Genomic DNA, 55,953 nt, shown 5'->3' with positions numbered 1-55,953 from the left:
TGCGCCAGGTCTTTCGGAGTCGCAACGCATCGGGGATCAAGTGAGTGCTGAGGTCGTGCAGTTGGTCGGGCAGGCTGTCTCTCTCGTTGTTTCGCACCGATCACGCGTGCGGGGCGTGTGGGCCACGCAGCCGCCGGCCGCCGCGCTTCCTCGTGGCTCCTCACCGGATCTGCACGGGTGTGAGGCGGGGAGCTTCTGATCCATAGCGGCCGCGGAGGAGCAGACCGGCCGCTGCCGGGCGGTACTAAGGACGCTACTGACCGTCAGAGGTTGTGGTGGTTGCGGTACTTCGCCGCCGTACCGCAGGATCTCGGCGGGGGTGGCCACGGAACGGCCCCTGTTGACGCGGCTACCGGCCGGCGACAACGACGACCTGTCCGCGGCTGCCCTTGCCGCCCTCCGCGGCGGCGCTCCCGCGGTTCCCGATTGCGGTGATCAGTAGTGGATGCATGCGGTCGATGAATGGAATATCCCCAATATCGCATATGTGCCGTATGTGGGAAGATGTCATGTGTGGCATTTGGTGCTGAAGACAGGCGAGAGGAGTGCATCATGATCGCCAAGCTGCTCGGCAAGCTGTCCTTCACCCGCCACTACGGTGCGTACGGGGCCCACGAATGGGACGCCTACGCGGGCGACGACTAGGACCCGACAGCACTGTCGGCGGGCGCCCAGGGGCGCCCGCCGGTTCCCGGCCACGCTGCCGACGACATCGGCCTGGACAGGTACGAGAGCCAGGGACGATCTCATGGGCCGAAGGAATGAGCCGCCGCGGTTGCCCGAAGGCAGCTTCGCGGCCTGGAGCCGCGACCGGCTGGCATTGGCGCGCCGTGGCGCTGACGAGTGCGGGGACGTCTGGCAGCTGGAGCCGGGTGTCTACGTAGCCGCTGCGGCCGGGCCGTGTGAATCAGTCCTGCGTCGCGCGCATGACTTCCCCAAGGCGTCCTCGCCTCTCTTCCCGCCGTTGAAGCGGTCGAGCGGAGCACCGACACCCGAGGAGCGTGCGTACGCTCACGCCGCCCGCATGCGCGGACTGCGTGCGCAGGCGGTCGCAGCCCGGATCGGAGAGATCGCGCCCCGGACCGCCCGGTTTGCCGACCAGTGGCCCACGGGCCAGGACGTCGAGATCCTGCCCCCGGTCCGGCACACCCTGGCAGAGATCGGCGTGAGCTACCTCTTCTCCGAAGACGCTCCCACCCTGCTGCCCTATGCCGCACAGCTCTTCCTGGCCCGGGAGGTGCTCGTACGCCCCTCGCGTTGGGTCTGGCCGCGCTGGATCCCCACACCGGCACGGCGGTTCCGCACCCGGCAGCAAGTCGCCTTCATCGACGCTCTGCGGCCCATCGTCCGCCGGCGTCGTTCATCGGGCCGGCTCGGTGACGACATGCTGGGGCAGATGCTCCAGCCCTCCCCCCACCACGGCCCGCTGCCGGAAGAGGCCATCCTCGACACTCTCCCCGGAATCACCGTCGCCACCTTCGAGACCCCTTCCCGGGCAGCCGGATGGATCCTGCTCCACCTGGCCCGGCACCCCCAGGCGGCGAGCCGCGTCGCGGCCGAAGCCGCCTCGCTGCCCGCGGACCCGGCCGCGACGACCAGCACCCACCTCGGCAGCCTGCGATACACCCAGGCACTGGTGAGCGAGGTGCTCCGGCTGTACCCCCCGAGCTGGCTGCTGACCCGGCGCGCCCCGCGACAGACCCAGCTCGCCGACTACACCATCGACGCCGGGTCCACCGTTCTCGTCTGCCCTTACACCGCCCACCGCGACGCACGGGAGTACTCCGAGCCGGACCGGTTCCAGCCCGAGCGTTGGCTCGGTGATTCGGGCTCGCCGGCGAAACCCGGGGTCTTCCTCTCTTTCGGTACCGGGCCGCATGGCTGCGAGGGAGCCGCTCTGGCCATGGCGATGCTGACGCTCCTGACCGCGCAGACCGCCCGCCGCTGCCACTTGAGCGAGCCACCCGGACCGGAACCCAGCTACCAGGTCACCACCCTCGAAGGTCTCGCGACGGTCGGCTTGCGCCTGCGCGCCACCTTGCGCGGCTGAGGGCTGTCCTGCGCCTGGACGACCAGCTCACGGTTGGCTCATCGTGTGTCGCTGGTCGAACTCGTCGGCGAGCAGGCCCATCATGACGAGGTCGTGGTGCCGGCCGGCGAAGAAGACGTGTTCCCGCAGGCGCCCTTCCTCGGTGAAGCCGAGCCGACGGAAAAGCGCCAGCGATGCCTCGTTGTGGGCGAAGATCGCTGCCAGGCATTTGTGGTAGCGCCGCTCGGCGAACATGAAGCGCAGCAGCAGTTCTACGGCTTCCGTCGCGTAGCCCCTGCGCCGGTGGTCAGCGCCGATCGTGACATCGCACTCGAACCAGCCTGAACGACGACCGGTGCGATGCGAGCCGACTGTGCCGACCAGCTCTCCCGTGGCCGTCGCTTCGACTGCCAACCGGAAGCGGTCGTCATCGCACTCGGCAACGGCCTGCTCCTTCGCCCAGGCACGGTAGCTCTCGGCGGACCGCGGCAGATCCAGCCGGCTTCCTCGCCGCCCGTCATCGTCGGCGAAGCGCATGAACGCCGTCCAGTCGTCGGGCTCGACAGCGCGTAGGCGGACCCGCTGACCAGCCCAGGACGATGCCATGCCCTATTTGATCACGCTGCGGTGCGCGCGAGGCTGAGAGGCACACCGAGGCAGGCGACGCGAGATGGCGGGATTCGGCGAGACCGACTCCGGCCGAAGAAGTGCAGGACCGGGTCTCTGGCCTGCGCACATCTAATCGATCAACGCTGGACTCGCCGGTATCGGTGCCGCTGTTACGCTGATTCTCTGACGGTATTCCGGCGCACCGTGCCGCACGGTTTCCGTCGAAACGGCAATCCAGAAGAGCGCCGCTTACGTAACCAAAAGGCAGCCGCAACCAGGGATACGTCCCCCAGCCGGGCGCCGATCGCCTTGGCCGCCATGACCAGTTCTTTTCATGGAGACCCGACGAGCGCGGTGCACCCCCCTCGCACTTCGCAGGGTGGGCAGCGGCCGGATCCTCGCTCGTTGCGCGCCGGAGTGGCGCCGGCGTGAGGTCTGAAGCGTCTGAAGCGTCTGAAGCTCCCACTCCCTGTGGAGGTCGGGGTGAAAGTTGTCGTCGATCTTTCCCGATGTGCGGGGTATGCGCAGTGCGCGTTCCTGGCTCCGGAGGTGTTCCGGATGCACGGTGGGGAAGCGCTCATGTACGACCCGAACCCCGACGACGCCCGGCACGACCAGGTGCTGCGCGCCGCGGCGGCCTGCCCGGTCCAGGCGATCCTGGTCGACCAACCGGATGCGCGGCACGCACCGGCTAAGGCGCCACCGTCATGACCGGTGCCGACAACCTGCGTGCGTTCAGGCGCGATGGCCGCATCGTGGTCGTCGGGGCTTCGCTGGCGGGGCTGCGGGCCGCGGAGGCTCTGCGAGACGAGGGTTTCACCGGATCGCTGACCATGATCGGTGACGAGTCGGGCGAGCCCTACGACCGGCCTCCCCTGTCCAAGCAGGTACTGACCGGGTGGGTGCCGGCCGGAGGCACGACTTTGCCCCGCCGTCGTGACATCGATGCGGAGTGGCTGCTGGGCGTGCCCGCCAGCGGGCTGGACCTGGCGACGAGCCACGTGCGTCTCGCCGACGGACGCGAGGTTCCCTTCGACCGGGTGCTGATCTCCACCGGGGTACGGGCCCGGCCGTGGTTCGTCGAGTCCGAGGCCGCCCTGGACGGGGTGTTCGTCGTACGCACGCGCGAGCACGCCGAGGGCCTGCAGCGGGCCCTCGCCGCCGGGCCCTCCCGGGTGCTGGTCATCGGTGCGGGATTCACCGGCTCCGAGATCGCCTCCGTCTGCCGCGAGCGGGACGTCCCGGTGACCGTCGCCGAACTCGCGCCGTACCCGCTGGCCGGGGCGTTCGGCGCCTTGATCGGCGAGGTCGCGGCCGACATGCAGCGCGCCCATGGTGTCGACCTGCGGTGCGGTGTCGAGATCACCCGGCTGGAGGGCGACGCGCAGGGACGGTTTCGCCGTGCTCACTTCGCGGACGGCAGTACGGTCGACGCCGATGTGGCGGTGGTGGCACTCGGGAGCATCCGCAACACCGAGTGGCTGCGGGAGTCGGGACTGGCGGCGGGCGAGTGGGGAATCACCTGTGACACGGGGTGCCGCGCCCTCGACGTCGACGGCCGCGTCACCGACGACGTCTTCGCCGCGGGAGACGTGGCACGTTGCCCGAACCCCGCCTACGAGAACCGGCTCATCGCACTGGAGCACTGGGCCAACGCCGTGGAGCAGGGAGAGGTCGCGGCACACAACATGGTCAGCGCCCAGGCGGACCGCCGGCCCCGCCTGTCGGTCCCGCTGTTCTGGTCGATCCAGTTCGGCGTCAACATCAAGTCCGTCGGCGTGCCGGCCTTCGCCGACGAGGTGGTCGTCACCCAGGGATCGCTGGACGACCGCCGTTTCGTCGCCGCGTATGGCTATCGGGGCCGCGTCACGGCTGCCGTGAGCTTCGACAACGGCAAGTGGCTGGACCACTACCGGCGGTTGATCGAGACGGCCGCGCCTTTCCCGCCCCCCTGCCCCACGCCGGACCAGCCGGCCGACATGAAACCGGTGCCCGTCGGCTTCCCCGGCCCCGCCCTGCTCACGCCGGGCGCCACCGTGGTCGTCACCGACCATGACCCGGGTGACCGCCGCGTCACTGCCGTGCATCGGCATCGGCATCGGCGGTGGCGTCGGCAGGAGGAAGGCCGGACGACCACGATTGGGACGCCCGGCACGCTGCAACGGATCTTCGACTACTCCGCCCGGGCCGACCCCTACCCGCTGTATGCCGAGTTGCGCCGGACGCCGGTGGCCCGGCAGGAGGACGGCAGCTACGTCATCAGCGGCTATCGCGAGATCACGGACATACTGAATGACCCGCATCTGAGTTCCGACGTGCGCAATCTGTCGTGTCCGATGCCCTCGGGCGAGGGAGGGCCCCCGTCGTCGTTCATCCACATGGACTCGCCCGAGCACGATCGCCTGCGGCGTACGGCGATGCGTCACTTCGGCCCCCCGCACACCCCTGGGCTGGTGACCGGACTCGAAGGCTTCCTGACCACCGCCGTCGGCAGCCTGATCGACGATATGGCGGGCAAGGAGCGGATCGACGTCGTCGACGATTTCGCCTTCCCGCTCCCCGTAACGGTGACCTGTCACCTGCTCGGCGTGCCACGCGAGGACGAGCCGAGGTTCCACCTCTGGGTGAACGACATCATGAACTCGGTCGACTACGACCCCGAGACCGACCCGAAGGAGAAACTGGACAGGGGCGTACAGGCCCGCAAGGACCTGCGCCAGTACCTCGGCGAGCTGGTGGAGCAGCGCCACGGCCGGCCGGGAGACGACCTGCTGTCACGGCTGGCCAACGACGACGGGCCCGACGGCCGGATGGCCGACGCCGACATAGTCGCCACCGCCAAACTGCTCCTTATCGCCGGCCACGAAACCGTCGTCAACCTCATCACCAACGGCACGCTGACGCTGCTGCGCCACCCGCAGGTGCTGCAGCGACTGCGCGACGAACCGGACCTCGTCGTGCCGCTGGTCGAGGAACTGCTGCGCTTCGAGCCCCCCGTGCAGATCATTCCCTGGCGGGCGGCGTACAGCGACATCACCGTCGCCGACACCGTCATCCCCCAGGGCTCGCAGATCATGCTCATGCTGGCCTCGGGCAGCCGCGATCCGAAGCGCTTCCACGATCCGGACCGCTTCGACCCGGATCGGCGTGACAACCAGCACCTGGGGTTCGGGAGCGGCATCCACCTGTGTTTCGGCGGCCCGCTGGCCCGGCGGGAAACCCAGATCGCGCTGACCGACCTGGTACGCCGCCTCGACCGCCCCAGGCTGGTCGCCGACCCGCCGCCGTACCGGCCCAGCCCCGTTCTCAGGGGTCCGATCCATCTGGACATCGAGCAGGGTGACGGTTGACGCGAACAGACGGACCAACGCCCGACAACGGCTGTGAGCGACAGCCCGGCCGGCTCTCGCCGCGGATGTGCTGCAGCCCCTGGAGCACGGGTTCACGCAGTAAGGAACGAGCCTGTTGCTCCGGTTCACCGGTGGCTCGCGCAGGAAAGCGTCACCAGGAGGCCGGCTCGACATCGCAGGGCACTCACCGGGAGGATCAGCGGTAGGATGAGTGGCATGAGTGAGCCTACCGGCAAGTACTCGATCACCATGCCGCGCGACATCGCCGAGGCCGCCAAAGCCCGCAGCGGCCCCTCCGGCCTGTCCGCCTACGTCGCCGCAGCCGTGGCCCGGCAGATCGAACGCGACAACCTCAACGAACTCATCCAGGTTGCCGAGGCCGACCACGGTCCCGTCACGGACGACGAGGTCCAGGCCCTGCGCGACCAGCTCCACCAGGCCCGGCAACAGCAGGCGCGAGGCGGGGCCGACGCCGCGTGATCCGCTCCCCCGCCGCGCCCGGCGGCACCTTGGTCCTGGACAGCGAGGGGCTGGCCAAGGCCGTGCTGCGCGACCGGTCCGTCACGGGATGGCTTGCCCTGGCCCGGGCCGACGACCTGCGCGTGATCACGTCCGCGGCCACCCTGGTCGAGGTCGTCCACCCCCGGATCAACCGCCCGGCCCTGGAGTGGACGCTGTCCCGCCTCGTCGTCGAGCCGGTCACCGAGCCCATCGCCCGCCACGCTGCCGCTCTCCTCGCCGACGCCGGCCTGCACGGCCACAAGTACGCCATCGACGCCATGCTCAGCGCCACCGCTCTCGCCGCCCCCGGCCCCGTCACTGTCCTCACCTCGGACCCTGAGAACCTGACCACCCTGTGCGGCGGACAGGCCACCGTGATCAAGATCTGACCGGCCTCGCGATCGGACAGCGCCTTTCGGTCCAGCCGCTGCTGCCCGGCGGGGTCTTGGGGCGTTCCCGCAGGTGATGAGGCTCCTTGGAGTCGATCAGACCTGGCCCTCATCACTGTCGCCCCGGTCTTGGACCACACGCCACGGGTGGGAGCATGAGCATGGCCGAGGGAGGCTGCCGTGCCGGCCTCAGTCGCCTCGGTGGGCCGGCCGAGAGACGCGTTGGGGGATCTCGTGGATGTGACCACACTTGCCGTTGCGGTCATCAGCGTCGGAGGGACGCTGGGCGGAACTCTCGGTGGGGCAGTACTCAGCCAGCGCGCCAGCCGGGCCGAGGCGGCGGAGCAGAACCGGCGGGCCGACCGCGAACGGGAGCAGGAGCGCGATGTTCAGGCCCTGCAGGCCAAGCGCGATCTCTACGCCCACCTGAACACCACCGCGCGCGCTTACCGGGTCGCGGCCCGAGACGCCGTCCACGCGGCCGAACGCGGTGAAAGCGTCGACCCGGCACTCCTCGACACCGCCAAAGAGGCATGGGCCGACCAGTACTCCCAGGCGCAGATGGCACTGCCGAAGGATGTCCTGCGTGTGGCCTCGGCGCTCAACAGGTCACTCGGAGTCGGGTATTCAGTCGTCAAGCAGTTGCCGAGCAGCCCCGACCTCGACGGGGCCTACCAACGGGCGAAGACATGGTTCAGCGGTCCGCTTTCCGATGGCGTGTACCTGCTTCGGGTCACACTGCGACACGACCTTGGTGTCGAGGTCGACCCGCACTTCGAGCAGACTCGTATGCAGATGCTCGCCGCGCTGGACAGCGCGCGGGACAGCCTCGACCGCCTGCTGGCCACAGAGCGATCCCGGGCCACCGGACGTGGTTGACGGGCGACGCGAACGACGAGGCCCTTCGCTGGTCTTGAGGGGCTCCCCGGGAGGCGGATGCGAGCTGACTGGATACTTGTCCGATGGAGGCCTCAAGAGGTTCGTGGGTCAACACCACGCACGATTGGTCCAGTGTCATCGATCTGGATCACCTTGCACAGATCCGGCGGAGTCCGGCGGAGTTCGCTCCGGGTGGCTCGTTGCATCTCGTCCTTGAGGTGCTTGCCTATGCCGCTGACGAAGCCTCAAGCAAGGGCGGCGGCCGTTGCCTCGTCACTCTCCATCCCGATGGCTCCTTGTCCGTGGCGGATGACGGGCGGGGCACCGATACCCGTACGAACGAGCAAGGCCAGGTCGTGAAGAAACCGGTCATGGCATCAAAGGACCTGCGGTTCTTCGACTTCCCCGGCGCGGAACTGCTTCCAGACGGCCATCCGCGTCGAGGCATGTCTGTTGTCGCGGCCCTCAGCGAATGGCTCATCCATACCAACCGCCGCCTCGACGGGGCCTGGACCCAACGCTACGAACACGGCATCCCGGTCACCGACCTGGAGCCTGTCGAGGCCGACGGCACCACCGGGACACTCGTCCACTTCAGGCCGGACGAACCGTCTCGTTCGGGAGAGACGGCGGCGGAGGGCAGGTTGGAGCGTCTGGCCATGGCCTGGCCGGGTCTGGACATTCAGGTGGACGACCGGTCCAGTGGCTGACCCCGGCCGTACATCGCTATGGCCATCAGTTCGGCCATGGCAGGACGGCGAGCTCCGGCCACTCGTCCTGCCAGCGTGCTGCCTTGGTCTCGTAGACCTCCCTCGGGGCAAGGACCGGGTTGGGCCGAACGACAAGGTTGAAGACGTCGGAGAGCCCGTGAGGCGCGTAAACGCGCCATCCTCCACCGGGTTCCAGGCGGACGCCCAGACAGCACGTTGTCGCAGCGAAGCAGTCGATCGCGGCCTCGGTGGACTCGTGCGGCGGACAGGGCACTCCGAACTTCTGCTCGTACCAGAGGTGCACGCGGGCTTCGTTGCGGATCTCCACCTCGGCCGGCAGGTCGGCGAACACCTCGTGACCGGCTTTGATCACGGCATCCTCCGCTTCCCAGGAGCGGTCGCTGTCGTCGAAGTAGAAGATGTCGTAGTCCTTGATCCCGTTGGCCGGGGGCCTGCCGGTGACCACGTTCCACACCGTCTGGAACAGGCAGCCCGCCGTCACGTACCAGCCGGGCAAGTCCAGTGTCGCGGCCCTGGTCATCACGTCGGTCAGGATCTCGTTCTGGGAGAGGGCGGATCGCAAGCCCTCGAGTTGCTCATCGAGAGGAAGTCGGCCAAGCATCCGCCTTGCCTACCATGGTGGCTGTCAGAGCATCACGGCCAGGCTTCGTTCGAACTCCTGCGAATCCGCATCCTCGACGGGGCATCGATCCCACCCGGGTGGCGGCCGCCGCACAGAAATCGATCAGGCCGACGACGGGACGCCCCTGATCAACGGTGTGGTCGCCCCTCACCGGATCGACGACTTGACCGCGCTCCTCGCCGGACTCGGCCGGCAGCTCAGTCTCGAACTCTTCGACGAGAACGACAGCGTCGTCGAAGAGCGACACCGCTGACCGGCAGCCCGCGAAGCCGCGGGGAGAGTCACGGAATTGCCCCCAGGCGCGTCGGCTTCCCCGATCGCCTGCGGCTGGTGATCCGCAGAGGGTTCGCTCCGGTCGGTTCAGCCGATAAGTGCTGGCCCGCTCCCCGTCTCGTGCCTCAGGATTCTCGGCGTGACAGATACGGGACCCGCCGAGGAAGAGACGCCGGACGGGCTGCTGGGCTGGTGCCTGGTGGCCAACGTGGCGCGGGAAACCGCGCACGGCGAGAGCGGCCTCGACATCCAGCACGGCACGAAGCACTTCCGCGCGGGCACCCTGCTGTGGCTCCCGCCCGTCCGCTGGGACCCCGGCCACAGCCGCTGGCCTGCGGTGGGCCGGCACCGAGGCAACGGCCGCCGGTACGTCAACATGATCGTACGCGCGGAGGACCTGGAGAACTTCCGGGTCAAGGGTGTCTACAGCGAAGCTCTGGTGCGCAGCCTCAACGGTTACGAGCACGACCCGGCCGCCCCGCGGAGCCTGCAGAACCCGTGGACCCGCGAGCGGGCCCAGAGCTGGGCGGACGGCTGCAACCGCCACCGGGAGCCCCTCTTCATCGAAGGCCACCCCTACGCCCACCCGCGGATCTCCGTTCCCAACCCTCCGCCGGCAGAGATCCAGGTCGACGGTGAAACCCTGCACCTCGCCCACTACGGCACCAGGGGAGCCCGCTACAGCCGCACACCCCCTCCCGCGGAACGGGCCCCCGAGCCCTGAGCGGGACTCTCGAACGTGCCGTCGGGTAAGCCGGGGATTGCACGGACGTGGGTCGGCCTCAGCCGGGTGCCACTTCCGAGATCAGTTCGCGGACGCGCGTCTCGATCGCGTCGCGGATGGGGCGGACGGCGTCGACGCCCTGCCCGGCCGGGTCGTCGAGCTGCCAGTCGAGGTACCGCTTGCCGGGGAACACGGGGCAGGTGTCGCCGCATCCCATGGTGATCACGACGTCGGACGCCTGGACGGCCTCCACGGTGAGAATCTTCGGGGTCTCGGCGGAGATGTCGATCCCGGCCTCGCTCATCGCTTCCACCACGGCCGGGTTGACGGTGTCGGCGGGGGCCGAGCCGGCGGAGCGGACCTCGACACGGTCGCCCGCGAGGTGGGTGAGGAAGGCGGCGGCCATCTGGGAGCGGCCGGCGTTGTGGACGCAGACGAACAGCACCGACGGGCGCGAGGGGGAAGTGCTCATGGCGGGTGACTTTCTCGGGGCGGGGTCAGGAGGAGACGGGTTCTGGTTCGCTGCCCGGGATGCCGGTCCCGCCTCGGGTGCGGGCGGCTTGCGGGCCGTGGACGGCGGCCACGCTGCCGACCCCGAGAGCGGTGCCGAGCAGTTGGGCGGCGATGAACGGGGTGACGGAGGCGGGCGCGATCCCGGCGAAGGTGTCGGTGAAGGCCCGGCCGATGGTCACCGCCGGGTTCGCGAACGACGTGGAGGAGGTGAACCAGTAGGCGGCCCCGATGTAGGAGGCCACCGCGGCCGGGGCGAGCGCGGTGCGGCCGATCCTGGCCAGGCCGAGGACCAGCAGGATCAGCCCGGCCGTGGCGACGACTTCGCTCAGCCACAGATGTCCGGCGGAGCGGTCGTGGGTGGAGAACTTCACCAGCGGCTCGCCGAACATCGCGTCGGCCAGGACCGCGCCGCCGATCGCCCCCGTGATCTGGGCGGGCACATACGCGGCGACGTCCCGCAGGGTGAACCCGTCCGACGTACGGCGTCCGGTGAACCAGACGGCGAGGGTGACGGCCGGGTTGAAGTGTGCGCCGGAGACCGGCCCGAAGAGGGTGATCAGCACGCCCAGACCGAAGACCGTGGCGAGGGAGTTGGCGAGCAGTCGCACGCCGACGTCGTGCGACAGGCCGGTGGCCTGGATGCCGGAGCCGACCACCACCGCGACCAGAAGCCCGGTCCCGATCGCCTCCGCGGCGACCCGGCGGCCGAGTGGGGTGGTGTTCACGCGTCGGCTCCGGCAGTCCCCGGGGCGGTCAGGAACGCGGCGAGCCGGTCCAGCACGCCGGGCAGCGCCCAGTAGTACACCCACGTGCCGCGACGCTGGCAGTCGATGAGGCCGGCCTGCCGCAGGACCTTGAGGTGGTGGGAGATCGTCGGCTGGGACAGGTCGAAGGCCGGGGTCAGCTCGCACACGCAGACCTCGCCGGCCTCGCCGGCCTCACCGGCCTCACCGGCCTCACCGCGCGAGGCGATCATCGACAGCAGCCGCAGCCGGACAGGGTCGCCCAGGGCCTTGAAGACCTTCGCCAGGTCGGCCGCCTGATCCTCGTCCAGCGGCGCGGCGGACAGGCCCGGGCAGCAGGCGGTGTCCTGGCCGATCACCACGAGCTCTTGTTTCGACATGCCTCTATGTTGACGTTTTTCGATCCAAGGCGCAAGGTTGCATCAACGAATATCAATACAGGCCGTTCCGGGCCGTGCTGCGCCGTTCCGGACCGTGCTGCGGCCCGTCACCTGGGAGTGAGTCATGAGCGAGCAGTCCACCGACCTGCGCGAGACCGTCCGCCGGCGATACGCGGCGGCGGCCGTGAAGGTCACCGAGGGCGGCACCGCCTGTTGCGGGCCGCAGCCGGTCGAGGTCGACGAGAACTTCGGCTCGGCCCTGTACGCCGTCGACGAGCGCGACGCTCTGCCCGCCGAGGCGGTGGCCGCCTCCCTCGGCTGCGGCAACCCCACCGCCGTCGCCGAACTGCGCGAGGGCGAAAGCGTTCTCGACCTCGGCTCGGGCGGCGGTATCGACGTCCTGCTCTCCGCCCGCCGCGTCGGCCCGACCGGCAACGCGTACGGACTGGACATGACCGAGGAGATGCTCGCCCTCGCCCTGGCCAACGCCGAGAAGGCGGGCGCGACGAACGTGGAGTTCCTCAAAGGCACCATCGAAGCGATCCCGCTTCCCGCGAACACCATCGACGTCGTGATCTCCAACTGCGTGATCAACCTGTCCACCGACAAGCCGGCCGTGTTCGCCGAGACTTTTCGCGTACTCAAGCCCGGCGGCCGGATCGGCGTCTCGGACGTCGTCGCCGATGACACCCTCAGCGCCGAGCAGCGGGCCGAGCGCGGCGACTACGTCGGCTGCATCGCCGGAGCCCTGTCCTTCGCCGAATACCGCCGAGGACTGGAAGCGGCCGGCTTCACGGGCATCGAGATCACTCCGACCCACTCCGTGGCCGACGGCATGCACTCCGCCCTCATCCGCGCGGCCAAGCCCGCCACCTCCACCCTCCCGGATACTGCCGCCGGGACATCGTCGGCGGACGGTTCCTGCTGCGGCGCCACCGCGTGCTGCACCCCGACCGACCCCGCGACCGAGCAGCCGGCCGACCCCTCCATCGCTGTCGGTACGGCCGAGAGCGCCGCCGGATGCGCCTGCCAGAGCTGACCGCTCGCCCCGGCGGCAGGCGCGTGGATCACCGCTGCCGGGGACGCCTCACTTGTGGGAGGCGAGGCGTTCGGGGACCTGCTCGTGCCTGGCTCGCAGGGTCGCGGTGCGCCAAGGCGGCGCGGTGGAAGACCCGTTGGTAGCCCAGCCGTTACTGGCGCCGCCTCGCCGGCCTGCCCTCCGGTTCCAGGCCCCGAACCCGGTCAGGGCAGGTCAGGGCAGGGGGCTCTTCGGAGAGGCTCCCGGCCCGGCCGTACCGCTCTGCGATCTCCTTGGCGAGCGCCCGTGGCCGGCCCATGCGCCATCCCCCGCTCGCCTTCTCGCAACCGCCCAAGAGCAAGAGCCTTCACGATCTCCGTGCGGCACTCGTGTCGTACGTGTCCTGGTGGTGTCGGATCTCGGTGCGGTGTTCGGCACTCCAGGCCGCCAGCTGCTCGATGGCGGAGAACAGGGAGGCGCCGAGGGCGGTGAGGGAGTACTCGACGCGGGGCGGTACCTCCGGGTAGGCCGTGCGGTCGACCAGCCCGCTGCGCTGGAGGCGCTTGAGGGTGAGGGTGAGCATGCGCCGGGAGAGGGCGGGGATCGCGGTGTCGAGGTCCGAGTAGCGGGCGTCGCCGGCGGCAAGGACGCCGATGACCAGCATGCTCCACTTGTCGCCCACCAGGTCGAGGATCTCGCGGATGAAGTCCGCGTCCCACTCGTCCCAGCGTGCGCACGGGCCCGGGAGCCGCAGTACGTTCACCCGCGCCTCCCCGGTGAAGACCTCCCGGCCCTCGCCACCCTCGCCATTGCTCATCGGTGACGCCCTTCCGATGTCCCTCAGGAACATAGACATATCTTTTGTAACCCTTGTCGCGTTCCTGCGCAGTGGGGCACGCACCAGGCGCAAACGAACTGGCCGGAGCGGTTGTGCCGTGCGCACAGGACGGCAACCGCCGGGCCCTTCAGGCGTATTCCCGCCTCGTCGCCTCCGGCAGCGGCCCCGCCTGCCACGTCGGCGCCGCACCCTCACGAACAGAAAGGATGTGCCCAGCCATGGAAGGGCTCAAGGACAAGGTCTTCATCGTCACCGGCGGCGGATCGGGCATCGGCGCGGTCACCGTACAGCGGCTGCTGGCCGAAGGCGCCCGGGTGACCGCGGCCGGCACCAACCCCGACAAGCTCGCACGGACTCGCGAGCAGGCGGCGGAGGCGGCCGACCGGCTGCTCACGGTCCGGTTCGATCTCCGGGACGCGGACTCCGTCGCGTCCCTGGCCGCCCGGACCACCGAGCACTTCGGCCGGCTCGACGGCGTTGCCAACGCCGCCGCCGTCAGCGCGGACCTCATGACCCGCGACCAGGGCGTTGACACCATGGACTGTCCGTCAGGCCGGGTTCGGGGCCTTTGAGGTGGCCTCCGAGGTGGCCGGGGTGTGGGGGGACTTCTGCCGGGTCCGCAGGGCCACCAGCGTGGCGAGGCCGGCCGCCGCCGCTCCGGCGAGCATCGCGGCGCGGTCGCCGACCGCCATGCTGCTGTGGCCCGTCCGGTCCACCGCGTCGGCGATGGCGGGAAGCAGCGCCGCTCCCAGCGCGGCACCCAGCTGGCGGCTCATGTTGACCACGCCGCCCACCAGACCCTGGTCGCGGTCGGCGATACCGGTGCTGGCGGTCACCATGCTTCCGAACGCCGTACCGGCGGTGCCGAACCCGACCAGGACCACTGCCGCGAGCGGCGGACGGTAGCCGCCGCCCATCGGGAGCTGGGTCAGGATGAGGAAGCCGGCGGTGGCGGCCAGGGCGGTCAGCACCAGTACCCGCTGGATCCCCACGCGTCGCGCCAGCCGGGCGCCCAGCAACCCGGTCGCCAGGCCGACGATGCCCTGCGGGGCGATCACCAGGCCGGCCGCCAGCGGGGACATGTGCAGGACTTCCTGGAGGTACACGGAGAGCACCAGCATCTCCCCGCCGTTCCACAGGCCGAGCAGCATCATCAGGGTGCCGGCACTGCGCAGCCCTCGGGTGCGCAGCAGCGCGGGCCGTACGAGCGGATCGGCCCGCCGTTGCTCGACGGCGAAGAACGCCACGGTCGCCAGGGCCGAGAGCCCGAGCGGCACCAGCACGCCGGCGGATCCCACGCTGGTGACCCCGGCCTGGGAGACCGCGAAGACCAGCGCGGCGACGGCTCCCGTGATGAGCGTCGCGCCGACGGTGTCCAGGTGCCGCCCGGCCCGGCGCAGCCTCGACTCGTGCAGGAGGCAGGGCGCCAGCAGCAGCGCGGCCAGCCCCACCGGGACGTTCACCAGGAACACCGAGCGCCAGCTGAAGAACTCCACCAGGACCCCGCCGAGCACCTGTCCGGCGACGAAGCCGACCGACGCCGTCGCCCCGTACAGGCCCAGCGCGCGGGTGCGCCGGGGGCCTTCGGGGAAGCCCGTGGTGATCAGGGAGAGCGCGGCGGGCGCGACCATCGCGGCGCCGCAGCCCTGCACCGTGCGGGACAGGATCAGGAGCAGCGGATCGTGCGCGAGCCCGCCGGACAGCGACGCGGCGGTGAAGACGCCGATCCCGGCCATGAACAGGCGCCGCCGCCCGTAGAGGTCCCCGGCGCGGCCGCCGAGGATCAGCAGCCCGCCGAAGGTGATCGCGTAGGCCGTGACCACCCACTGCACCGAAGCGGCCGAGATGCCCAGCTCGTGCTGGATCGACGACAGCGCGACGTTCACGATGCTGAAGTCGAGCACCACCATGAAGGACGCGACGAGGATCAGCGCGAGTCCCAGCCGTGGGTGCCCGGTGGCAGGGGCGGGGGCCGGTGTGCCTGCCACCGGGACCGTGTCCCCTGGGGGACGTGTCGGGTCGTTCTCGGGGTCACTTCGGGTGGCCGGCCCAGCTGCTGCGGTCATCACCGGGGTCCTCTCTTGTGGGGTTCCTGCGCAGGGGTCTCGTGGGGTTCCTGCGCAGGGACCGCCGCGCAGGGCTGGGACGGGGCCGGTCAGGCGGCGGTGTACACCGCGGCCAGATCGTCGTCGGCGTGGCTCGCCGCGGCGTGCCGCCAGCGGGGCAGCAGCGCCTGGGTGAGCGCGAGTTCGGTGCCGCTGGCCTGCGCGGCCTGCACCGCCAGCTCGGCGTCCTTGAGCGCGTGCTTGAGCGCGAACGCGGGGGTGAAGTCACCGGTCAGCATGGTGGTGGCCTTCTGCACGGCGTACGGCGACCCGAGCGGCGTCGACTGCAGCAGGTCCACGATCGCGGTCGGGTCCAGACCGAGCCGGCGGGCGAAGGAGAGCGTCTCCGCGGTGGTCTCGGCGAGGTCGACGAGCCAGTTGTTGAGCACCAGCTTGGCGCTGGTGCCGGAGCCGGCCGGGCCCAGCCAGACGGTGGCCCTGCCGACCGCGCCGAACACCGGGGCGAGGACGTTCCGTATCCGGTCCGGGCCGCTGGCCAGCACGATGAGCTGCCCGGCCCGGGCCGGACCCTCGCTGCCGGAGACCGGGGCGTCCACGAACGTCACCCCGTGGCAGGCGGCGATGCGGCCGAGCCGGGCCGTCCAGTCGGCTCCGACGGTGGCCATCTGCACCCAGACCAGCCCGGGTGCGTCGGCCAGGAATCCGTCGGGCCCGGCGGCCGCCTGTTCGGTGGCGGGACCGTCGGCCAGCATGGTGACGAGGATCCCGGCGCCCCGGACGGCCTCCGCCGGGCTGGGTGCTACGGCGGCGCCCGCGCCGGTGAGGAGTGCGGCGCGGTCGGCGGTCCGGTTCCACACCCGTACGTCGAAACCGGCGCGGGCCAGATTGGCGGCCATCGGGCCGCCCATCCGCCCGGTGCCCACGAAGGCGATCGGCGGCGTCGACGTCGCGAGGCGGCGGGGGTCGGTGGGGTCGGAGGCGGTGTCCTGTCGTGCGGGCGTGTGGGTGCTCATGGCATTCCCTCCGGCGGTGGTGGGGTTGGTACTTCGACCCTCGCAGCCGCGGAAAGTCGCTGGTAGTGGCCTCACACTTGGCGGGATACAAGCCGGGCTTGTACCGGCTCACGGGCATCGACGACCGCACGACCGAACCGGACCGCAGCCGCTCCGGACCACGGCCGCTCGGGACCACGACCGAACCGGACCGCAGCCGCTCCATCCACGGCCGCTCCGGACCACGGCCGCTCGGGACCACGGCCGAACCGGACCGCAGCCGCTCCATCCACGGCCGCTCCATCCACGGCCGCTCCGGACCACGGTCGCTCGGGACCGCAGCCGCTCGGGACCACGGCCGCTCGGGACCACGGCCGAACCGGACCGCAGCCGCTCCGAACCACGGCCGCTCCCGGCTCGGCCCGAGCCGGTGGACGGGCCTCGGCACGAGGCCGGCGACGGTACGGCGGCCCCCCGGGTCAGTGGGCTCGGCCGCTGCGGCGCTCCTGGTGCCGGCGGGTCAGGATGTGGGCGATCAGGTCGCGGGCCGCGCCGCTGGGCGGGGTGGTGGCGCCGTCCCAGACGGCACGCAGGGTTCGGCGCAGGTCGAGTTCCGGTGTCTGTACCGCGACGAGCCGGCCGCTGGCCAGGTCGTCGGCGACGGCGAGTTCGCTGATGACCGCGGGCGCCGCACCGGCCAGCGCGGCCGAGCGGATCGCCGCGGTGGTGGACAGCGACAGCGCCGCGGGGGCCTGCGGGGCACCGGGGCCGAGTACGGCGGTCAGCGCGGCGGTGAAAGTGTCCCGGGTACCGGAGCCGCTCTCCCGGCTCACCAGCGGGGTCCCGGCCAGTTCGGCGGCGCTGACGGGCCGAGGGCCCGCCCACGGGTGCCCTGGAGCGACGACAACCGTGAGCCGGTCGTGGCCGACGGCCCTGCCATGCAGCCCGGCGGGCTCGCGCGGGCCCTCGGTGAAGCCGATGTCGGCGAGGCCCTCGGTGACATGGGTGATGACCATGGCGGTGTTGGCATAGGTCAGTACGATCTCCGGAGCGTTCCTGCCCTGCGGGGTCTCCGCGCGGAAGGACGCGAGCCAGCCGGGCAGGAGCATCTCGGAGATGGTCGAGCTGGCGCTGACCCGGAGGCGGGACCGCTGGCCGGCCCGCAGTGCCGTGATCCCGGCGTCCATTTCGGCCGCGACGTCCAGCAGCCGGGCGGCCCACTCCGCGATCATGACGCCTTCGACGGTCAGGCTGGACCCGCGGGGAGTCCGGTGCACGAGGGTGACCCCGGTCTGTGCCTCCATCGCGCGGATCCGCGCCGATACGGCCTGCTGGCTCACCCCGGCCTTGCGGGCGACGCCGTTCAGGCTGCCTTCCCGGGCGACCCCGAGCAGGAGTTCCAGCGCTGCCAGGTCGGGGACATGCGCGCTCAGCATCGTCCCAGCCCTCCCAGCTGTGAGCCGGGGTTCTTGCCCCTCAAGCGTACGACCGCCCCCACGGCCCCCGCCCGTGGTGGCGGTCCGCCGTGGTGCTCACTTGCCGGGCGAGTCCTCGCGGGGCGCGACGATGTCCAGGACGGCCATCATGCCCATGTCCTCGTGGTTGAGGATGTGGCAGTGCAGCACGGTCTTCCCGGTGAAGTCGGTGTAGTGGATGCGGATGACCGCCTTGCCGCGCACGGGCACGTCGATGGTGTCGTACCAGCAGTGGGACGGGTCGTGGGGCTTCCCGTCGATGCTCATCAGCTGGAAGTCGTTGGTGTGGATGTGGAAGGAGTGGGTCTCGTCGGAGTCGTTGCGGACGGTCCACTCCTCGACGGTGTCGAGGGTGCCGGTGAAGTCGATCCGGTGCGGGTCGTACAGCCGGCCGTTGATGTAGAACTTCGTGCCCGCCTTGTTCTCCGTGAGGACGACGGTCCTGCGGGCCGCGATCGTCGCGTTGCAGGCCGACCTCGCCACCGTCGTCAGCGGCGGCACGCCCGTACGCCGGGAACTTGTTCCCGGCCGGTCCGGTGTCGTACTTGAGGGTCTCCAGGCGTGTGGTGCCGGGCGGGGCGCCCTGGACGAGGACGTCGAAGCGTGCTCCCGCCGCGATCACGATCGTGTCCTGGTCGTACGCCTTGCGGACGGGGATGCCGTCCTGGGCGATCACGCGGAAGCGGTAGCCCGGGAGGTGGAGCTTGTAGTAGATGTTGGCCCCGATGTTGGCGAGCCGCCAGAGCTGGGTCTCCCCCGGCCGGATGGTGACCACCGGGTTCTGCCGGCCGTTGACGGTGCGGTTCGTGGGCGCCCCGATCTCGAGCGGGTGCGTCTTGATCGCATCGCCCTCGACCTGGAAGTCCTTGAACGCGATCGTGTGCTCGGTGATGCCGCGCAGGGACGGGGGCAGGTGCCGCTGGAGGCTTCGACGACGATGAGACCCGACTCGCCGCCGGCGACCTGCGGCGCGGACATCATGTCCGCGTGCGAGTGGTACCAGAAGGTGCCGGTCGGGTGGTTGAACGGCAGCTGGTACCGGTAGTGGTACGAGTGGTTGTACTTGATGGCGATGAAGACGTCGTCGGAGGGGGCGCGCGGCGAGACATGGAGGCCGTGCGTGTGCACGTTGGTGTCCTGGTCGATGCGGTTGGTCATGGTGAGGTCGATGCGGTCGCCGGGGCGTACCCGCAGGGTGGGTGGCATGTACGCCCCGTTGTAGGTGGTGGCGTACAGCCGGCGGTCACCCACCTGTACCTTGCGGCGATCCACCACGATGTCGGCCCTCAGGAGACCGTCGCGGCTGACCAGTTCCGGCGGGTCCTGCAGCCGCGGTCCGGCGGCGGGGCGGTGGCCGGCCTGCGGGGCGGGCTGCCGGGTGGCGTGCGGGTCTCCGGTCGGTGTCAGGTCTCCGCAGCCGGTCAGCCAGCCGGTGGTGAGGAGCAGGCCGTCGGCGACCGGCAGGGCCGGCGAGGAACGGATGCGCAACCGGGTCACTTCTCTCCCAGGGAAGCCGAGTGACCGGACGGCGGTTTCACGCCCGAAGGGTCGACGTCACGACGGTCCGCCAACGGACCGTCTGCCGGAATGTAGGAAGGGGCCCCGCCCCTCGGCGTGCCACGCGCACGAGGCGGCGGCAACCACTCAAGGCGGCAGGACTTCCACACATATGGCGGCAGTCCCGCGCCCTGTGGCCGCGCCCCACGCCCGCACCTTGTGGCCGTCGCCGTAGCCGCCGCCCGGCCTGGCCAGGGCGGGGCGAGGCGAGGCGGCTACGGCGACGCGTTCAGATACTCAGTGCGATCGCGGCGCCGATGCCGCCCAGACCGAGCGCGACGGCGGCCGCGGGCCAGCCGTCCGAGCGCCAGGGGAGGAACCGGTCGACGGACACCCGGCCCGGGCCGATGGCGGCGAGGGCGAGGGCGACGATGCAGATGGCGACGCTGTACTCGACTCCGCCGTTCTGGATCCACAGGCCGTGGGCACCGCTCACGGTCACCATGGCGTTGATCATCACGCCGATGACGGCGGCGGCCGCCAGCGGGGTGAGCAGCCCGACCGCCAGACCGAGGCCCCCGCAGAGTTCGGAGAGACCGCCGATCACGGCGAAGATCTTGCCCGGGTGGTAGCCGAGGGCGTCGAAGCTCCTGCCGGTGGCCGCCAGGCCCGGCCCTCCGAAGATGCCGAACAGCTTCTGCGCACCATGGCCGGCCAACAGCAGTCCGAAGGTCAGCCTGATCAGCAGCAGTCCGCACTCACCGGCGGACAGCCGAAGAACCGAACCGGCGTGCGTCCCGCCCGGCGGGCCCGAGGCGGCCCTGGCAGGATCGGCGGGCCTGCGGACCTCCGCCGCGGGGCCCGCGGGGGCGCGTGCCTGGGTCAGTGACAGGACATGAGTTCTACCGAAGGGGTGGAGATGCAGAGCGCGCATGACAATGCCTTCACAGGTGAGAACGAGCCGGTCTGCCCGTCGTGCGGCGGGCCCTCCCCATCACCCAGCATTGCGCCATTACCTGACCATATCCACCGATAAGTTGAGATGTACATTATTTCGATTGCCGATAACGAGCATGGCGCAGCTCGACGGCTACCGGGCGCGGTACGCGGCGGGGATCCGAACGGCGTCGAAGAAAGGGCACGGTGACGGATCGTCAGAAAAACCGGGACACGTGTCGAACACAGCGCCGCGACATCCGACAGGGGCGATTTCATGCCGAACGTTTGCGAGATGAAACCGCCTTCTTGACCGTCGACTTCTTCGCCGTCGCCTTCTTGGCCGTGGACTTCCTGGCCGTGGACTTCTCGGCCGCCGCCTTCCCTGCCGACGTCTTCGAAGCCGACGTCTTCGAAGCCGACTCCTTCGCGGCCGTCGTCTTCTTCGCGGCCGTCGTCTTCTTCGCCGCCGTCTTCTTCGCCGCCGCCCGCGGCCTCTCGCTCGGCATCGGCGTGACCTCCGCCGCCTCGCCCCGCGCCTCCTCGCCCCGCGACTCCTTCGCCGCGCGGACGCTCTTCTCCAGGGCCGCCATGAGGTCGAGCACCTTGCCGCCCTTCGCCGGCTCCGGGGTCTCCGGTGGGGCCTCCCCGGCCGCCTTCGCCGCGATGACCTCCTCCAGGGCCGCCCGGTACTCGTCGTGCAGGTCTTCCAGGTCGACCTCGCCGAGGGTGTCCATCAGGGCGTCCGCGAGGTCGAGTTCCTTGTCGCGGACGGTGACGTCGACGTCGGGGGCGACGCCCTCCGGGGCGCGGACCTCGTCCGGCCAGAGCAGGCCGTGCATGGCGATGGCGTCGCCGACCACCCGGAGCATGCCGAGGCGTTCCCGGCCGCGCAGCGCGTACTTCGCGATGGCCACCTTGTGGCTGCGTTTCAGGGCCTCACGCAGCAGGGTGTACGGCTTCGCGGCGGGGGCGCCGGAGGCCGCCAGGTAGTACGCCGCGTCCATCTGGAGCGGGTCGATCCGCTCGGCCGGGACGAAGGCGACGATCTCGATGGTGCGGGCGGTGGGGATCGGCAGGTGGGACAGGTCGTCGTCGGTGATCGGGATGATCGTGCCGTCCGCGTCCTCGAACCCCTTGCCGATCTCCGACTGGGTGACCTCGCGGTCCTCCAGCTCGCAGAACTTGCGGTAGCGGATCCGGCCGCTGTCCTCGGTGTGGACCTGGCGGAAGGAGATCGAGTGGCTCTCCGTGGCGTTGACCAGCTTGATCGGGATGCTGACGAGACCGAAGGAGATCGCGCCGTTCCATATGGATCGCACCTGCGGCTTCCTTCCGTCCGGATACCCATCATTTGTATGAGATTGTCATCGTATGACGCCGATCACAGAGGTGGACGGGCGGAGGGTCGCGCTCAGCAACCTGGAGAAGGTGCTGTATCCGGCGACCGGGTTCACCAAGGGCGAGCTGCTGCACTACTACGCGACGTCGGCCGCGGTCCTGCTGCCGCATCTGCGGGACCGGCCGGTGTCGTTCCTCCGGTACCCGGACGGTCCTGACGGCCAGGTGTTCTTCACCAAGAACGTGCCGCCGGGTACGCCCGAGTGGGTCACCACCGCCGAGGTGCGCCGGTCGGAGGGGGCGGCCCGGATGGTGCTGGTGCAGGACCTGCCGAGCCTGATGTGGGCGGCGAACCTGGTCACCGAGTTCCATACGCACCAATGGCTGGTGCGGACGCCGGACGAGGCCGACCGGATCGTCTTCGACCTGGACCCCGGGGCTCCGGCGACGGTGGTGGAGTGCTGCGAGGTCGCGCTGTGGCTGCGGGAGCGGCTGGCCGCGGACGGGATCGAGGCGTACGCCAAGACGGCCGGGTCGAAGGGGCTGCATCTGCTGGCGAGAGTGCGGGGGGCGTCCAGCGAGCGGGTGAGCGAGTACGCGAAGGGGCTGGCCGTGGCGGCGGAGCGGGCACTGCCGCGGCTGGTGGTGCACCGGATGACGCGGAGCCTGCGGCCGGGGAAGGTGTTCGTGGACTGGAGCCAGAACGCGGGGCGGAAGACGACGGCGACCCCGTACACGGTCCGGGCGCGGCGGGAGCCGATGGTGTCGGCGCCGGTGACCTGGGAGGAGGTCGCGGAGTGCCGGCGGGCGGAGGACCTGGGGTTCCGGGCCGGGGACATCGCGGGGCGGGTCGAGGAGTACGGGGACCTGCTGGCGCCGCTGCTGGACGCGGGGCGGGCGGCGCCGCTGCCGTGAACCGTGAACCGTGAAACACAGAGCAGGAAAGGGGGGCTCTAGCGGGCCGGACGGGCCCGGAGTCAGTTACACCCTCCCCCACGTGTTGCGGTCGCGCGCCATCGCGTGCAGTGCCTCGACGTCCGCCGGTTTGAGGACTCCGCCCAGGCGGGAGAGGCCCTCCAGGTCCCGGTCGCGGAGGATGCGGACCTCGCGGGGCGGAGCCGTCAGCACGACGTCCGCCGGGTCGGTCAGGGCCAGGACGGGGTGGACCTCGGCCGTCAGGGCGTAGGAGGCCCGGTCGGCGTCCGCGCGCAGGCGGCGCAGCAGCGGCCGGGGATCGCGGCGGCCCAGGGTGACCATCGGGTCGGCGACCAGCACCTTCTGCTTGCGGGCGTAGAGCGCGTGCACGCAGAAGAGGCCACCGGGGCCGATCAGCAGGTGGTGGAGGCGGTCGCCGCCGGGGAGCGGGACGGAGTGCAGGGCGTGCCACCCCGCGCCGTCCAGACGGTCCAGGGCGTCGCCGACGGTCTGCTCGGCGGTCAGCGCGCGGCGGCGCGGGTCGGGGCGGAGGCGGTGGGCCGGGCCGGGGTCCCGGTCGAGAGCGATCAGCAGCGCCTCGCCGGGGCGGTTGGGCGCGAGGTCGTCGTCGGGGTGCAGGGTCAGCCGCGCCAGTTCGGCGGGCGTGGGCACCGGTGGCGGGCCGATCGTGACCGGGCCGGTCAGGAACGGCCGCAGGGTTTCGAGTACGTCGTCCTGGCGCTCCTCGCTGAGCAGGTTGACCCGGCCCGCCTCGCGGTCGTACCAGGCGATGTTCCGTCCGTCCGTGAGGCAGACGTACAGCCGTTCCTGGCCCTGGCGCCAGGCCGGCACGACGCGCAGTCCGGTCATTGCGGCATCACCCCTCGACCATGGGAACAGGCGGGGTGCTCTGCGGGCAAGAACCCCGCTACCTTTGACAGGGGGTTGGCGCGTGCAGCGGGGAGGCGCCGGTGCGGATCCATGGGGAGCAGTACGACGTTCCGGCTCCGGACAGCCCGTGGAGCGAGGTGCTGCCCGGGCTGTGGATGGGCGGCCACGAGTTCCGGGGGCATGCGGGGCGGCTGGAGTCCGCTGTCGTACGGGACGAGTTCGATCTGGTGCAGAGTCTGCTGCGGGTGCCCGGGCACGGGCCGGACACCGGGGTCGAGCATCAGGTGTGGCCGATTCCCGACGGGCCGCTGGACGGCACCCAGTTGGCGGGCGTGATGCGGCTCGCCCGGGCCGCCAGCGAGGCCCTGGACGCCGGGCGGTCGGTACTGGTGCGCTGCCACAGCGGGTACAACCGGTCGGGGCTGGTGGTCGCGCAGGCGCTGGTGCACCGGGGGCGTACGGCCGAGGAGGCGATACGGCTGGTGCGGGCCCGGCGCTCGCCCTGGGCGCTGCACAACGAGCTGTTCGTCGCCTACCTGCGGGCCGGACTCTCCACCGCCCGGCTCCTTGAGGAACTCGCCGAGTAGCCTCTCCCCCGCACCGGCCATACAGGATGCAAAAAGGACTTCCCTACGAATCTGCGAATAAGGTGTACGGGGCCCCGAGACCCTCACCCCCCGAACCGCCCAGGAGCAGCGTGCCGACCCGTCGTCCCGTCCGTACCGCCCTCACCGCGGCCGCCGTCGTCCTGCTGGCGACGGCGGTGGCCGGCTGTGGCGACTCCGGCGGGCTCCAGGCGGCCGGTGCCACCCCGACCGCGGTCAGCCCCGTGAAGCTCTGGCCCGACCTGCGGCCGGCGGCCAGCCCGGCCTGGCCCTACGACGAGGGCAGCGCGCAGACCGTCAAGGGCGTCACGGTTCCCGGCGACGACATCCGCAGGGTCGATCCGGTGGCCGTCGTACGGGCGGAGATCGCCTCGGGCCCGGCGGACTACGGGTCGAAGGGCGCCTACCACGCGACCTCGAACCGGATGAAGGAGTGCGCGGCCGGGGGCGGCGGGGCGCGGTGTCCGCTGCTCGAGCCTTACTACCGGGATCTGACCGGGGACGGACGGGACGAGCTGACGCTCGGCTTCCGGTTGTACCCGACCAACCAGACGGCGCTGCGCGTGTACACCGTCGAGAAGCACCGGCTGGTGGAGGTGCTGGAGGACAACGACGCGATCATCGGCGTCGAGCTGGCCGGGCGGACGGTCATCGTGCGGTCGCCGGCCGGGATCACCGGGTACGAGTACCGGACGACCTGGGCGTGGGATCCGGAGCAGAAGGCGATGGTGTTCTCCCGGGACGAGTTCCTGCGCACCGGCAAGGCACGGCACAGCCGCACGCCGGTACCCTCCGCCTCGGCGAGTGCGCGATGAGGCTCCCCCGCTGGGCCGGGACACTCGCGGCCAAGTCGGCCGCGTTCATCACGGTGATGTGCTGTGCGCTGGCCGCGCTGCTCGGTGTGCTCGTGCATGTGTCGGTCACCGACCAGACCGTCGCACAGGCCCGTGACCAGGCACTCTCCCGGCTCGCGGACGCGACGACCGCGTACCAGGCGGGCGACGCGCTGCTGCCGGGCTCCGCGATCGACCCGGTGGGGCTGCCGCCGCGGCTGCGGGCGCTGGCGGTGGGCGGGGAGCGCGGCACGATGGTCGCCCGGGACGACGGTCGTCCCACGATGTGGGCGGCGGGCCCGGCCGACCGGAACCAGGCGCTCGCGGTGGCCGTGGACTACTCCCAGCAGACCCGTACGATCGCCGGCCTGGACCGCTCCATCGTCTGGTCGTCGGCCCTCGCCATCGGGGCGACGCTGCTGGTCGGGGCGTTCGCGGTGACCCGGGTGACCCGGCGGCTGCACGGCACCGCGCAGGTGGCCCGGCGGATCAGCGCCGGGGACCTGGACGCGCGGGTGCACGATCCCCGGACGAAGGATCCGACCCGGCCGCAGGACGAGGTGGCCGCGGTCGCCGCGGCGCTGGACGGCATGGCCGCGTCGCTGCAGAGCAAGCTGCTGAGCGAGCAGCGGTTCACGGCCGACGTGGCGCACGAGCTGCGGACGCCGCTGACCGGGCTGCACGCGGCGGCGGAACTGCTCCCTGCGGGGCGGCCGACGGAACTGGTGCGGGACCGGGTCGCGGCGCTGCGCACGCTCACCGAGGACCTGCTGGAGATCTCCCGCCTCGACACCGGCCGGGAGCGGCTGGAGACCGACGCGGAGGCGCTGGGCGCGCTGGCCGAGCGGGTGGTGCGGGTGTCCGGGACGGAGACCGAGGTGAAGGTCGTACGGGACGTGTGGGTGGAGACGGACCGGCGGCGGCTGGAACGGGTGCTGGGGAACCTGGTCGCCAACGCGCACCGGCACGGGCGGGCGCCGGTGGTGCTGACGGTGGAGGGCAAGGAGGTCACCGTCCGGGATCACGGGGACGGGTTTCCCGGGTACCTGGTGGCCCACGGGCCCCGGCGGTTCCGGACGGAGGGCGGGTCCAAGGGGCACGGGCTGGGGCTGACGATCGCGGCGGGGCAGGCGGAGGTGCTGGGCGCGCGGCTGTCGTTCGGCAACGCGATCGGCGGCGGGGCGGTGGCGACGTTGACGCTGCCGTAGGGGGCTGCGGGTGCGTCGTGGCTTGTCGCGCAGTTCCCCGCGCCCCTTGGGCAGGTGCACTGGTCCCACCTATAGGGGCGCGGGGCTGTGTCGATATGCGGCTCCGCCGCGTGGGCGCGGACAACCCCCACCGGCCGGCACGTGCCACACCACCCGAGCCACCCCCGGCCTCGCGCCACGCTGGCGCAAGCCAACAAAGCACGCAACTAGCACTATGTGGGTAAGTTCCGGACATGACCAAGGCCGGAACCACCCTCACGGCGTCCGCGGCCCCGGCCGCCCCCGTGCGTCTCCCCCGGCGCCGTGGCATCGAACTCGCCCTGCTCGTGCTGGCCGTGCTGCTCTCCGTGTACGGCTACTGCGCGGTCGGCCTGGCCCGGACCGGCACCGTCCCGCCCGGTGCCGCCGGTTACGGCGCCGGCCTCGGCGTCCTCGCGCTCGTCGCCCATCTCGCCGTGCGCTTCCGCGCGCCGTACGCCGACCCGCTGCCCCTGCCGATCGGCGTGCTGCTCAACGGACTCGGCCTGGTCCTGATCTACCGGCTGGACCTGGGCACCCCCGGCGACCGGGCGGCCCCCGCCCAACTCGTCTGGTCCACCCTGGGCGTCGGCCTGTTCATCATGGTCGTGCTGATACTGCGCGACCACCGCCTCCTCCAGCGCTACTCCTACGTCTGTGTCGCCGCCGCGCTCGTCCTGCTGCTGCTCCCGATCTTCTTCCCGGCCGTCAACGGCGCCCGGATCTGGATCCGGATCGCGGGATTCTCCATCCAGCCCAGCGAGTTCGCGAAGGTGCTGCTCGCGGTGTTCTTCGCCGCGTACCTGGCCGCCAACCGCAACGCGCTCGCCTACGCCGGCCGCCGGCTGTGGTTCATGCAGTTCCCGACGGGTCGGGTGCTCGGTCCGATCGTCACCATCTGGCTGGTGAGCGTCGGCGTCCTGATCCTCGAACGCGACCTGGGCACATCCCTGCTCTTCTTCGGCCTCTTCGTCGTCATGCTCTACGTCGCCACCGGGCGCACCGGCTGGATCGCCGTGGGCCTGCTGCTCGCGGTGCTCGGCGCGGTCGCCGTCGGCCATCTGGAACCGCATGTCCACGGCCGGATCGAGGACTGGCTGCACCCCTTCGCCTCGATCGACGCCGGACAGGGGCCGAACCAACTCGCCCAGTCCCTCTTCGCGTTCGCCGCCGGCGGGGTGCTGGGCACCGGACTCGGCCTGGGCCACTCGATCCTGATCGGCTTCGCCACCAAGTCGGACTTCATCCTGGCCACCGCGGGCGAGGAGCTCGGCCTCACCGGGCTGTCCGCGATCTTCCTCCTCTACGGCCTGCTCGTCGAGCGCGGCTACCGGGCCGGCCTCGCCCTGCGCGAGCCCTTCGGCCGGCTGCTCGCGGTCGGGCTCGCCTCGATCGTCGCGCTCCAGGTGTTCGTCATCGCGGGCGGGGTGACCGGGCTGATCCCGCTGACCGGCATGGCGATGCCGTTCCTCGCCCAGGGCGGCTCCTCGGTGGTCACCAACTGGGCGATCGTGGCGCTGCTGATCCGGGTGAGCGACTCGGCCCGCCGCCACTACGACGGACGGGTGGCCCCATGAGCCGGCGCGACCGCCAGAACACCGGCATGGCCAGGTACATCCGGCGGGCCCGTGCCTTCTGCGCCCTGCTGCTCTTCGCCCTGCTCGTCAACGCGGCCCGCGTCCAGGTGGTCAGGGCCCATGCCTACGACGACAACCCCGCCAACCGCCGCACCTCCATCGCCCGTTACGGCCTGCCGCGCGGCGACATCCTGGTCGGCGGCCAGCCGGTCACCGGCTCCCGGGACAGCAGGGAGCAGCTCCGCTACGAACGCACCTACCCGCAGGGGCCGTTGTACGCACCGGTGACCGGCTTCGCCTCGCAGCTGTACGGCACCACGTTCCTGGAGCACGCCGAGGACGGGCTGCTCTCCGGCACCGACCCGCTGCTGTCGCCGTTCCCGCTGTGGAACGACACCAGCCGCTCGCAGAACCCGGGCGGGAACGTCGTCACGACCCTGAACCGGTACGCGCAGGAGGCCGCCTACCGGGGCCTGGGCGCCCGCAAGGGCGCGGTGGCCGCGATCGAACCGGCGACCGGCCGGATCCTCGCCCTGGTCTCCACCCCGTCGTACGACCCCTCCGAGCTGTCCGGCAACGGCGAGGCGGTGGCCTCGGCCTGGGCGCGCCTGAACGACGACCCGGAGAAGCCGATGCTCAACCGTGCGGTACGGCAGACGTATCCGCCGGGCTCGACCTTCAAGGTCGTGACGGCGGCCGCCGCCCTTGACGCGGGCGTGGTCACCGACCTGGACGCGCCGACCGACTCCCCCGACCCCTACCGGCTGCCCGGCACCACGACCCGGCTGACCAACGAGGGGGACGGCTGCGGGGACGCCTCGCTGCGGGCGGCCTTCGAGTGGTCCTGCAACACGGTCTTCGCGAAGCTGGGCGTGGACGTGGGGGTCGCGGACATGACGGCGACGGCCCAGGCGTTCGGCTTCAACGACACGCACCTGCGCATCCCCTTCACCACCGCGCAGAGCACCTTCGACACGAGCGTGGACAAGGCGCAGCTGGCGCTGTCGTCGATCGGGCAGTACAACACCCGCGCCACCCCGCTGCAGATGGCGATGGTCGCGGCGGCGGTGGCCAACGGCGGGATGGCACGGCCGCCGTATCTGGTGGAGCGGACCGTGCGGCGGACCGGCGAGACGGTCGGCACGGGCGGTGCCGGGCCGGTCCGGCAGGTGATGAGCCCCTCGACGGCCGTCCGGATGAGGGAGCTGATGACGGACGTGGTGCAGGAGGGCACCGGGTCCAACGCGGCGATCCGCGGCGCGACGGTCGGCGGCAAGACCGGCACCGCGCAGCACGGCCTGGGCAACTCCGGGGTGCCGTACGCCTGGTTCGTGTCCTGGGCGCAGGCGGACACCGACCTGGAGCCGAAGGTGGCGGTGGCCGTGGTGGTGGAGGACGCGGCGGCCGACCGGGGCGACATCAGCGGGGGCGGGGACGCGGCGCCGATCGCCAGGGCGGTGATGCGGGCGGTGCTGGGGCTCTGAAGCGGGCCGGGCGGACGGGGCCGGGTAGACGCGGAGTCAACAAGTCGTGCGCGGGGGATTGACCACCTTGCTGACAAGCGGTCTCATAAGAGCCGACGGCAACGTACCCCCGGGTAACGAGGTGAGGGAGCCATGACGACCCTGACGGAAGCGGAGGCGGTCGACGGACTGCGCGACGCGCTCGGCCTGCTCAAGGACCGCGAGCAGGTGGCCGAACGGCTGCTCGTCTCCTCCGCGAAGCACTCCTTCGACCCGGACAAGGAGCTGGACTGGGACGCGCCCTTCGAGGACGGCAAGTGGTTCTGGCCGCCGGAGCTGGTGTCGCTCTACGACACCCCGATGTGGAAGCGCATGTCCGAGGAGCAGCGGATCCTGCTCTCCCAGCACGAGGCCGCGGCCCTCGCCTCGCTCGGCATCTGGTTCGAGCTGATCCTGATGCAGCTGCTGGTGCGGCACATCTATGACAAGGCGGCGACGACCGCGCACGTGCGCTACGCGCTGACCGAGATCGAGGACGAGTGCCGGCACTCGAAGATGTTCGCGCGCCTGATAGCCCGCGGTGACGCGCCCTGGTACCCGGTGAGCCGGGCCCACCTGGCCCTGGGCCGCCTGTTCAAGACGATCTCGACCACCCCCGGCTCCTTCACGGCCACGCTGCTCGGCGAGGAGGTCCTGGACTGGATGCAGCGGCTGACCTTCCCCGACGAGCGGGTGCAGACACTGGTCCGGGGGGTCACGCGTATCCATGTGGTCGAGGAGGCCCGGCACGTCCGGTACGCCCGCGAGGAGCTGCGCCGCCAGATGGTGACGGCGCCCCGCTGGTCGCAGGAGTTCACCCGGGTCACCTCCGGCGAGTTCGCGCGGGTCTTCTCGGTGGCCTTCGTCAACCCCGAGGTCTACACCAACGTGGGTCTGGACCGGCGGGAGGCGGTGGCCCAGGTGCGGGCGAGCGGGCACCGGCGGGAGGTCATGCAGAGCGGCGCCAAGAAGCTGACGGACTTCCTGGACGACATCGGCGTCCTCCGGGGAGCCGGCCGACGGCTGTGGAAGAGCTCGGGGCTGCTGGCCTGAGTGCCGGCTCTCAGGTCCGAGTCGGAGCCGTCGGCTGTGGGACGCCGAAGCCCTCGTCCGGGCCCTCCGTCGCCGCCTTCGGGATCGTCGGGGGCGTGTAGTGGCCCAGGGGCCGGGACCTCGGGTCCGGGCGTACCGCGCCCAGGATGGGGTTGGCCGCGATCGGGGAGACCTTGATCTTCGCGCCGGGGCGGGGGGCCTGGACCACCCTGCCGTCGCCCAGGTAGAGGGCCACGTGGGTGGCTTCGGGGAAGTAGACGACCAGGTCACCAGGGCGTAGCTGGTTCAGCGGGACGTGGGGCAGGTCGGCCCACTGCTGCTGGCTGGTGCGCGGGATGGGGGTGCCGGCGTGGTCCCAGGCCTGTGAGGTCAGGCCCGAGCAGTCGTACGACGTCGGGCCCTGCGCGCCCCACTGGTACGGCTTGCCCAGCTGCCGCACCGCGTAGCGCACCGCGCGGTCGCCCTCCTGGGACGGGGGCGGGGTGGTGGCGCTCAGGGCGCCGGACGCGGTGAGTTTCCGCTGCGCGGCCGCCGTGTTGTCCCGCTCCAGGTCGGCCAGGGCGGTCAGCTGGGCGGGGGTAAGGAAGGCCAGCATGCGCTCCACCTCGGACAGCCGGTCCTGGACCTCGTCGCGCTGCTTCTTCTGCCCCTCGGCGAGGGCGAGTCGGGTGTCCAGCGCCTTGCGGGCCTTGCGGGCCAGGTCGGTCTGCCGCTCCTCGTCGTCCACGAGACGTCCCACCGTGTGGGCCCGTTCGCGGGCCAACTGCCCGATGACATGGCCCTCGTCGAGCGCGTGCTGGGGGTCGCGGGCCAGGAGCAGCCGCAGGTACGGGGAGAGACCGGTGACACTCTGGTACTGCTGGCGGGCCAGCCGGCCGGCCTCGGCCTTGCTGGAGTGCAGGGAGAGCCGGGACTCGGCCAGCTCGTCGTCCAGCCGGTCCACCTCGGCACGCTGCCGCCTCAGCCGTTCCTCGGTCGCGTTGTAGGTCTCGGTGGCCTGCTCGGTCTGCCGGTACAGCCCCTGAAGGTCCGTCAGCAGCTCGGCCACCGGACGCTCGGGCTCGGGCGCGGCGAGTGCGGACTCGGGCGCGAGGACGGCCTGGGCCGCCACCGCGGCCGTACAGGCCAGGCGCAGAAACCTTCCTGACACGTCATCACCTCCGATGCGGGACGGCCCCTCCGTACCGCATCGTGATAATCGGACATGCAGGTTTAATCCGTGCAGCGATGGTGGGCTTATCGGCCCAACCCTTTCACCCGTCCGTGTCATCCGGCTTGCGGAGCGGCCCGGTGTCCGGTGCGGAGGACTGGTCCGGGACCGGGTCCGGCTTCGACCATGGCCACTTCGGACCTCCGCCGCCGCCCTTGCCCGTGGGGTCGTACTCGTACTTCCAGCCCTGGGCCAGACCCAGGCGCTTGCTCTGTCCGCGGGGGACGCGGCGGTAGACCAGGACGGTGGGCTTGCCACCGGCCGGGTCCGGGACCGGGATGCGGTACGTCTTCGGGGGGTGGCCGGTCATGCCCAGCAGTACGGGGAGCACCCGCCCGTCCATGGGGCCGCCCTCGAAGGGGGTGTCCTGACTCTTCACGGCACCAGTTTCAGCCATCCGCCGCGAGGGCGTCGACGAGGGCGGCCGTCTGCGGGTCGCGGCGCGCGGTGACGCTCAGTACGGCGACGAACTGGTCCACCAGCCAGTCGCGCAGCTCGTCGGTGGGCGGCTGCTTGTCCTCGTCGAGCCAGATCAGGGAGGCCGCCTCGACGGCGGTGATCCACATGCGGACGGTCATGCGCAGCCGGGGTCCGGGGTCGGTGATGCCGAGGTGGCTGAGAATGTGCTGCGCCGCGGCCCGCCGCACGCCGTCCACGGTCGCCGTCGTCCGTGAGGTCTCCACCACGCTGCCGCCCTGGAGCAGGGCGCTGAAGCCGGCGTCGTGCTGGTCGACGAAGGCGAGGTAGCGGTCGAGGGCGCGGGACAGGCGGGGCAGCAGGGGGCCCTCACGGGGTTCGTCGAAGCAGTGCTCCAGCTCCTCGGCGGCCGACCTGAGCGCGGCCTCGTAGAGCTGCTGCTTGCCGCCCGGGAAGTACCGGTACACCAGCGGGCGGGAGACCCCGGCCGCCTCCGCCACGTCGTCGAGGGAGACGTCCTCGGGGACGCGGTGCGCGAAGAGGGAGAGGGCCGCTTCGAGGAGCTGGCTGCGCCGCTCCTCGACGGACAGCCTGCGGTAGGCGGGGGTGGCGGCCTGCGGGGTCATGACTGCAGCGTATGCGCTCCGCTGGGGGCGCCGCGATGGGCCGTCGGTCGGGTGCGGCGCCGTTGTGGCTGGTCGCGCCGTTCCCCGCGCCCCTTCGGGGGCGCGTTGCCGTAGCGCCCCGTCAGGGGCCCGGGGAACTGCGCGAGCAACCACCGCGCACCCGCGGCCGAAAACCGGCCTGATCAGGCGGCGCCTGCCACCGAGGCCAGGTAGGCCTCCGTCTTCTCCGGCTCGTAGAAGAAGTTCTCGTAGTCGGAGGGGTCGTTGAAGCCGTTGGCGAAGCGGTTGGCCACCGGCGGGAGCTGGCCGGCCGCGCCGATCAGGTTGAGGATGTGCTCCGGCGGCGGGGCGAGCATCGCGTTCGTCCACTTGGTGACGTGCTGGGCGGTGTCCCAGTAGCGGTCGAAGGTCTGCTGCATCCAGGTCTCGTCGAACTCCTTCTCGCCGTGCTCGAGGATCGAGGCGAGATAGGCGGCGGCGCACTTGGCCGCCGAGTTGGAGCCCTGGCCGGTGATCGGGTCGTTCGCGACGACGACGTCCGCGACGCCCAGCACCAGGCCGCCGCCGGGGAGGCGGCCGACGGGGTTGCGGACGGTGGGTGCGTAGCGGCCGGCCAGTGTGCCGCCCGCGTCGGTCAGTTCGACCTTGGTGGCCCGCGCGTGCTCCCAGGGCGTGTACCGCTCCATGAGTTCCAGGGTCAGGGAGAGGTGCTCCGCCGGGTCCTTGACGCCGTTGAAGACGTCCAGCGGGCCGCCGGGTATGCCCTCCCAGAAGAGGATGTCGGCCGGTCCGGAGGTGGTCAGGGTCGGCATGACGAAGAGTTCGCCGACGCCGGGGACCAGGTTGCAGCGGACCGCGTAGAAGTCCGGGTGCTCGGGGCGGGGGCCGAGGCCGTGGACGTAGGCGACGGCGAGGGCGCGCTGCGGCTCCGTGTAGGGGGAGCGGGAGGCGTCCCGGCCGAACATCTGGACGAGCTCGCCCTTGCCCGCCGAGACCAGCACCAGGTCGTAGGCGCGGGCGAAGTAGTCGAGGTCGCCGACCGCCGCGCCGTGGATGACCAGCTGGCCGCCGCGCTGGGCGAAGGTCTCCATCCAGCCGGCCATCTTGACCCGCTGGTCGACCGACTGCGCGTACCCGTCGAGCTTGCCCACCCAGTCGATGGCACGGGCCGCGGGGCCCTCGCCCCAGGAGCCGGGGGCGGCGACCGAGACGCCGAGTCCTTCGATCTTCGGGGCCTGGGACTCCCAGAAGTTCAGCTGGAGATCGCGCTCGTGCTGCAGTGCCGTGTGGAACATGCACTGCGTCGACATGACCCGGCCGGAGCGGATCTCGTCCGCGGTCCGGTTCGACATCAGGGTGACCTCGTAGCCGTGCGACTGGAGGCCGAGGGCGAGCTGGAGGCCGGACTGGCCGGCCCCCACGACGAGTATCTTCCGCATGCGGGTGGTGACTCCTAACGAAGGTCTACTCGGGGGGCTACTCGGGGGTTTCGTCCAGCGCGTGGGCGACCAGGGACAACAGCGTCTCGATCACCGGGACACGGCGGCGGGCGTCCATGATCATTACAGGTATGCGCGGGGGAATCGTCAATGCCTCCCGCACGTCCTCGGGTTCGAAGCGCTCACTGCCGTCGAAGTGGTTGACCGCGACGACGTAGGGCAGCCCGCAGCTCTCGAAGTAGTCCAGTGCCGGGAAGCAGTCCTTCAGGCGCCGGGTGTCCGCGAGGACGACGGCCCCGATCGCGCCCCGCACCAGGTCGTCCCACATGAACCAGAACCGCTGCTGGCCCGGCGTGCCGAACAGGTAGAGCACCATGTCGTCGTCGAGCGTGATGCGGCCGAAGTCCATGGCCACCGTGGTGGTGAGCTTGCCGGGCGTGGCGGTGAGGTCGTCGGTCTCCTCGCTCGCCTCGGTCATCAGCGCCTCGGTCTGCAGGGGCGTGATCTCCGACACGGCGCTGACCAGCGTGGTCTTGCCGACGCCGAAGCCGCCGGCCACGACTATCTTCGTGGCGATGGGGGCCCGGGTGCGGTCCGTCTGCCAGGACCGCACATGCTCCTCCCCGTCGAGGAGCGGGGCGACGCCGGAGGCGTCAGAGACGGCGTAGTCCACTCAGCACCCTTTCGAGCAGAGCGCGGTCCGGGCGGCCGACGCCGTGACCGGTACCGGTTCCGTACACACGGATCTTTCCCTGGTCCGCGAGGTCACTGAGCAGGACCCGGACCACACCGAGCGGCATCTTCAGCAGCGCGGCGATCTCGGCCACCGTGCGCATACGGCGGCACAGTTCGACGATGGCCCGCATCTCCGGCATCACCCGGGTGTTGAGGGAACCATTCGTCAGTTCCTTGCGCTCCTCCGGGGCCTCCAGGGCAGCCACGAAGGTCTCCACGAGGAGGACGTGGCCGAAGCGGGTACGGCCACCGGTGAGCGAGTAAGGGCGGACGCGGGCGGGTTTGCGGTCGCCACCGCGTACCGGGAGGTTCTGCCTGCGGTTCTTCGGCGCGTTGCTCACTGGCCGCTCCTCGTCGCGTCTGCCTCCAGGGACTTCCTCAGCTCGGTGCGGAGCTCGGGGGTCAGGACGTGGCCGGCGCGGCCGACGAACAGCGCCATGTGGTACGCCACGACACTCATGTCGCACTCCGCGGAGCCGTGCACGCCGAGCAGCGAGCCGTCGCTGATCGACATGACGAAGAGGCTGCCCTCGTCCATCGCGACCATCGTGTGCTTGACCCCGCCGAAGTCCATCAGCCGGGCGGCGCCGACGGTCAGGCTGCCGATGCCGGAGACGATGGTGGCGAGGTCGGCGGCGGAGCCGCGGGGCCCGGTGCGTTTCTCGCTCCTGGCCTCGCGGGCCGCCTCGTTCCGGCCGGGGTCCGAGGAGAGCAGGAGCAGGCCGTCGGAGGAGACCACGGCCACCGACTGGATACCGGGCACCTCCTCGACGAGGTTGCTCAGCAGCCAGTGCAGGTTACGGGCCTCACTGCTCAGTCCGAAGGTACTGGGCGCGGTCAACTGCTTGCCTCCTCGACTGTGCCCCCCGTGGCTTCTTCGGACACGACTGATCCGGGTACGGCTTGTGCGGTGCTCGGCACCGGGTTCTGGCCGGTCTGCTCGGCGATCTCCGCCGCGACGTCCCGGCGGCCGGCGTCGGCGCCGCTGCGGAAGCCGCCGAGCCTGCGGCGCAGGGCGTCGGCGTCGACGCCGGTGCCGCGCTGGCGGGGGGCCGGGGCGGGGGCGGTGATCTTGGGGGTGCGCTTGGGGAGGCCCTTGCTGGTGACCGGGTCCTCGTCGTCGGCGCTGTCGTCGCCGAAGGCGTAGTTCCCACCCGCACCACCGGTGCGGCTTTCGTGGTCGGGTGCGGGTGGCCCCAGTGGGACCCGCTCGCCGCCGGCGGCCGCGGACCGCGGCCGCGTGTGGCCCTCGGCGTCAGCGGGGTGCGCCCGCTCCTCGGCAGCTGCGGCGGGGTGCGTCCGCTCGTCGGCGCCAGCGGGGTGCGCCTGCTCCCCGGCGGCAGTGGATCGCGTCGGCTGCTCCGCCGTCCCGGACTCCAGCCCTGCCGGGTCCGGGACCAGGAGTTCCATCGTCGTCTCGGCGAACGTCTCCGCCGGGGCCTTCGGACGGGCCGTCGGTTCGGGGGCCGCTGCCTTCGGCGGGGATGCCTGCTCGTGGGCGGGCTGTTCGTCGGCGTCCCGTACCGCCTGCTCCGCCAGCTTCACCAGGGGGTCGCCGGACTTCGCGCGGCCGTAGAGGACGTTGGAGTTGACCTCCGCGTCCGCGCCGGGCAGCGAGAAGCCGTGGGCGCCGCCGGAAGCCGTCGCGGCCGACGGGACCGCCGCCGCGGGGGCCGCGGCCAGCAGGGGCTGGGGCAGGACCACGACCGCGGCCACCCCGCCCTGCTTCTGCTCGCGCAGGTGCACCCGCACGCCGTGCCGGTGGGCCAGGCGGGCCACGACGTAGAGGCCGAGGCCGAGACCGTCCTCGCCCTCCTGGTCGTACGGCGACTCGGGGTCGAAGTCCGCGAGGCGGCCGTTGAGGCGGACCAGGCGGTCGGCGGTCATGCCGATGCCCTCGTCCTGCACGGAGAGCATGACCTCGCCGCTCTCCAGCAGCCAGCCGGAGATCTCCACGGGCATGTCGGGCGGGGAGGACGCCGTGGCGTTCTCCATGAGTTCGGCGAGGAGGTGGCTGAGGTCGTCGGCGGCGAAGCCGGCCACGTGCGCGTGCGGGGGCAGGGCCGAGATACGGACCCGCTCGTAGCGCTCGATCTCGCTGACCGCCGCCCGGACGACGTCCACCAGCGGGATCGGGCCCGCGTGCTGCTGGACGTGCTCGGTACCGGCCAGGACCAGGAGGTTCTCGCTGTGCCGGCGCATGACCGTGGCGAAGTGGTCGAGCTTGAAGAGGGTGGCCAGCCGGTCCGGGTCCTGTTCGCGCTCCTCCAGGCCCTCGATGACGGCGAGCTGCCGCTCGACCAGGCCGAGGGTGCGCAGCGCGAGGTTGACGAAGGTGCCGCCGATGCTGGTGCGCAGCCGCTGCAGCTGGTCGCCGGCGTCGGTCAGTTCGGCGCGCAGTTCCTCGCGGGCGTCGGCCATCTTCTGGCGCTGGCCGACCAGGTGCTTGCGGTCGGTCTCCAGGGTCGCGATGCGGTCGTAGAGCTCGGTGACGTGCGCATGCAGGGCGTTGACAGAGCGGACGACCTGGGCGAACTCGTCGTTGCGGCCCGTGAACGTGATCGGTTCCTCGGTGCGCGGGTCCTCGGCCTCGGCGAGCCGCGCCGAGCCCCGGCGGAGCACCGAGAGGGGGCGGGTGAGGGTGCGGGCCATGGCCGTGGCGATGCCCACCGCCACCAGCATCAGGGCGCCGAGCACCGCGACCCGGATCTCCAGCGCGGTGACGTCGTCGTCGCGGAGCCCCGCGAGGTCCTTGGTGCGGTGGTCGTAGAGGGCGGACTCGGTGCCCCGCATCAGGTCGACCCGTGCGGACAGCGCCGTGTCCAGCTTCTTGGTGCCGGTGCCGAGGTCGTCGTCGGAGAGGGTCGGCTGGTCGGTGAGGGCGGCCAGGTACTTGTCGGCGTCGTTGACGTCGTTGCCGGTGACCGTGGAGTCGTACGACTCGACCGCCGCCTTGGGCGCGGTGTCGCGGAAGTCGGCGAGGGCCGCGTCGGCGCGCAGCCTGGCCTGCTGGGCGGCGGCGGTGAGCGCGTCGCGCTGCTTCCTGTCGGCGTCCGAGGTGGTCGTGCTCGTGGTGGGCAGACCGGTGAGCGGGTCGATCGTGGTCTGGGTGGAGGTGGGGATGTTCAGGGCGGCGAGCAGGAGGCCCCGGGCTGCCGCGGACTGCTGGACGGCGGAGTCCAGCTCGGCGAGCGCGTAGGCGCCGGAGCCGGCCCTGGGGGGCGTCTGCTCGGCCAGTTCCTCGGCGAGCCGGTGGAGTTCGGTGATGGTCCGGGAGTACGCCTCGTGCGCCTGGAGGGCCGTGCTCCGGCCGGTGAGCGCGGACCGGCGGACGGCCGCGATGCCGTCGAGGTCGGTGCGCAGCCAGCCCGGGATGTCGGTGTCCGCGCGCAGGTCCTCGACCTGGCGGTCGACCCGGGCGCCGCGGTCCTGCGAGGGCGCCTTGGACTTGGGGCGGCCGGCCGCGACGTAGGAGGTGACCTCGTCGCGCTCGTCGGCGAGCGAGTTGGCCAGCGAGAGCGCGTCCTGGGTGCGCCCGGCGAGCGTCACCAGGTCCTGGGAGTCGCTGAGCTGACCGGAGGCGGTCAGCAGGGCGGGCGCGCCAGCCCCCGCGATCGCCGCGGCGACCACCGCCACGGCCAGGATCAGCCGCGTGCGGACATGCTTGCGGCGGCCGGTGCCGACGGGAGCGACGGCGCCCGTTTCGGAGGCCGTCTTCTTGCCTGTGCGCCGAGGCCGCGTCTTCTGCACCGGTGCTCGCATTCCTGAACTCGTGTACCCAAGGGGCCGGGTGGCACCCCGTCATGATCCCCGGCATTTCGGTGCCAAGTGGTGCGTGTACCCGATACGTGCACCCGTTACGTAGGTCCCCGACCCTCCCAGCGCCGGTGGGCGGCGGTCTCGCATCGCCTGACCCGCCACCCGAAGGAGTGAACATCGGAGGGGAGTTGGCGGGCAAGTTCCGGCGGACCCTGTGGGGGCCCTTTCCGGCTGGCCGGTTGGACGCGGACGACAGGCTTTGACAGGATTCGCCACCACGCCTTCCCGGAGTGCTCCATTCCACCCCAAAACAGGCGGCTGACCTGCGAGACCGCGTGAATTCCCGGACGGTTGCCAGCCTTTGGCGAAGATCGTGAAAGGGTCGTGCAGACTGGCCGAATGCGTACTGAAGTCGTTTCGGAACCCGGTGCCCCCGACCGCCCCAACGAGGACTTCGCCGGTGTCGGACTTCCCGCCTCGGGGCAGGGGGGTTGTGTGATCGTCCTGGACGGGGTCACCCCGCCGAAGGACGGAACCGGCTGTCTGCATTCCGTCCCCTGGTTCACCGCGCGGCTCGGCGGCGCGCTGACCGAACTGACCGTTTCGGCACCAGATCTGACGCTGCGGGAGATCCTCGAACGAGCGATCCGCCGCACAGCCGACGCACACGGCGACACCTGTGACCTTTCTCACCCACGCACGCCCCAGGCGACGGTCGTTCTGACCCGCTGGTCCGCGGACACCGTGGAGTACCTGGTCCTGTCCGACTCCGCGCTGCTCCTGCGCTCCCCCGACGGCACCGTCACCCCGGTCCTGGACGACCGGCTCGACCGTGTCCCCCGCTCCTCCCTGGCCACGGACGCGATCGCCGACGCCACGGTCCGCAACAGGGAGGGCGGTTTCTTCACGGCCGCCGGCGACCCCTCGGTCGCGGCCCGCGCGGTCACCGGGACCGTGCCCCGGCACCGGGTCGGCGCGCTCGCGGCCCTCACCGACGGAGCGACCCGCTGGACCGAGAAGTTCCAGGAGGGTGACTGGGCGGCCCTCTTCGACGTCGTACGCAAAGAGGGCGCGCGGGCGCTGGTGGAGCGGGTACGGGAGCTGGAGGCGGCCGACCGGGAGAAGCGGGAGTTCCTGCGGCGGAGCAAGACGCACGACGACGCGACGGTGGTGCACGTCGAGTTCTGACACCCCCGGCGGGTTCCGAAGCCTCCCGGTGGCGGTTACTTCTCCATGACGCCGTTCAGCTGGTGCAGCAGCCGGGCCAGTTCGGCGACCTCCAGGCGGGGCCAGTGGGCGAGCTGGCGGACGTAGCGGCCGCGGCGGGCCTCGCGGACCGTGCCGACCCGGCGCCGGCCCTCGTCGGTGAGCGCGACCAGCCAGGCCCGTCCGTCGGCCGGGTCGGGCTCGCGGGCGATCAGGCCGAGCTCCTCCAGGGCCCGCAGCTGGCGGGACATGGTGGCCTTGCCGACGCCGATGTAGGCGGCCAGCTCGGTGGCGCGCTGGCCGCCGCACTCGTCGAGCCGGACGAGCAGGCCGTACGCGGCGGACTCCAGGTCGGGGTGGACCTCGCGGGCCATCTCGCCCTGGCTCGCCCGGGCGCGCCGCAGCAGCACCGTCAACTCGCGTTCCAGAGCCAGGAACTCCTGGTCCGCACCGCTCGGCGTCAACCCGGTGGCGGCGGGTTGTTCGTCGCCCTTTTCGTCCTCGTGCACGTCAGCACCCCTGATCGGTTTTCGCAGTCCTGAAAGTTTCCGTCAAACCCCGTCGTCACCGCAGCTCGCCAAGTATTTCGCAGGCGTAGACCAACGGCGGCGTCCGGACCCCCTTCCCCGGCTTCTGCTACGTGCGTAGCGTCTCTACCAGGCAATCGATGGCATGCCCACGCCAGCGGTAGGCGTCGCGCCGTGTGACCTCGCGTCGTGTCGCGCGTCTCCCGCCGACCGTCTCTGGCATATCTGGGACCTCACCTCACCCCACGGAGGCACGTCATGCCCGTGCACAGACCCGCCCCCACTCTCGTCACCGGACTGCTCTCGCTGCTGCTCGCGACGGTCTCCCTGACCCCGGCCCACGCCGACACGGGCATTCCCGCCCGCGGTTCGGCGTACATGGGCATGGGCGTCCTGGCCCACGACGGCCAGAGCGGTACGCCCAAGAGCGGCGACGCCACCCAGACCGAGGGTGTCGACGTCGCCGGCTACCAGGGCAACGTCGCCTGGTCGACCCTGCTGAGCAGCGGGGTCAAATGGGCGTACACCAAGGCGACCGAAGGCACCTACTACACGAACCCCTACTTCACCCAGCAGTACAACGGCTCCTACGACGTGGGCATGATCCGCGGCGCGTACCACTTCGCGACCCCGGACACCACGAGCGGCGCCACCCAGGCCAACTACTTCGTCGACCACGGCGGCGGCTGGTCGCGGGACGGCCAGACCCTGCCCGGCGTCCTCGACATCGAGTGGAACCCGTACGGCGCCGCGTGCTACGGCAAATCCGCGAGCGCGATGGTCGGCTGGATCGCCGATTTCCTGAACACCTACAAGGCGCGGACCGGCCGGGACGCCGTGATCTACACGGCGACCAGCTGGTGGACCGACTGCACCGGCAACTACAGCGGCTTCGCCGCGAAGAACCCGTTGTGGATCGCCCGGTACGCCTCGGACGTGGGGACGCTGCCGGCCGGCTGGTCGTACTACACGGCGTGGCAGTACACCTCGTCCGGTCCGACCGTCGGAGACCACGACAAGTTCAACGGAGCCCTTGACCGGGTGGTCGCACTCGCCAACGGATAGCGCACACCGGCCCGGCCGGGGGTCCGGGGGTTGTCCCCCGGGAAGACACAGCAACGGAGCCCTTGACCGGGTGGTCGCACTCGCCAACGGATAGCGCACACCGGCCCGGCCGGGGGTCCGGGGGTTGCCCCCCGGGAAGACACAGCAACGGATCCCTTGACCGGGTGGTCGCACTCGCCAACGGCTGACACCGCACAGGGCGAAGGCCCGGGCCTCCTCGCGGGGACCCGGGCCTTCTTCATCCGGCAGCGTCCGTCACGCCGCTACCGGAACCTCCGGCGTCGCGCCGTTCATGGCGGGCGCGAGCGCCAGCTCCAGGACCTGGCGGACGTCGGTGACGGCGTGGACGTCGAGCTTGTCCAGCACCTCCGCCGGGACGTCGTCCAGGTCGGCCTCGTTGCGCTTGGGGATGATCACGGTCGTCACCCCGGCGCGCTGGGCGGCGAGCAGCTTCTGCTTCACGCCGCCGATGGGCAGCACCCGGCCGGTCAGCGAGACCTCACCGGTCATCGCGACGTCCGTGCGGACCAGCCGGCCCGACAGGAGGGACGCGAGGGCCGTCGTCATGGTGACGCCGGCGCTCGGGCCGTCCTTCGGGACCGCGCCCGCCGGGAAGTGGATGTGCACGCCCCGCTCCTTCAGGTCGCCGACCGGGAGTTCCAGTTCGGCGCCGTGGGAGCGGAGGAAGGACAGGGCGATCTGCGCGCTCTCCTTCATCACGTCACCCAGCTGACCGGTGAGGGTCAGCCCCGCCGCGCCCGTCTCCGGGTCGGCCAGCGACGCCTCCACGAAGAGGACGTCGCCGCCCGCGCCGGTGACCGCGAGCCCCGTCGCCACACCCGGGACCGCCGTACGGCGCTCGGCCGGGTCCTGGGCGGACTCGGGCACGTGGTGCGGCCGGCCGATCAGGGCCCGCAGGTCCTCGTCCCTGACCGTGAGCGGCAGCTCCCGCTGCCCCAGTTCGTGCTGGGCCGCGACCTTGCGCAGCAGCCGGGCGATCGACCGCTCCAGGGTGCGGACGCCCGCCTCCCGGGTGTACTCGCCGGCGAGCTTGCGCAGCGCGCTCTCCTCCAGGACGACCTCGTCCTTGTCGATGCCCGCCCGCTCCAGCTGGCGCGGAAGCAGGTGGTCACGGGCGATGACGACCTTCTCGTCCTCGGTGTAGCCGTCCAGGCGGACCAGCTCCATACGGTCGAGCAGGGCCTCCGGGATGGCCTCCAGGACGTTGGCGGTGGCGAGGAAGACGACGTCCGACAGGTCGAGTTCGACTTCCAGGTAGTGGTCGCGGAAGGTGTGGTTCTGCGCCGGGTCGAGGACTTCGAGCAGGGCGGCCGCCGGGTCGCCCCGGAAGTCGGACCCCACCTTGTCGATCTCGTCGAGCAGGACGACCGGGTTCATCGAACCGGCCTCCTTGATGGCCCGGACGATCCGGCCGGGCAGCGCACCCACGTACGTACGCCGGTGACCGCGGATCTCGGCCTCGTCACGGACACCGCCGAGGGCGACCCGGACGAACTTCCGCCCCATGGCATGGGCCACGGACTCACCGAGCGAGGTCTTGCCGACACCGGGCGGACCGACCAGCGCCAGCACGGCACCGCCACGGCGCCCGCCGATGACCCCGAGCCCCCGGTCGCTGCGGCGCTTGCGCACCGCCAGGTACTCGGTGATCCGCTCCTTCACGTCCTCCAGGCCGGCGTGCTCGGCGTCCAGGACCGCCTTGGCGCCCTGGATGTCGTACTCGTCCTCCGTGCGCTCGTTCCACGGCAGTTCCAGCACCGTGTCCAGCCAGGTGCGGATCCACGAGCCCTCGGGCGACTGGTCGCTGGACCGCTCCAGCTTGTCGACCTCCTTGAGGGCGGCCTCGCGGACCTTCTCGGGCAGGTCGGCGGCCTCCACGCGGGTGCGGTAGTCGTCGGACTCCTCCCCGTCCTTCTCGCCGTTCAGCTCGCGCAGCTCCTTGCGGACGGCTTCGAGCTGGCGGCGGAGCAGGAACTCGCGCTGCTGCTTGTCGACGCCCTCCTGGACGTCCTTGGCGATGGTCTCGGCCACGTCCTGCTCGGCGAGGTGGTCGCGCAGCTGCTGGGTGGCGAGCTTCAGCCGGGCGACCGGGTCGGCGGTCTCAAGGAGCTCGATCTTCTGCTCGGTGGTCAGGAACGGCGAGTAGCCGGAGTTGTCCGCGAGCGCGGAGACGTCGTCGATGGCCTGCACCCGGTCCACGACCTGCCAGGCGGCGCGCTTGCGCAGCCAGGCGGTGGCGAGGGCCTTGTACTCCTTGACCAGTTCGGTGACATGACCGGGCACCGGTTCCGGGACGTTCTCCTCGATGCGGGTGCCCTCCACCCACAGGGCGGCACCCGGGCCGGTGGTACCGGCGCCGATGCGGACGCGGTAACGGCCGCGGATCAGCGCGCCGGGGTCACCGTCGGCCAGCCGGCCGACCTGCTCCACGGTGCCGAGCACACCGGTACTCGGGTAGGTGCCGTCGATACGCGGGACCAGCAGCACCCTGGGCTTGCCGGGCTCGGTACGGGCGGCGGCCTGGGCGGCCTCCACGGCGGCACGTACATCGGGGTCCTTGAGGTCCAGCGGGACCACCATCCCGGGCAGCACGACCTCGCCGTCGAGGGGCAGCACAGGGAGGGTGAGTGATGCGGACGTCGAAGCCATGATCTCCCCTTCGGCATTGAACTTGAGTTATGCCGACTCAATGCATGTGAGCCACTGAATGTTCCCGGGGGTGCGTTCGCTCTGAGCGATCGGTTGGTGACCTGGCCGTATCCGGCGCACGAAGGGAAAACAGTCGATCCGCACGGGTGCATTCCCGCTACCGGAATTCATTCGCAGTGCATCGGCCTTCAGGCCGGTGGTGAAGCGAATCTGATGGTGGCGACGCGGAGCGTCGCGGATTCAGGTCCGGCGGAGCCGGACACCGCAGTTCCTCGCCTGCGGTGCGGAGCGTCGCGCGGGCTGGTCCCGGCGGAGCCGGGCGGTGCTCACACCGGTCGGTTCTGCTGTTCGATGTACTGCCTGACCACGGAGAGCGGGGCGCCGCCGACGGTTCCGGCGAAGTAAGACCCGGACCACAGCTTGTTGGCCCGCCAGTAGTGGCGCACCAGGTCGGGGAACTCTCCCCCAGCCTTCGGCCGGGAGGTGCCCCCAGCCGCAGGCGGCGGGAGGAGACGCCCTTGAGGGAGTTGACCAGTTTGGTCACGGCGACCTTGGGCGGGAAGTTCACCAGCAGGCGAACGTGGTTGTTCTCGCCGTTGAACTCCACCAGCTCGCATTCGAAGGTCCGTACACACCGACCGCATGATCTCTTCCATACGCCTCAAGTGGGCATCGGTGAACACCTTGTGCCGGAACTTGGTCACGAAGACCAAGTGGACGTGCATCACGAAATTGCAGTGCCTACCAGTTCTGATCTTCCGCATATCGCCCATAACCCAAGTACGTATCGTGATCGTCATGCAGCTCCGGTACTCCTTCAGGTTGTACCCGGACACCAGCCAACGGAGGTCGTTGGCAAGGGTGTTCGGGTGTGCCCGTGTCGTGTTCAACGACGCGGTCCGCGCCCGTGAGGAGGCCAGAGCGGCCAATCAGCCGTTCCCCAAGGCCGCAGAGCTGTCCAAGAGGCTGATTACCGAGGCGAAGCAGACGGTGGAGCGGTCCTGGCTGGGCGAGGTGTCCGCGGTGGTGCTCCAGCAGTCCCTGCGGGACGTCGAGACTGCGTACCGCAACTTCTTCGCCTCCCTCAAGGGCGATCGCAAGGGGCCCAAGATCGGTGCTCCCCGCTTCAAGTCCCGCAAGGACAGCCGTCAGTCGATCCGGTTCACGGCCAATGCCCGCTGGTCCATCACCGACAAGGGACGCCTGAACCTGCCGAAGATCGGCGCGGTGAAAGTGAAGTGGTCTCGCACGCTGCCCGCCACGCCCTCCTCCGTCACCGTCATCAAGGACGCGGCCGGCAGGTATTTCGCCTCCTTCGTCATCGACACCGACCCCGCCGCCGACCAGGCACGGATGCCCGAAACCGACCGCACCATCGGCATCGACCTCGGCCTGTCCCACTTCGCAGTCCTGTCCGACGGTACGAAAATCGACTCCCCGCGCTTCCTGCGGCGCGCGGAGAAGAACCTGAAGAAGGCCCAGCGGGAGCTGTCCCGCAAGCAGAAGGGAAGCAAGAACCGCGAAAAGGGCCGCCTGAAGGTCGCCCGCGCCCACGTCAAGGTCGCCGACGCCCGCCGCGAGTTCCACCACCAGCTCTCCACCAGGCTGATCTCCGAAAACCAAGGGATCGCCGTGGAGGACCTGTCGGTGGCGGGACTGGCCCGCACCAGACTGGCCAAGTCCGTGCACGACGCCGGATGGTCATCGTTCATCAGCATGCTGGAATACAAAGCGGCCCGGTACGGGCGGACACTGGTCACGATCGGCCGGTTCGAGCCGACCTCCCAGACCTGCTCCACCTGCGGCGTCAAGGACGGACCCAAACCCCTCAACGTCCGGGAATGGACCTGCACCGCCTGCGGCACCGTCCACGACCGGGACCACAATGCCGCGATCAACGTGAAGACGGCCGCCGGACTGGCGGTATCAGCCTGCGGAGCGCCGGTAAGACCAGGAGCAATCCCGGCACAGCGCGAAGAAACAGGAAGCCACGGATTCCCGACCCAAGCCCGTGCCGCGTAGCAGCACAGCAACAAGTCGAGAAGGCCAGAATCCTCGGGCTTCAGCCCGAGGAGCAAGTCAAGGCGGCCGGTGACCGACGGCGGCGGCGCGCACCCGACAGCGGACCGCCGGAAAAACGTCGCGCCACCGCAACACGACTCACAGGAACGGCGTCGAAACTGCCAGCGGAGTCACAGCGAAACGACGCCGCACGCGACGGGGGCTCGGGGGGGCACATGAACGAGAGGCAACCGGCGCCCGGGCGGCCACGCCGACGCGCCGTGATCACCGGCGCAGCCGTCGTCGCGGCCGGCGTCGCCGTCCCGTTGGCCGTACGCGCCACGGACGACGACGGCACCGCACCCGCCACCGACGGCACCGCACGCACCACCGGCCGCACCGGCCGCACCACACCCGCCACTCCCGCCGCCCCCGCCGCAAGCCGCCCCCCGTCGTCGTCGGCCTCGCCCCTCCCCCGTACCGACCCGCGGCCGAACATCCTTCTCGTCCTCACCGACGACCAGCCCAAGGAGACGGACTGGGCGATCCGCCGTACCGCCGACTGGCTGGGCGGACAGGGCGTGACCTTCGCACGGGCGCATGCCAACACCCCGCTCTGCGCGCCCTCCCGTGCCTCGATCATGTCCGGGCGGTACGCGCACCACCACGGCGTCCTCGACACCCGCCACCCCACCCACCTGGACCAGCACAGCACCGTCCAGCGGCAGTTGCGCGAGGCCGGCTACCGCACCGGCCTCTTCGGGAAGTACCTCAACTTCTGGCACACCGCCACCAACCCGCCGCACTTCGACGAGTGGCTCCTGCAAGAACCCGTGGCGTACTACAACGGTCACTACAACGACAACGGCACCGTCCGGAACATCCCCGGCTACAACACCACCGTCATCAGGGACCGCGCCCTCGCGTTCATCGACAGGTCGCGGACCGACACCCGGCCCTGGTTCGCGTACGTCGCCACCCGCAGCGCGCACGAGCTCAACATCCCGGAGCGGAAGTACGGGCACGCGCGCGTGCCGGAGTGGCCGGGCCGGCCCTCCGTCCACGAGGGCGACAAGAGCGACAAGCCGCCGTTCCTGCGCGCGGCGAAGCACACGTACGACCAGGGGAAGGCGCTGCGCACCCGCCAGTTGCGCACCCTGCTGTCGGTGGACGACGCGATGCGCGACTTCCGGGACAAGCTGCGCGAACTCGGCCAGCTGGAGAACACGCTCGTGCTGTTCACCAGCGACCACGGGCTGTGCTGGGCGGACCACGGCTGGCTGCGGAAGTCGGTGCCGTACCGGCCGAGCCTGGAGGTGCCGTTCTGGCTGTCCTGGCCCGCGCGGGGCCTCGGCGCGGGCACGGTCGACGACCGGCTCACCGGCCATGTCGACATCGCCCCGACCCTCCTGGACGCGGCCCGCACCACGCCGGACACCCCGCACGACGGCCACTCGCTCCTGGACCCCCGCAACGACCGCGCCCGGCTCCTCGCCGAGTGGTGGTGGAACCGGCAGGACCAGGAGCCGATCCACACCTGGGCCACCCACATCGGCAGGTCCACGCAGTACACGGAGTACTACCGCACCCGCCTGGACCGGCAGGGCCGGCCCACGCAGGGCGACGGCGCGGTCCTCTTCCGCGAGTTCTACGACCTGGCCGCCGACCCGTACCAGCTCACCAACCGCCTGCACGGCGCCACGGCCGAGCAGGAGGAGGCCCTCGGCATCCCGGAGTTGGCGAGGGGGCTGGCGGCGGCGCGCCAAGCGTGACCTCCCACGGCACATGTACCACCCGTGCGCCGCCCCCGCGCTCCGCGCTCCCTTTCCCCTCCTTGCGACGGCCGCCCACGCAACCACGTTCAGTACGACAGACGATTCCAGAGCGTGATGACAACGGCGGCCGCTCCTGGGGACGCAGCGGCCCGAACGAACGACCACCACCGAGGCCGCATGAGCACGTACCCAGGATGCCGATCCTGCACCGATCCTCCTCTGGAGGACCCCGACGGCGCCCGCTGCGACACCCATCTGGTGCGCGCGATGGCCGACGGCGACAGAGCGGCGTTCGCGGAACTGTTCGAGCGGCATTCCAGGAACGTCTTCGCGTACCTGCTCAACCGCGGGGTCCCGGCGGCAAACGCCGAGGACGCCGTTCAGGAGGCGTTCCTGTCGGCCTGGAAGAGCGCGTCCGGCTTCTACGAGGGCTCGGCGGCAGGCTGGCTGCGGCGAATCGCGCAGCGGCGAGCGGTCGACCTCGAACGCGACCAGCACCGTAGGCGTGCGCTGGCCGACCGGCTGAACAGAGAGTACGACGGTCCGGCCGACGCCCCCTCCGCCGAGGAGTGCCTCCTCGCGTCCTCGTCTCGCTACACCGCCCTGGCGGTCGCCCTCGCGGAACTGTCGGCGGACCAGCGCACGGTGATCGAACTCCGCTACGTCCACCGCCTCTCGACCCGGGAGACGGCGGAGCGGCTGGGCGTCCCCGAGGGCACGGTGAAGGCCCGGGCGGCGCGGGGGTGTGCGCAGTTGCGGCGGTGGCTGGAGGAACGGAAGGGGGGTGAGGACGATGAGGGCACAGCTGTCCGGGTTCCTCGGCCGCGGGCGTGAGGGCCGGGGGGACTGGCTGCTGCTGCGGATGCGGATGCGGCGGGGGGTCTGGCCGGTGGCTGGGCCGACGCTGGCCGGAGGGGTGCTCTTCTTCGTGTACAGCGGCTTGACCTGGGTCCTGGCCGCCGGGTTCGTGGACAACTCCATCACCGCCACCGCGTACTACCTCGCGCCGGCGGCCATCGGTGCCGCCGGAGTCCAGGGCGGTGCCGTGGTCCGCGCCAGGGCCGGCTGGCAGACCGAGACAGCGGCACGGGGGCCCTTGGCGGTGGCGTCACTGGAGTTGGCACCCGTCGTCCTGTGGCCGCTGTGCCTGGCCGCATCCCTCACCGCGCTGCTCTGCCTGCCGACAGCCTTCGGTTCCCGCTCGTACCTCTCCCCTGCGGAACTGCTGGACGGGGCACCTGTCCAACTACTGCTGCCGCCCTGCATCCTGACGGTGGTCTGCTGTGCCGCCCACGTGGTGGGACGCCTGCTCCCCCATCGTGTCACCGGACCACTGACGGCAGCGGCCTGGGCATACCTGCTGTTCGCGACGGCCGACTTCTATGACGTGGGCGCAGTCGTCCACATCGCGGGACAAGGGATCAGCCCCGACTTCGGAGGCAGCCCGCTCTTCCCACAGCCGCCGTCTCCGCTGTGCTGGCTGTCCCTCGCCCCGCCCCTCCTCGCCACCGCCGCCTGCGTGCTCCTCACCGCCCGCCAGTGGCGCCGGGCCGTGCTGCTACTCGCAGCCACCGCCCTCTCTCTGTGGGCCCTCTCGAAGGCATTCGTATGACCGACCGCGCACCCACCACCCACCCACGACGGCATCCCACGCGGGCAGCCGACCACCTGCCCGACCGCTGGGTCGCCGACTACGCCCAGGGGCGCCTCGGGCAGGACCTGCTCGGGCACGCCGAGGCCCATCTCCACCACTGTCCGCCATGCGCTCGCCGCGTCGACACAGCCGTACGCCAGGGGCAGGACGGCCCCCGGCTGGACGCCGTACTGGCCACCCTCCTCAGCCGTCTCCCGGAGCCCGGCGGCGCCACCGACCCACCGCCCCCGGTATCACGGTGGACCGAGCCGCCGCCCTGGCTCTCCGGGGCCAAGGGGCTACGGTTGCCCTGGCTCCTGGCGACCCTGACCGTGTCCGGGACCACGCTGGCGCTGGCGCAACTCCGCGACATCGCGCTGCCGTTGCTGCTTCTCCTCGCCCCGCTCCTGCCTCTGCTGTGCGTCGCCGCGAGCTACGGCGGCCGGGCCGACCCCTTCGCCGAGGTCACCCGGACCACCCCCGCCGGCGGGCTACGGCTGCTGCTCAGCCGTACCGGCCAGGTTCTGGTGCTGTGTGTGCCGTTGCTCAGCGGTGCCGGTTTCGTCCTGGCACAGAACGGGTCCCAGAGGGATCCGGTCACCATGAGCGCGGTCGCCTGGCTGCTGCCCTGTCTGGCCCTCACCGTCGCCACCCTGCTGCTGAGCACCTACCTGGGCAGCCGTCCTGCGGCCGCGACGACCGGCGGCGGATGGCTGCTGCTGGTGGCAGCAGTGGCCCAGCTGGACGAGGACAACAAATTGAGCCACCGTCTGGACCCCGCGAGCGTGTCCGACGCGCTGGCCGAACTGCTCGGCCAGTCCGCCCAGTGCGTCTGGGCCATTGCCGCCGCCGTCCTCACTCAACTCCTGTATCTCAACCGACACTCCTTCGACCGCCCGGGGACCCGATGATCCGCACCGACCGTGTCTCTGTCCGGCGTCGGCGCCGTGGGCTCGTGCTGGACGGTGTCGATCTCTCCCTCGGCCCCGGTGTGCACGGCCTGCTGGGGCCGAACGGTGCCGGGAAGTCGACGCTCCTGCGGGTGCTGGCCACCGCCTCGGCGTGCACCGAGGGGAGCGTGACCCTGCTGGACCGCGATCCCCGGGTGCCGGCGCAGCGGCTGGAGATCCGGCGTCGGCTCGGATACCTGCCACAGGATTTCGGGGTGTTCGGCGGCCACACCCTGCGGGAGTTCCTGGCGTACGCGGCCTGGCTGCGGGAAGTGCCCGGTGCCGGGATCCCCACCGCCGTGGAGCACGCCGCCGAGGCCGTCGGGCTCGGCGAACGCCTTCCCGACCGGCTGCGCACGCTGTCCGGCGGGATGAAGCAGCGCGCCGGGATCGCCCAGGCCATCGTCAACAATCCCGCCCTGCTGCTGCTCGACGAGCCGACGGTGGGTCTGGATCCGCGCCAGCGTGCCGATTTCCACGCACTGGTGCGTGAACTCGGCCGCACGGCCTGTGTCATGGTCTCCACACATCTGATGGAGGACGTGCGCGGAGCCTGCGAAGACGTGACGGCGCTGGTCGACGGGCGGGTGGCGTTCCGGGGGACGCTCGACGCCCTGGAGGCCGCCGGCGGTTACGAGGCGGTGGTGCCGGCCGGGGCCTGAGGCAGGGCGTGGGCGCTCTGGTGCCGCTCCCGCCGCCAGCGTCGTACCACCGGCCAGAGTGCCGTCCCGATGCCCAGCGAGATCAGATGGCCCCAGTTGGTCATCGGGTCCTCGAAGGCGACGAGGTCCGTGAGGAGGCTGTAGCCGACCAGGGCGAGCAGGGGCCAGCGCAGCCAGGGGGTGAGCAGGCCGGAGAGGGCGCCGATGCTGGCGGCCACGCCGAAGCTGATGCCGTAGTCGAGGCGGTGCAGGGAGCTGTCGGGGAGGTGGCCGACCAGGACCGCGAGGCCGACCGGGACCTCGGTGGCGAGGGTGGCCAGCACATGGCCCGCCAGGAAGACGAGGATCGCCCGGGCGCCCCCTATCCGCCGTTCCAGCGCGGTCAGGACGAGCACGAAGGCGAGGACGTACGGGGAGATGAGACCGCCGGCGACCCACAGCGCGCTGGCCAGCAGGACGAAGACCGGTGTGCGCAGGAGGTGGGCGACGTCGGTGCTGGAGTCCTGGTAGACGGCGTGCAGGAGGCCGGGGCCGGCGTAGACGGCGAAGAGCGAGGTCAGGGCGAGGATCGCCGTGTAGGCGAAGGTGACCGGGGTGCCGGTGGGGGTGGGGAGCAGCCGCCAGGGACGCACCCGGAGGACCGGGCGGGGGACGTTCGGAGCGCGCACCGTGCCCGAGCCACGCTGCCGAGGCACACCGTCCAGCAGAACGGCGACCTCCACGCCGTGGAGCGGCTCCGCCGGAACCGCCGGAAAGGGCTGCGGCGTGGGCGTTGATGCAGCCCCAACGGTCCGTTCCACGGTGAGGCGCTCCTTCCGTTTCACCTCACCAGCCTTCGCCGTCCCCCGAGTCGCTGTCTATGACCGAGGCCACGCGGGGAGCGATTCACAGGATTTTCCGAAGAACCGCGAGGGGTCGGGAGGAACCATATGAGCCGCCTGAGGCCACCGGCGGGCGCGAAGCGCCGGGCGGCCCCTCGAACGAGTGACACCCGTGCGACCGTCCGACACCGGTAATTCGCGTGGCTGAAAAGCCCTGTTGGGGCAGGATGGCCGGCATGGCCAACTTCGCGGACATGACGGGCGCGACTTCCCTGGACGACGGTCCTCCCGTGGTCCTGGACCGGCGCGAGGGGCCGTACGGTGAGGTGGTCCTGCGCCGGCACGGCGAGCTGCTGCAGATCATCGCCAACGGCTGCTTCCTGATGGACACCTCCGACGGCCGCTCGGAGCGGCTGCTCGTGGACGCCGCCCGGGACGCCCTGGACGGACGGGCGGAGCCTGCGGTGCTGATCGGCGGCCTCGGCGTCGGGTTCTCGCTCGCGCACGCCGCGCGGGATCCCCGCTGGGGGCGGATCACGGTCGTGGAGCGGGAGTCGGCGGTCGTCGACTGGCATCGGGACGGCCCGCTGTCCTTCCTGTCCGCGGGCGCGTTCGCCGACCCGCGCACGGCGATCGTCGAAGACGATCTCGTCGCGTACGTCAATGAGACTTCCGACACATTCGACGCGCTGTGCCTGGACGTCGACAACGGGCCCGGCTGGACCGTCGACGAGGACAACGAGAGCCTCTACTCAGCGGCCGGACTCGCAAGCTGCGCAAGGGTGTTGAGGCCGGGCGGGGTACTCGCCGTATGGTCCGCCCAGCCCTCTTCCGAATTCGAGGAATCCTTGTGGAATGCCGGGTTCAAACAGGTGCGTACCGAAGAGATCCCGGTTGACCGGGGCGTTCCGGACGTCGTTCACCTTGCCGTCCGCCCTGGATAGCGAGTGCGCCGCCTGTCCCCGTAATGTGCATCCCTGACGCGGATCATTCAAGCGTCAATCGCAGTCATGGGATCACCCCACTGGTTCCGGAAAGCACACAGGGGCGGGCGATGGAGCAGACACACACCTCCCACAACGGCACGGCGACGGCCACTCCGGGCGCGCAGCGCCGGGTTCTGGTCGTCGAGGACGACCCCACGATCGTCGACGCCATCGCGGCCCGCCTGCGCGCCGAGGGATTTCTCGTGCAAACGGCGGGCGACGGGCCGGCCGCCGTCGACACCGCCGAGGCCTGGCAGCCCGATCTGCTGATCCTCGACATCATGCTGCCCGGCTTCGACGGTCTGGAGGTCTGCCGTCGCGTGCAGGCCCAGCGGCCGGTGCCGGTGCTGATGCTCACCGCGCGCGACGACGAGACCGACATGCTGGTCGGCCTCGGGGTCGGCGCCGACGACTACATGACCAAGCCGTTCTCCATGCGGGAGCTGGCGGCGCGGGTGCACGTACTGCTGCGCCGGGTGGAGCGGGCGGCCGTCGCGGCCTCCACGCCCCGGTCCGGCATCCTGCGCCTCGGCGAGCTGGAGATCGACCACGCACAGCGCCGGGTGCGGGTGCGCAGCGAGGACGTGCACCTCACGCCGACCGAGTTCGACCTGCTGGTGTGCCTGGCCAACACCCCGCGCGCGGTGCTCTCCCGTGAGCAGCTGCTCGCCGAGGTGTGGGACTGGGCGGACGCCTCGGGCACCCGGACCGTCGACAGCCACATCAAGGCGCTGCGCCGGAAGATCGGCGCCGAGCGGATCCGCACCGTGCACGGTGTGGGCTACGCGCTGGAGACACCGACGCCATGAGCGCCGGGCCGGCCGGACCGAGAGGCCCCGGGGAGGAGCCCTGGGGCGCCGTACGCCCGTTCTCGATCAAGACCAAGCTCGGCGCGCTGGTCGTCGTCTCGGTCCTGATCACCACGGGTCTGTCGATGATCGCGGTGCACACCAAGACGGAGCTGCGCTTCATCACGGTCTTCTCGATGATCGCCACACTGCTGATAACGCAGTTCGTGGCCCATTCGCTCACCGCCCCGCTGGACGACATGAACGCGGTGGCCCGGTCCATCTCGCAGGGCGACTACACCCGCCGGGTGCGCGAGAACCGCCGGGACGAGCTGGGCGACCTGGCCGAGACGATCAACGTCATGGCCGACGAGCTGGAGGCCCAGGACCGCCAGCGCAAGGAGCTGGTGGCGAACGTCTCGCACGAGCTGCGTACGCCCATCGCGGGCCTGCGGGCCGTCCTGGAGAACGTCGTCGACGGCATCGCCGAGCCGGACACCGAGACCATGCGCACGGCCCTGAAGCAGACCGAGCGGCTCGGACGGCTCGTGGAGACCCTCCTTGACCTCTCCCGCCTCGACAACGGCGTCGTACCGCTGCGGCAGCGCCGCTTCGAGGTGTGGCCGTACCTCTCGGGCGTGCTCAAGGAGGCCAACATGGTCGCCGGGGCGCGTGGCCTCGCCTCGAACTCCGGCAGCCACACCCGTACCGACGTCCATCTGCACCTGGACGTCTCCCCGCCGGAGCTGACCGCGCACGCCGACCCGGAGCGCATCCACCAGGTGGTGGCGAACCTCATCGACAACGCGGTCAAGCACAGCCCGCCGCACGGCCGGGTGACCCTGAAGGCGCGGCGCGGCCTGCAGCCGGAGTCGCTGGAGCTGGAGGTCCTGGACGAGGGCCCCGGCATTCCGCGTTCGGAGTGGCACCGCGTCTTCGAGCGCTTCAACCGGGGAGCCGTACGACGGCCGCACGGGCCCGGCAGCGACGGCGGTACGGGGCTGGGGCTGGCGATCGCCCGGTGGGCGGTCGATCTGCACGGCGGCCGGATCGGCGTGGCCGAATCCGACCGGGGCTGCAGGATTATCGTCACCCTCCCGGGGCTTTGATCCGTGCCAAGTTGACGTAAAGTTCAATCCGGAGCCTCAAGATCCACCTGCGGTCCGCACGGGCGGCCACGCCTGACGGGCAGCCGGACACGTGTGATCAGGTGCGGCCTCCGCGCACATCGCGACGGGGGCCGGGGAGAGGTGATCTCCGGCGTGGCGGAGCCATGCCCGATTGAGTCCTCGCACAGTGGAACTACGCTTGTTTCCCGCCATTTCAAGCCCCGAAACACGGTTTCCGATGTGACTTACACGACGATGAACCGGCCCGAGCTGACCTTCACGGTCTTGGAGGCGTAGCCTTAATTCCCGCTGTCCATCACCTTGTGAAGCGGAAGAGGGCGGTTGCCGCCGTGTCGCCACAGTCCCCCAGTAACTCGAGCATCTCGACCGACGCAGACCAAGCGGGCAAGAATCCCGCAGCCGCGTTCGGACCGAACGAGTGGCTCGTCGACGAGATCTATCAGCAGTACCTCCAGGACCCGAATTCGGTAGACCGAGCCTGGTGGGACTTCTTCGCCGACTACAAGCCGGGAGCGCCCGCCGCCTCGGCTCCGGCGGGTACCGCGGCCGCGGGGGCCGCGGGCACCACGACGCCCGCGCAACCACAGGCGCAGCAGGCCGCGGCTCCGGCCGCCGCGCCGGCGCCCACCACGCCCGCGCCCGCCGCTCAGGCGCCCGCGGCGCCCGCCCCGGCCGCCCCGGCCACGCCCAAGGCCGCAGCGCCCTCCCCCACGCTCGAATCCACTCGCGCGGGGGGACCCCCATCGGCGCCCGCGAAGCCCGCCGCCGCTCCGGCTCCGGCCGTCGCGAAGCCGGCCGCCGCTGCCGCCAAGGCCGCGCCCGCCGCCGCGGCGCCCGAGGGTCCCGAGCTGGTCACCCTGCGTGGCCCGGCCGCGGCCGTGGCGAAGAACATGAACGCCTCGCTGGAGCTGCCGACGGCCACCTCGGTCCGCGCGGTCCCGGTGAAGCTGCTGTTCGACAACCGGATCGTCATCAACAACCACCTGAAGCGCGCCCGGGGCGGGAAGATCTCCTTCACGCACCTGATCGGCTTCGCGATGGTGCA

52 protein-coding genes and 5 pseudogenes (1 of these 57 running past the window's edge) are annotated in these 55,953 nt (G+C 71.1%); 30 read left to right on the top strand and 27 right to left on the bottom strand.

Annotated elements, in window-relative coordinates; translation table 11 throughout:
* Positions 1–1,024: 1,024 nt before the first annotated feature.
* A complete protein-coding gene (locus ACGFZQ_RS09780) occupies positions 1,025–2,050 on the top strand; it encodes a cytochrome P450 (protein WP_393839848.1) in 1,026 nt (341 codons plus the stop codon).
* Between the two features lie 27 nt (positions 2,051–2,077).
* Here ACGFZQ_RS09780 and ACGFZQ_RS09775 read toward each other — a convergent pair whose 3' ends face one another.
* Positions 2,078–2,635: a GNAT family N-acetyltransferase gene (locus ACGFZQ_RS09775; protein ID WP_393839847.1), complete on the bottom strand. Its 558-nt coding sequence runs from the start codon at positions 2,633–2,635 to the stop codon at positions 2,078–2,080.
* A 486-nt stretch (positions 2,636–3,121) separates the two neighbouring features.
* Here ACGFZQ_RS09775 and ACGFZQ_RS09770 point away from each other — a divergent pair, with 486 nt between their 5' ends.
* From ACGFZQ_RS09770 to ACGFZQ_RS09740, 7 genes and pseudogenes are all read left to right on the top strand, one after another.
* Entirely contained in the window at positions 3,122–3,349 is a 228-nt protein-coding gene (locus tag ACGFZQ_RS09770) for a ferredoxin (RefSeq protein ID WP_393839846.1), read from the top strand.
* Positions 3,346–4,722, top strand: a pseudogene (locus ACGFZQ_RS09765) (NAD(P)/FAD-dependent oxidoreductase); the annotation flags it as partial. The gene ACGFZQ_RS09770 and the pseudogene ACGFZQ_RS09765, both read left to right, overlap by 4 nt.
* A 252-nt stretch (positions 4,723–4,974) precedes the next feature.
* The gene (locus ACGFZQ_RS09760) at positions 4,975–5,988 is read left to right on the top strand and encodes a cytochrome P450 (RefSeq protein WP_393839891.1); all 1,014 of its coding nucleotides are present in this window, start codon (positions 4,975–4,977) and stop codon (positions 5,986–5,988) included.
* A 216-nt stretch (positions 5,989–6,204) separates the two neighbouring features.
* The gene (locus tag ACGFZQ_RS09755; RefSeq protein ID WP_393839845.1) at positions 6,205–6,468 is read left to right on the top strand and encodes a CopG family transcriptional regulator; all 264 of its coding nucleotides are present in this window, start codon (positions 6,205–6,207) and stop codon (positions 6,466–6,468) included.
* The gene (locus ACGFZQ_RS09750) at positions 6,465–6,878 is read left to right on the top strand and encodes a PIN domain-containing protein (protein ID WP_393839844.1); all 414 of its coding nucleotides are present in this window, start codon (positions 6,465–6,467) and stop codon (positions 6,876–6,878) included. The genes ACGFZQ_RS09755 and ACGFZQ_RS09750 overlap by 4 nt, the downstream gene beginning before the upstream one ends.
* Positions 6,879–7,058: 180 nt before the next feature.
* Positions 7,059–7,757 carry a hypothetical protein gene (locus ACGFZQ_RS09745; protein WP_393839843.1) on the top strand — a complete coding sequence of 233 codons (699 nt, stop codon included), beginning with the start codon at positions 7,059–7,061 and terminating at the stop codon, positions 7,755–7,757.
* A gap of 83 nt (positions 7,758–7,840) precedes the next feature.
* Positions 7,841–8,467, top strand: a complete 627-nt coding sequence (locus tag ACGFZQ_RS09740) for an ATP-binding protein (RefSeq protein WP_393839842.1) — start codon at positions 7,841–7,843, stop codon at positions 8,465–8,467.
* 25 nt (positions 8,468–8,492) lie between these two features.
* On the opposite strand, the gene ACGFZQ_RS09735 is transcribed toward ACGFZQ_RS09740, so the two are convergent.
* The gene (locus tag ACGFZQ_RS09735; protein ID WP_393839841.1) at positions 8,493–9,089 is read right to left on the bottom strand and encodes a nucleotidyltransferase family protein; all 597 of its coding nucleotides are present in this window, start codon (positions 9,087–9,089) and stop codon (positions 8,493–8,495) included.
* 433 nt (positions 9,090–9,522) lie between these two features.
* Here ACGFZQ_RS09735 and ACGFZQ_RS09730 point away from each other — a divergent pair, with 433 nt between their 5' ends.
* Positions 9,523–10,107, top strand: coding sequence for a hypothetical protein (locus ACGFZQ_RS09730; RefSeq protein WP_393839840.1), 585 nt, complete (start codon positions 9,523–9,525; stop codon positions 10,105–10,107).
* A gap of 58 nt (positions 10,108–10,165) precedes the next feature.
* On the opposite strand, the gene ACGFZQ_RS09725 is transcribed toward ACGFZQ_RS09730, so the two are convergent.
* The 3 genes from ACGFZQ_RS09725 to ACGFZQ_RS09715 are packed head-to-tail and all read right to left on the bottom strand — an operon-like array spanning position 10,166 to position 11,743.
* Positions 10,166–10,579, bottom strand: coding sequence for an arsenate reductase ArsC (locus ACGFZQ_RS09725; RefSeq protein WP_351747674.1), 414 nt, complete (start codon positions 10,577–10,579; stop codon positions 10,166–10,168).
* Positions 10,580–10,604: 25 nt separating this feature from the next.
* Complete coding sequence (locus tag ACGFZQ_RS09720) at positions 10,605–11,345, bottom strand: MIP/aquaporin family protein (RefSeq protein ID WP_393839839.1); 741 nt, start codon at positions 11,343–11,345, stop codon at positions 10,605–10,607.
* Entirely contained in the window at positions 11,342–11,743 is a 402-nt protein-coding gene (locus tag ACGFZQ_RS09715) for an ArsR/SmtB family transcription factor (RefSeq protein ID WP_393839838.1), read from the bottom strand. The genes ACGFZQ_RS09720 and ACGFZQ_RS09715 overlap by 4 nt, the downstream gene beginning before the upstream one ends.
* 124 nt (positions 11,744–11,867) lie before the next feature.
* On the opposite strand from ACGFZQ_RS09715, the pseudogene arsM reads away from it, so the two are divergent.
* A pseudogene (arsM, locus tag ACGFZQ_RS09710) lies at positions 11,868–12,611 on the top strand (arsenite methyltransferase); the annotation flags it as partial.
* A 517-nt stretch (positions 12,612–13,128) separates the two neighbouring features.
* On the opposite strand, the gene ACGFZQ_RS09705 reads toward arsM, so the two are convergent.
* Entirely contained in the window at positions 13,129–13,578 is a 450-nt protein-coding gene (locus ACGFZQ_RS09705) for a winged helix-turn-helix transcriptional regulator (RefSeq protein ID WP_393839837.1), read from the bottom strand.
* Positions 13,579–13,817: 239 nt separating this feature from the next.
* On the opposite strand from ACGFZQ_RS09705, the gene ACGFZQ_RS09700 reads away from it, so the two are divergent.
* Entirely contained in the window at positions 13,818–14,171 is a 354-nt protein-coding gene (locus ACGFZQ_RS09700; RefSeq protein ID WP_393839836.1) for an SDR family NAD(P)-dependent oxidoreductase, read from the top strand.
* Here the strand turns inward: ACGFZQ_RS09700 and ACGFZQ_RS09695 are convergent.
* The 8 genes and pseudogenes from ACGFZQ_RS09695 to ACGFZQ_RS09660 all read right to left on the bottom strand — a co-directional run bounded on the left by ACGFZQ_RS09695 (position 14,148) and on the right by ACGFZQ_RS09660 (position 21,887).
* Positions 14,148–15,587, bottom strand: coding sequence for an MFS transporter (locus tag ACGFZQ_RS09695; protein WP_393839835.1), 1,440 nt, complete (start codon positions 15,585–15,587; stop codon positions 14,148–14,150). The genes ACGFZQ_RS09700 and ACGFZQ_RS09695 overlap by 24 nt on opposite strands.
* A 167-nt stretch (positions 15,588–15,754) precedes the next feature.
* Positions 15,755–16,678, bottom strand: a complete 924-nt coding sequence (locus ACGFZQ_RS09690) for an NAD(P)-dependent oxidoreductase (RefSeq protein WP_393839834.1) — start codon at positions 16,676–16,678, stop codon at positions 15,755–15,757.
* 458 nt (positions 16,679–17,136) lie between these two features.
* Entirely contained in the window at positions 17,137–18,093 is a 957-nt protein-coding gene (locus ACGFZQ_RS09685) for a LysR family transcriptional regulator (protein ID WP_393839833.1), read from the bottom strand.
* 96 nt (positions 18,094–18,189) lie between these two features.
* Positions 18,190–18,633 (bottom strand): multicopper oxidase domain-containing protein, encoded by a 444-nt coding sequence (locus tag ACGFZQ_RS09680; RefSeq protein ID WP_393839832.1) that lies wholly within the window; start codon positions 18,631–18,633, stop codon positions 18,190–18,192.
* A 142-nt stretch (positions 18,634–18,775) separates the two neighbouring features.
* Positions 18,776–18,907, bottom strand: a pseudogene (locus tag ACGFZQ_RS09675) (hypothetical protein); the annotation flags it as partial.
* 158 nt (positions 18,908–19,065) lie between these two features.
* A pseudogene (locus ACGFZQ_RS09670) lies at positions 19,066–19,383 on the bottom strand (multicopper oxidase domain-containing protein); the annotation flags it as partial.
* 535 nt (positions 19,384–19,918) lie between these two features.
* Positions 19,919–20,401, bottom strand: a complete 483-nt coding sequence (locus ACGFZQ_RS09665) for a DoxX family protein (RefSeq protein ID WP_393839890.1) — start codon at positions 20,399–20,401, stop codon at positions 19,919–19,921.
* 439 nt (positions 20,402–20,840) lie between these two features.
* The gene (locus tag ACGFZQ_RS09660) at positions 20,841–21,887 is read right to left on the bottom strand and encodes a Ku protein (RefSeq protein WP_393839831.1); all 1,047 of its coding nucleotides are present in this window, start codon (positions 21,885–21,887) and stop codon (positions 20,841–20,843) included.
* A 52-nt stretch (positions 21,888–21,939) separates the two neighbouring features.
* On the opposite strand from ACGFZQ_RS09660, the gene ligD reads away from it, so the two are divergent.
* Complete coding sequence (gene ligD, locus ACGFZQ_RS09655) at positions 21,940–22,821, top strand: non-homologous end-joining DNA ligase (RefSeq protein WP_393839830.1); 882 nt, start codon at positions 21,940–21,942, stop codon at positions 22,819–22,821.
* A gap of 66 nt (positions 22,822–22,887) precedes the next feature.
* On the opposite strand, the gene ACGFZQ_RS09650 is transcribed toward ligD, so the two are convergent.
* Positions 22,888–23,691 carry a nuclease-related domain-containing protein gene (locus ACGFZQ_RS09650; protein ID WP_393839829.1) on the bottom strand — a complete coding sequence of 268 codons (804 nt, stop codon included), beginning with the start codon at positions 23,689–23,691 and terminating at the stop codon, positions 22,888–22,890.
* A 176-nt stretch (positions 23,692–23,867) separates the two neighbouring features.
* On the opposite strand from ACGFZQ_RS09650, the gene ACGFZQ_RS09645 reads away from it, so the two are divergent.
* The 6 genes from ACGFZQ_RS09645 (at position 23,868) to ACGFZQ_RS09620 (ending at position 30,508) form a co-directional block, all read left to right on the top strand.
* A complete protein-coding gene (locus ACGFZQ_RS09645) occupies positions 23,868–24,299 on the top strand; it encodes a protein phosphatase (RefSeq protein WP_393839889.1) in 432 nt (143 codons plus the stop codon).
* 110 nt (positions 24,300–24,409) lie between these two features.
* The gene (locus tag ACGFZQ_RS09640; RefSeq protein ID WP_393839828.1) at positions 24,410–25,132 is read left to right on the top strand and encodes a hypothetical protein; all 723 of its coding nucleotides are present in this window, start codon (positions 24,410–24,412) and stop codon (positions 25,130–25,132) included.
* Positions 25,129–26,358: an ATP-binding protein gene (locus ACGFZQ_RS09635; protein ID WP_393839827.1), complete on the top strand. Its 1,230-nt coding sequence runs from the start codon at positions 25,129–25,131 to the stop codon at positions 26,356–26,358. The genes ACGFZQ_RS09640 and ACGFZQ_RS09635 overlap by 4 nt, the downstream gene beginning before the upstream one ends.
* Before the next feature lie 233 nt (positions 26,359–26,591).
* Positions 26,592–27,953: an FtsW/RodA/SpoVE family cell cycle protein gene (locus tag ACGFZQ_RS09630; RefSeq protein ID WP_393839826.1), complete on the top strand. Its 1,362-nt coding sequence runs from the start codon at positions 26,592–26,594 to the stop codon at positions 27,951–27,953.
* Positions 27,954–27,979: 26 nt separating this feature from the next.
* Positions 27,980–29,437 (top strand): penicillin-binding transpeptidase domain-containing protein, encoded by a 1,458-nt coding sequence (locus tag ACGFZQ_RS09625; protein WP_393839888.1) that lies wholly within the window; start codon positions 27,980–27,982, stop codon positions 29,435–29,437.
* A 132-nt stretch (positions 29,438–29,569) separates the two neighbouring features.
* On the top strand, positions 29,570–30,508 hold the full coding sequence (locus tag ACGFZQ_RS09620) for a diiron oxygenase (RefSeq protein WP_393839825.1): 939 nt from the start codon (positions 29,570–29,572) through the stop codon (positions 30,506–30,508).
* A 10-nt stretch (positions 30,509–30,518) separates the two neighbouring features.
* Here ACGFZQ_RS09620 and ACGFZQ_RS09615 read toward each other — a convergent pair whose 3' ends face one another.
* The 8 genes from ACGFZQ_RS09615 to ACGFZQ_RS09580 form a co-directional block, all read right to left on the bottom strand.
* Positions 30,519–31,658: an NlpC/P60 family protein gene (locus ACGFZQ_RS09615; protein ID WP_393839824.1), complete on the bottom strand. Its 1,140-nt coding sequence runs from the start codon at positions 31,656–31,658 to the stop codon at positions 30,519–30,521.
* Between the two features lie 103 nt (positions 31,659–31,761).
* Complete coding sequence (locus ACGFZQ_RS09610; RefSeq protein ID WP_393839823.1) at positions 31,762–32,097, bottom strand: hypothetical protein; 336 nt, start codon at positions 32,095–32,097, stop codon at positions 31,762–31,764.
* 10 nt (positions 32,098–32,107) lie between these two features.
* A complete protein-coding gene (locus tag ACGFZQ_RS09605; protein ID WP_351747706.1) occupies positions 32,108–32,761 on the bottom strand; it encodes a TetR/AcrR family transcriptional regulator in 654 nt (217 codons plus the stop codon).
* Positions 32,762–32,943: 182 nt separating this feature from the next.
* Positions 32,944–34,200 (bottom strand): styrene monooxygenase/indole monooxygenase family protein, encoded by a 1,257-nt coding sequence (locus tag ACGFZQ_RS09600; protein WP_351747277.1) that lies wholly within the window; start codon positions 34,198–34,200, stop codon positions 32,944–32,946.
* Between the two features lie 37 nt (positions 34,201–34,237).
* On the bottom strand, positions 34,238–34,873 hold the full coding sequence (locus ACGFZQ_RS09595; protein ID WP_393839822.1) for an ATP/GTP-binding protein: 636 nt from the start codon (positions 34,871–34,873) through the stop codon (positions 34,238–34,240).
* Entirely contained in the window at positions 34,854–35,276 is a 423-nt protein-coding gene (locus tag ACGFZQ_RS09590) for a DUF742 domain-containing protein (protein WP_351747281.1), read from the bottom strand. Before ACGFZQ_RS09590 ends, ACGFZQ_RS09595 begins: the two co-directional genes overlap by 20 nt.
* A complete protein-coding gene (locus ACGFZQ_RS09585) occupies positions 35,273–35,776 on the bottom strand; it encodes a roadblock/LC7 domain-containing protein (protein ID WP_351747283.1) in 504 nt (167 codons plus the stop codon). Before ACGFZQ_RS09585 ends, ACGFZQ_RS09590 begins: the two co-directional genes overlap by 4 nt.
* On the bottom strand, positions 35,773–38,685 hold the full coding sequence (locus tag ACGFZQ_RS09580; RefSeq protein WP_393839821.1) for a nitrate- and nitrite sensing domain-containing protein: 2,913 nt from the start codon (positions 38,683–38,685) through the stop codon (positions 35,773–35,775). Before ACGFZQ_RS09580 ends, ACGFZQ_RS09585 begins: the two co-directional genes overlap by 4 nt.
* A 408-nt stretch (positions 38,686–39,093) precedes the next feature.
* Here ACGFZQ_RS09580 and ACGFZQ_RS09575 point away from each other — a divergent pair, with 408 nt between their 5' ends.
* Complete coding sequence (locus tag ACGFZQ_RS09575; protein WP_393839820.1) at positions 39,094–39,882, top strand: protein phosphatase 2C domain-containing protein; 789 nt, start codon at positions 39,094–39,096, stop codon at positions 39,880–39,882.
* Between the two features lie 35 nt (positions 39,883–39,917).
* On the opposite strand, the gene ACGFZQ_RS09570 is transcribed toward ACGFZQ_RS09575, so the two are convergent.
* Complete coding sequence (locus tag ACGFZQ_RS09570; protein WP_351747289.1) at positions 39,918–40,409, bottom strand: MarR family transcriptional regulator; 492 nt, start codon at positions 40,407–40,409, stop codon at positions 39,918–39,920.
* 276 nt (positions 40,410–40,685) lie between these two features.
* On the opposite strand from ACGFZQ_RS09570, the gene ACGFZQ_RS09565 reads away from it, so the two are divergent.
* Positions 40,686–41,492 (top strand): lysozyme, encoded by an 807-nt coding sequence (locus tag ACGFZQ_RS09565; protein ID WP_351747291.1) that lies wholly within the window; start codon positions 40,686–40,688, stop codon positions 41,490–41,492.
* Between the two features lie 255 nt (positions 41,493–41,747).
* Here ACGFZQ_RS09565 and lon read toward each other — a convergent pair whose 3' ends face one another.
* On the bottom strand, positions 41,748–44,162 hold the full coding sequence (lon, locus tag ACGFZQ_RS09560; RefSeq protein WP_393839819.1) for an endopeptidase La: 2,415 nt from the start codon (positions 44,160–44,162) through the stop codon (positions 41,748–41,750).
* Between the two features lie 326 nt (positions 44,163–44,488).
* A pseudogene (gene tnpA, locus ACGFZQ_RS09555) lies at positions 44,489–44,935 on the bottom strand (IS200/IS605 family transposase).
* Between the two features lie 25 nt (positions 44,936–44,960).
* On the opposite strand from tnpA, the gene ACGFZQ_RS09550 reads away from it, so the two are divergent.
* The 6 genes from ACGFZQ_RS09550 (at position 44,961) to ACGFZQ_RS09525 (ending at position 51,183) form a co-directional block, all read left to right on the top strand.
* Entirely contained in the window at positions 44,961–46,184 is a 1,224-nt protein-coding gene (locus ACGFZQ_RS09550) for an RNA-guided endonuclease InsQ/TnpB family protein (RefSeq protein ID WP_393839818.1), read from the top strand.
* Between the two features lie 215 nt (positions 46,185–46,399).
* The gene (locus ACGFZQ_RS09545) at positions 46,400–47,935 is read left to right on the top strand and encodes a sulfatase (protein WP_393839817.1); all 1,536 of its coding nucleotides are present in this window, start codon (positions 46,400–46,402) and stop codon (positions 47,933–47,935) included.
* 180 nt (positions 47,936–48,115) lie between these two features.
* Complete coding sequence (locus tag ACGFZQ_RS09540; RefSeq protein WP_393839816.1) at positions 48,116–48,772, top strand: RNA polymerase sigma factor; 657 nt, start codon at positions 48,116–48,118, stop codon at positions 48,770–48,772.
* Positions 48,732–49,550, top strand: a complete 819-nt coding sequence (locus ACGFZQ_RS09535; protein WP_393839815.1) for a hypothetical protein — start codon at positions 48,732–48,734, stop codon at positions 49,548–49,550. The genes ACGFZQ_RS09540 and ACGFZQ_RS09535 overlap by 41 nt, the downstream gene beginning before the upstream one ends.
* Positions 49,547–50,482 (top strand): zf-HC2 domain-containing protein, encoded by a 936-nt coding sequence (locus ACGFZQ_RS09530; RefSeq protein ID WP_393839814.1) that lies wholly within the window; start codon positions 49,547–49,549, stop codon positions 50,480–50,482. The genes ACGFZQ_RS09535 and ACGFZQ_RS09530 overlap by 4 nt, the downstream gene beginning before the upstream one ends.
* 44 nt (positions 50,483–50,526) lie before the next feature.
* Positions 50,527–51,183: an ATP-binding cassette domain-containing protein gene (locus tag ACGFZQ_RS09525; RefSeq protein WP_393839813.1), complete on the top strand. Its 657-nt coding sequence runs from the start codon at positions 50,527–50,529 to the stop codon at positions 51,181–51,183.
* Here ACGFZQ_RS09525 and ACGFZQ_RS09520 read toward each other — a convergent pair.
* On the bottom strand, positions 51,153–51,983 hold the full coding sequence (locus tag ACGFZQ_RS09520; protein ID WP_393839812.1) for a rhomboid-like protein: 831 nt from the start codon (positions 51,981–51,983) through the stop codon (positions 51,153–51,155). The genes ACGFZQ_RS09525 and ACGFZQ_RS09520 overlap by 31 nt on opposite strands.
* 257 nt (positions 51,984–52,240) lie before the next feature.
* Between ACGFZQ_RS09520 and ACGFZQ_RS09515 the strand changes: the two genes are divergently transcribed.
* The 4 genes from ACGFZQ_RS09515 to ACGFZQ_RS09500 form a co-directional block, all read left to right on the top strand.
* Positions 52,241–52,948: a spermidine synthase gene (locus tag ACGFZQ_RS09515; protein WP_393839811.1), complete on the top strand. Its 708-nt coding sequence runs from the start codon at positions 52,241–52,243 to the stop codon at positions 52,946–52,948.
* Between the two features lie 110 nt (positions 52,949–53,058).
* Positions 53,059–53,799, top strand: coding sequence for a response regulator transcription factor (locus tag ACGFZQ_RS09510; RefSeq protein WP_351747300.1), 741 nt, complete (start codon positions 53,059–53,061; stop codon positions 53,797–53,799).
* Positions 53,796–54,887: a HAMP domain-containing sensor histidine kinase gene (locus tag ACGFZQ_RS09505; protein ID WP_351747302.1), complete on the top strand. Its 1,092-nt coding sequence runs from the start codon at positions 53,796–53,798 to the stop codon at positions 54,885–54,887. The genes ACGFZQ_RS09510 and ACGFZQ_RS09505 overlap by 4 nt, the downstream gene beginning before the upstream one ends.
* 350 nt (positions 54,888–55,237) lie before the next feature.
* Positions 55,238–55,953 carry the beginning of a multifunctional oxoglutarate decarboxylase/oxoglutarate dehydrogenase thiamine pyrophosphate-binding subunit/dihydrolipoyllysine-residue succinyltransferase subunit gene (locus ACGFZQ_RS09500; protein WP_393839810.1) on the top strand. The gene runs 3,160 nt beyond the window's last position, so 716 of the gene's 3,876 nt are visible here — the first part of the coding sequence; its start codon is at positions 55,238–55,240; its stop codon lies off the right edge, out of view.

The sequence above is a fragment of the Streptomyces sp. NPDC048254 genome (genome assembly GCF_043201895.1).
Lineage (GTDB): Bacteria > Actinomycetota > Actinomycetes > Streptomycetales > Streptomycetaceae > Streptomyces.
This window is presented reverse-complemented; position numbering and strand designations above follow the sequence as displayed.

What these genes read in the sequence shown, in the direction of transcription:
- ACGFZQ_RS09625 (WP_393839888.1), top strand. Translation starts at nt 27,980, where the DNA reads ATGGCCAGGTACATCCGGCGGGCCCGTGCCTTCTGCGCCCTGCTGCTC.
- ACGFZQ_RS09690 (WP_393839834.1), bottom strand. Translation starts at nt 16,678, where the DNA reads ATGAGCACCCACACGCCCGCACGACAGGACACCGCCTCCGACCCCACC.
- ACGFZQ_RS09645 (WP_393839889.1), top strand. Translation starts at nt 23,868, where the DNA reads ATGGGCGGCCACGAGTTCCGGGGGCATGCGGGGCGGCTGGAGTCCGCT.
- ACGFZQ_RS09565 (WP_351747291.1), top strand. Translation starts at nt 40,686, where the DNA reads ATGCCCGTGCACAGACCCGCCCCCACTCTCGTCACCGGACTGCTCTCG.
- ligD (WP_393839830.1), top strand. Translation starts at nt 21,940, where the DNA reads ATGACGCCGATCACAGAGGTGGACGGGCGGAGGGTCGCGCTCAGCAAC.
- ACGFZQ_RS09725 (WP_351747674.1), bottom strand. Translation starts at nt 10,579, where the DNA reads ATGAGCACTTCCCCCTCGCGCCCGTCGGTGCTGTTCGTCTGCGTCCAC.
- ACGFZQ_RS09650 (WP_393839829.1), bottom strand. Translation starts at nt 23,691, where the DNA reads ATGACCGGACTGCGCGTCGTGCCGGCCTGGCGCCAGGGCCAGGAACGG.
- ACGFZQ_RS09510 (WP_351747300.1), top strand. Translation starts at nt 53,059, where the DNA reads ATGGAGCAGACACACACCTCCCACAACGGCACGGCGACGGCCACTCCG.
- ACGFZQ_RS09760 (WP_393839891.1), top strand. Translation starts at nt 4,975, where the DNA reads ATGCCCTCGGGCGAGGGAGGGCCCCCGTCGTCGTTCATCCACATGGAC.
- ACGFZQ_RS09545 (WP_393839817.1), top strand. Translation starts at nt 46,400, where the DNA reads ATGAACGAGAGGCAACCGGCGCCCGGGCGGCCACGCCGACGCGCCGTG.
- ACGFZQ_RS09505 (WP_351747302.1), top strand. Translation starts at nt 53,796, where the DNA reads ATGAGCGCCGGGCCGGCCGGACCGAGAGGCCCCGGGGAGGAGCCCTGG.
- ACGFZQ_RS09635 (WP_393839827.1), top strand. Translation starts at nt 25,129, where the DNA reads ATGAGGCTCCCCCGCTGGGCCGGGACACTCGCGGCCAAGTCGGCCGCG.
- ACGFZQ_RS09740 (WP_393839842.1), top strand. Translation starts at nt 7,841, where the DNA reads ATGGAGGCCTCAAGAGGTTCGTGGGTCAACACCACGCACGATTGGTCC.
- ACGFZQ_RS09685 (WP_393839833.1), bottom strand. Translation starts at nt 18,093, where the DNA reads ATGCTGAGCGCGCATGTCCCCGACCTGGCAGCGCTGGAACTCCTGCTC.
- ACGFZQ_RS09620 (WP_393839825.1), top strand. Translation starts at nt 29,570, where the DNA reads ATGACGACCCTGACGGAAGCGGAGGCGGTCGACGGACTGCGCGACGCG.
- lon (WP_393839819.1), bottom strand. Translation starts at nt 44,162, where the DNA reads ATGGCTTCGACGTCCGCATCACTCACCCTCCCTGTGCTGCCCCTCGAC.
- ACGFZQ_RS09550 (WP_393839818.1), top strand. Translation starts at nt 44,961, where the DNA reads ATGCAGCTCCGGTACTCCTTCAGGTTGTACCCGGACACCAGCCAACGG.
- ACGFZQ_RS09630 (WP_393839826.1), top strand. Translation starts at nt 26,592, where the DNA reads ATGACCAAGGCCGGAACCACCCTCACGGCGTCCGCGGCCCCGGCCGCC.
- ACGFZQ_RS09775 (WP_393839847.1), bottom strand. Translation starts at nt 2,635, where the DNA reads ATGGCATCGTCCTGGGCTGGTCAGCGGGTCCGCCTACGCGCTGTCGAG.
- ACGFZQ_RS09755 (WP_393839845.1), top strand. Translation starts at nt 6,205, where the DNA reads ATGAGTGAGCCTACCGGCAAGTACTCGATCACCATGCCGCGCGACATC.
- ACGFZQ_RS09715 (WP_393839838.1), bottom strand. Translation starts at nt 11,743, where the DNA reads ATGTCGAAACAAGAGCTCGTGGTGATCGGCCAGGACACCGCCTGCTGC.
- ACGFZQ_RS09705 (WP_393839837.1), bottom strand. Translation starts at nt 13,578, where the DNA reads ATGAGCAATGGCGAGGGTGGCGAGGGCCGGGAGGTCTTCACCGGGGAG.
- ACGFZQ_RS09575 (WP_393839820.1), top strand. Translation starts at nt 39,094, where the DNA reads ATGCGTACTGAAGTCGTTTCGGAACCCGGTGCCCCCGACCGCCCCAAC.
- ACGFZQ_RS09530 (WP_393839814.1), top strand. Translation starts at nt 49,547, where the DNA reads ATGACCGACCGCGCACCCACCACCCACCCACGACGGCATCCCACGCGG.
- ACGFZQ_RS09600 (WP_351747277.1), bottom strand. Translation starts at nt 34,200, where the DNA reads ATGCGGAAGATACTCGTCGTGGGGGCCGGCCAGTCCGGCCTCCAGCTC.
- ACGFZQ_RS09700 (WP_393839836.1), top strand. Translation starts at nt 13,818, where the DNA reads ATGGAAGGGCTCAAGGACAAGGTCTTCATCGTCACCGGCGGCGGATCG.
- ACGFZQ_RS09540 (WP_393839816.1), top strand. Translation starts at nt 48,116, where the DNA reads ATGAGCACGTACCCAGGATGCCGATCCTGCACCGATCCTCCTCTGGAG.
- ACGFZQ_RS09515 (WP_393839811.1), top strand. Translation starts at nt 52,241, where the DNA reads ATGGCCAACTTCGCGGACATGACGGGCGCGACTTCCCTGGACGACGGT.
- ACGFZQ_RS09735 (WP_393839841.1), bottom strand. Translation starts at nt 9,089, where the DNA reads ATGCTTGGCCGACTTCCTCTCGATGAGCAACTCGAGGGCTTGCGATCC.
- ACGFZQ_RS09780 (WP_393839848.1), top strand. Translation starts at nt 1,025, where the DNA reads ATGCGCGGACTGCGTGCGCAGGCGGTCGCAGCCCGGATCGGAGAGATC.
- ACGFZQ_RS09535 (WP_393839815.1), top strand. Translation starts at nt 48,732, where the DNA reads ATGAGGGCACAGCTGTCCGGGTTCCTCGGCCGCGGGCGTGAGGGCCGG.
- ACGFZQ_RS09605 (WP_351747706.1), bottom strand. Translation starts at nt 32,761, where the DNA reads ATGACCCCGCAGGCCGCCACCCCCGCCTACCGCAGGCTGTCCGTCGAG.